A 57,671-nucleotide genomic window follows, 5' to 3' on the forward strand; every position below is an offset into this window, starting at 1 on the left:
GCACCCCGCTCGAAATCGAACTTCACTACCTTTTCAACCTACCTTAGCTCGGTGTCCATTTGCACCCGACCACCTCATGGTATCCAGCACAATTCTCATGCACCGGGCCGGCCGTGCGCAGTACGCATATGTTCATGCAACCAGTCTTGCATAGTTGCGGCGGTCCAACGGTTTTTAGTCCACTCAGCATCAAACAAGTCGGCGGCGCGCTCCGCGTAGTACAAGCCAATAAGGTGACGCAAGTCGGCCAGTTCCTCAGCCAATACGGGCCGACCTAATAACATCGTTAATTCGAAGGTGCTAGCCGGTGCAAAAGGCTTATCAGTAGCCACTTTCTCTAAAATCAGCGCTTGGATTTCCTGCGCGCTAAGCTCTACTGAGTCGGGCAACAGCACGGTTACTTCTTTCATAGGGGAAGTTACGAATTCTAAAGACAACAGAGGGCAGCGACACTTACTACTCTGGCCGCCGAAGCAGCCGCCCCGCTAGTAGCGCGCCCACGGACAGCAATGACCCCACGGCCACACGCCGCCAGCGCTTGGTGGCAGGCGCCTCATACCCCTTGCCGCCGGCCAGCCCGGCCGTTACGGCGTTGAGGGCCTTTACCTTAGCAGCGAAGTCGCCGGCTACCTTGCCGCGAATAACAGTCATCTGCTGAAGCACTTCGTCCAACTCCTCGGGCAGGGCTTCTTCCAGCATGGCGCGCACGCGCTTGGCCACGGTGGGCGACTTGCCGTTGGTGGAGATGGCGACTTTGAGCTGGCCCTTTTGTACCACCGAAGAGAGGTAGAAATCGCAGAGGTCGGGCGTATCGGCCACGTTCACGAGCAGGCGGCGGGTGCGGGCGGCGGCCTTGATGCGGCGGTGCAGGGCCGGGTCGTCGGTGGCGGCAAAGACGATATCAGCGGCGTCGAGGTCGGTTTCGAGCCAGCCGCGCTCTACCAGGCGCAGGCGCTGGTGCCGGACGGCTACGGCGCGCAGCTCGGGCAAAAAGCTGAGGCTGACGATGGTAACGGCCGTTTCGGGGCTGCTGCGCAGGATGGCGGTGAGCTTTTCGAGGCCCACGTTGCCGCCACCCACCAGCAATACGCGCAGGTTTTCGAGCTTGAGAAAGGCGGGAAAAAGGGGGTTTTGGGCAGGCATCTTTGGTAATGAGCAATGAACAGTGAGCAAGGAACAATTGCTGGTGGGCATTGTCACTGGCTAGGACAGCGCGCAGTGCTTTTAGCTGCCGACTGCGGCGTAAAAATGCGGCGAGCTAACGGCCACGAATGCCTTCTTGGGCGCGTCGCAGGTGGGGCAATGATACGCGGCCAACTCGGCAAACGGTACGCCGGGCGCAATGTGTTGGGCGGCGTCGCCGTAGGCCTCGTCGTACACGGTGCGGCAGCGCTGGCACTGGTAGAGGGGCGGCTGGCCGGGCTCGGGGCCGCTGGGCGCGGGCTCGTTGAGCGGGGCCGTGGGCGGGCTGGTGGCCGCTTGCTGCTCGTAAAACTGGTCGCAGAGCTGGGTGAGGTACCAGGGCAGGTTTTCGCGGCTCACCTTTTTGCGGAAGCTGATGAAATCCTTGCTGTTGGGGTTGAAATCGCGGGTGTGCAGCAGCTCGAATTGCTCGGCGTACAGGCCGGTTTGGGTGATGCTGTCGAAGTGGCAGCGCACCACGACGGAGCCAAACAGGCCGGTTTTGGGCCGGGTTTTGATGGCAAAGCACAGCTGATAGGTACGAATGTCTTCCTCGTTGAAGTGGCGCACCAGCTCGTGCTTCAGGGCCAAGCCGTAGGGGCAGAGGTCTTCCACCTGCCAGTTGAGCTCGTTGGCGGCGTGGCGCACGTTGATGCGGTGGCGGCGCAGCACGGCATCCCAGTGCGGGCGGTCGCTTAGCTCAATACCCTTGATAATGAGTGATTTCCAGGGAGTAGTGCAGAGCTGGCCGAGACGCGTGGCCAGGCAAATCTGACATACCTCCTTCAGGAAAGCTACCGCAAACCGCTCGTCGCGCCGGTAAATGCCCAGCCAGAGCTTGCTGCCGTACCGGTTGAAGCCCTCGTAGTAGGGCAGGGTAAACTGCGGAAGCGTGAGCGGGGCCGTAATCGGCTGAAAGACAAAGCTATGATTGGTACCGATGAGGCTGTGCAGCAGTGCGCCATCAGCGGCCGGCTGGTCGTAAAACTCATCCTTATTTGCGAAAACAGCCTGTTCTATGGCGCGGCTCAGGCCCGGAATATCCTCCGAATACACCAGCCCCGGCCAGCAGTAGAGCGCATTGGCCTTGGGAAAGCGCAGGTAGAGGTACCAGTAGTTGGGGGTGTCGGAAGTGATGAAATTGAGGTTGCCCGTGAAGAAGGGCGCGAACGTCTGGTGGCGGTCGATGAGGTTGATTTTCAGCCGGGGCTGAAAATCAAACAGGTCCAGTAGGTCCTTATACACGCCCTCGCGCAGCCAGGTGGTGGTGTGAAACACGTCCTCCACCACGTAGGAACTGCTGATATTGGGGTGCTGGTCGGCATCGACTTCGCACCCGATGCCGGCTTTCGCCAGCGCTTGCAGCAGGCCGCGCCGCTGCTCCGTAGCCACCTCTAACAGCAGCTGCTGGCGGGTACCAATCTGCACGTGCTCTACTCCGGCCTGCTGGGCCGCTTCGAGGATGGTGAGCAAGTCGCCGGCCGAGGCAATGCCGCCGGGTAGGTTGATTTTAACGGCGTTTTTTAAGTCAGTCATCAGTTAGCAGTCATCAGTTATCGCCTGAACGTCATGCTGAGCTTGCCGAAGCATCTCGCCCGCATCGTTGTGTTTACCCGAACGATGCGAGCGAGATGCTTCGGCAAGCTCAGCATGACGTTCAGGCGGCTTTCTAAACAGCCTCATTGCTAACCAGCTCATCCATTGATAATTGATGACTGATACTTGCTAACTGTAAAATCCGTTGTATTTCCGGGCGGCACGAGCCGCAGCCGGTGCCCGCGCCGGTGGTGGCGCACAGCTGTCTGAGCGAGTGGCAGCCCGCGCCGATGGCCTGGCGCAGGTTGTCGGCGCCCACGCCGTTGCAGCTGCACACCAGGGCCCCCAGCACGGGCGCGACCGGGCTGCCGCTGCGCAGCAGCTGCAAGCGCTTGGCCCCGAGCTCGGTTTTGTTGGCAATCAGGGCGCGATATTCCGCAAACTCGTTTTTGTTGCCGATGAGGATGGCCCCCACCAGCCGGTCCTGGTGAATGATGCACTTCTTGTAGTAGCGCTGGGCCTTATCGGTGAACACAATCTCTTCGTAATCAACGGTATTGGGGCACTCGGGCAGGCCGATGCTGCACAGGTCGAAGCCGTGGATTTTGATGATGTTCATGAACGTGCTGCCCGCGTAGAAGCTGCCCACGTCGCCGCTGAGGTAGCGGGCCACCACGGCCGCCTGCTGCTCGGCCGCCGCCGTAATGCCGTAGAGCACGCCCCCAAACTCCGCGATTTCGCCGAGGGCGAAGATGCTGGGGTCGCTGGTTTGGAGGCGCTCGTTCACGACCACGCCGCGCCGGCAGGTGAGGCCGCCGTCGCGGGCCAGCTCCAGGTTGGGCGTGGTGCCGATGGCCAGGAGCAGGGCGTCGCACTTGATGCGGCGGCCGCTTTTGAGGCCCACGCCGGTTAGGCGGGCGCGGCCGTAGTACAGCTCCACCTCGTCGTTGAAGTAGAGGTCGCAGCCCTGGTCCACCATTTCGTCCTGCAAAAGCTGGCTGCCGAGCTGGTCGAGCTGCCGGTCCAGAAACCGCGAAATGCGCTGAATAATGGAGACTTTCACGCCCACTTCGCGCAGGGAGGCCGCCATTTCGAGGCCCAGCAGGCCGCCGCCCGCTATCACCACGTGGGCCTGGGGCGGCAGGTGGTGCTTGAAGTCGTCGGCGTCGGTGCGGCTGCGCATCGTGAAGATGCCGGGCAGCGCGGGCACGCCGCGCGGCACCGCCGCCCGGCTGCCCGTGGCTAGGATAAGCACGTCGTAATCAGTACGCTGGCCTTGCGCATCGACCACGTATTTCTCGGTTGGGTTAATGGTTTCCACGCTCAGACCACGCCGCAGGTCAATGCCGTGGGCGGGTTCCTCCGCGTCCGACATTTTCACCAGCTGCTCCCAGCTTTGGTGGCCGCTAATGTAGTCGGGCAGCATCACGCGGTTGTAGAAGGGCGCGTCTTCCTTGCTGAAGATGGTGATGCTATCGTCCTGATTGAGTTCGCGATACGACCTTACGAAGCCGTGCGCGCCGGCCCCCGCCCCGATGATGACGATGCGCTGCCGGGGCTTCTTATACTTAGCCACCTGCACCGCGCAAAACTTAAAATCGGGCTCCTTCGAAACCGGGTCGAGCGCGCCGGAGGTGACGTTGTTGGCCCGGTTGAGGTCGGAGCCCAGGATTTTGCCCCAGTGAATGGGCAGAAATACCACGCCCGGCCGAATGCCCGCCGTGCGCCGCGCCGCCACCCGCACCGTGCCCCGGCGCGAGGTGATGGTTACGAGGTCGCCCTCGGCCACGCCGAGCGCGGCGGCATCGTGCGGGTGCAGCTCCAGAAACGCCTGCGGCAAGTGTTGGTTGAGCTTGCTCACCTTGCCCGTTTTGGTCATCGTGTGCCACTGGTCGCGGATGCGGCCGGTGGTGAGGATGAACGGGAAATCGGCATCGGGCGCTTCGCTGCGGAAGGCCGGCTGCACGGCGTGCAGCTGGGCCCGGCCGCTGGGCGTGTAAAACGTTTGGTCGGTGAACAGGCGCGGAGTTTCGGGCGCGGCGTGCCCGGCGCGGTAGGGCCACTGCACAGAGCCGCGTGCTCGCAAGATGCTGTAATTCAGGCCCGAGATATCGATGCTGGTGCCGGCCGTGAGGCGCGTGTGCTCCTGGTAAATGGCCTCGGCATTGGCAAAGTCGAAGCCCGGAAAGCCCATGGCCTGCGCAAAGCGGCAGATGATTTCGGCATCGGGCAGGGCCTCGCCGGGCGCGGGCACCACCTTGGCCAAGTGGCTGATGCGGCGCTCCGAGTTGGTCATGGTGCCTTCCTTTTCGGCCCAGGCGGCGGCGGGCAAAACAACGTCGGCGTAGGCCAGCGTTTCGGGCTTATTGCTGATGTCCTGCACCACCACGAATTTGGCCTTGGCGAGGGCGGCCTCCGCCTGGCGCACGTTGGGCAAGCTGGTGAGCGGGTTGGTGCAGATAATCCAGATGGCTTTGAGGCGGCCAGCCTCCAGGGCCTCAAACATTTCGGTGGCCGTGTAGCCGGGGGTGGCGGCCAGCGGGCCGCTGCCCCAAAACTGCTGCACCTCGGCCCGGTGGGCGGGGTTGGCCAGGTTGCGGTGGGCGGGCAGCAGGTTAGCCAGGCCGCCTACCTCGCGCCCGCCCATGGCGTTGGGCTGGCCCGTGAGCGAGAGCGGCCCCGCGCCGGGCCGGCCAATCTGGCCCGTAATGAGGCTCAGGTTGAGCAGACTCAGGTTTTTATCGACCCCCACGGCGCTCTGGTTCAGCCCCATCGTCCACATCGACAGGAAGCCCTTGGCCGCCCCGATGTAGCTGGCGGCCAGCCGAATATCGGCCTCCGATACCCCGCACAGCTGCGCCGACTCGGCCAGGGTGCGCTCAAACACGCTGGCTTGGTAGGCCTCGTAGCCCGCCACGTGTTGCGTAACGAAGGCCAGGTCCACGTCGCCGGCCTCGATGAGGGCGCGGCCGATGGCCTGGTTCAGCACCACGTCGGTGCCGGGAATGAGCTGCAAGTGCAGGTCGGCTACCGCGCACGAATCGGTGGCGCGGGGGTCGATGACGATGATTTTGGTGGCCGGGTGCGCGACCTTGCGGGCTTCCACGCGCCGCCACAGAATGGGGTGGCACCAGGCCGGGTTGGCCCCCGCCACCAGAAAACAGTCGGCCAGCTCGATGTCGTCGTAGCACACGGGCACGCTGTCTTCGCCCAGCGCCATTTTGTAGCCCACCACCGCGCTGCTCATGCAGAGGCGCGAGTTGGTGTCTATGTTGTTGCTGCCAATAAAGCCCTTCATGAGCTTATTGATGACGTAATACTCCTCGGTGAGGCATTGGCCCGAGGCATAAAAGGCCACCGAGTCGGGCCCGTATTGCTCAATAAAGGTCTGGAAAACGGCGGCCGTGCGCTGCAAGGCTTCGTCCCAGCTCACGCGCTGCAAGGGCCGGCTCTTGCTGTAGCGCATCTGCGGGTACAGCAGCCGGTCGCTGCGGTCGTTCACGGTGTACTGGAGGTTCAGGCCCTTGCTGCACAGCGCGCCGCGGTTCACGGGGTAGTCGGGGTTGCCGGTTACGGCCACGTCCCCGTTTTTCAGCGGCTCTACTAATACCCCGCAGCCTACCCCGCAGTAACAGCAAATAGAGGGTAGGGCGGGGGCTTTCGTGGACATGGGGAGGGTAATTAAGAATGAGGAATGAGGAATGAAGAATTATTGGTCGAAGGCTGGAATCAAGGCTCAAGGCTCATGGTGCTTCAGACTGCCGCAAGGCCCGCTTTTAATTCCTCATTCTTAATTCTTAATTCGACCCTACGCCAGCGCCAGCGGTACCTCCGGCGCCTCGGCTACCGACTCCTTGGCCAGCAGGCGCACCAGCAGTACCAGGCCGCCCACGGCCGCCACGCCCATGCCGATGTAGAGAAAAGCCGTGCTGTAGCTGATGTCCTTCGACTTGAAGAGGAAGCCCACCAGCATGGCTCCCAGGTTGCCGCCCGCGCCCACAATGCCGCTCACGCTGCCAATGGCCTGGCGGTTCACGAAGGGCACGATGGAGTAGGTGCAGCCGTTGGCCATTTTGAGGAACAGCGCGAAGCCCAGCATGGCCGTGATGGCCAGCGCCAGGCTCGGGGCCAACGAGAAGAAGCCGATGCCGATGCCTTCGAGTACCAGCATAGCGCTCAGCAACAGCCACTTGCCCTGCATGCCATAGCTGCGGCCGGTGCGGTCGCTCACGATGCCGCCCAGGGCGCGGGCAAAAATGTTCATGAAGCCAAAGGTGCCGGCTAGCAGGCCCGCCGTCACCAGCGAGGCGCCGTAGTGGTCCACAAAATACACGGCGGCCACGTTGTCAATCGTGATTTCGATGCCGAAGCACGCGCCGTAGGCCAGCGCCAGCAGCCAGGTGCGGTAGTCGCGCAGGGCCAGCAAAAAGGTGCCCTTGGGCTTGGCCGCCGCCTCGCGCCGGATGGCGGCGTAGTTGCCGCGGGGCGTGTCCTCGGTGTACTTGTAGTAGAGCACGGCCATTACCAGCAGCAGCACGCCGGGCACCACCATAGCATAGCGCCACGAATCGGCCTTGGTAGCGAAGCCCAGGGCCACGAAGCCGGCCGCCACCAGCGGCATTACCATGTTGGCGATGCCGCCGCCGAGGTTGCCCCAGCCACCGGCCACGGCATTGGCGGTGCCCACCACGTTGGGCGCAAACATCATGGAGGTGTGGAACTGCGTAATCACGAACGAGGCCCCGATGATACCAATGGCCAGCCGAAACAGCAGAAAGCTTTCGTAGCTGTGGCTCAGGCCGATAGTCATCACCGGAATGGCGCCTATCACCAGCAGCCAGGTATAAGCCAGGCGCGGCCCAATGGTGTCGCAGAGCTTGCCCATGAGCAGCCGCGCCAAAATGGTGGCCGACACCGAGGCAATGACAATGTTGCCCACCTGCCCCTTATCGAGGTGCAGCTGCTCGCGCACCAGCGGCATGAGCGGCGCAATGCCAAACCACCCGAAAAAGCAGAAGAAAAACGTGAGCCATGTGAGGTGAAACGTGCGCATCTGCACGCCCGCAGCGGCAAAGATATTGAGCTTGGCCAGCGGCTGCTGAGGGGTAAGCGTAGTGTCCATAAGCTATTGGGTTAGGGTGTAGCGTGGACTCCGTGAGTCCGCGCGTAGGGTGATGTTGAACAGTGCAACGCGCGGACTCACAGAGTCCACGCTACTAGCCTAAGCCCAGCCGATGTACACGACATTATGCTCTACCTTAATGGGATAGGTTTGAATAGCGCACTCGTCGCCGTTCAAGCACTCGCCCGTCAGCAGCGAAAATGTGCGCTTGTGAAACGGGCAGGCCACCTTGGGCTCGCAGGCCTCGCCGACGCTGCCAATCATGCCCCGCGAGAGGGCCATTTGCTGCTTGTGGGGGCACAGGTTTTGGGTGGCGTACCACTCGCCGCGCCGCGCAAAATTGAAGATGGCCACCTGCTCGCCCTCCACCAAGGCGCAGGCCCCGCCATCGGCCGGAATATCGGTGGCCTGGCACACGGGTAGCCAGGTAACTTCTACTTGAGTTTCCATAATGAGTTGATTGACCGAATGATAGCTAGACTGCTTGCGCTACTGCTTTACCACGCCTTGGACATTTTTTGCCCGCGCAGCTCGGCAAACTCCATCGTGGGGTCGTTCACCTTGGGCGCGTTCACGAAGTGGGTGAACTGCTTGCGCAGCTCGGGATTTTCCACCACTTCTTTCCACTCGCAATGGTAATTTTTAATGAGCAGCTCGATTTCGGCCTCCAGGTCGGCGCAGATGCCGAGGCTGTCGTTGATGACCACGTTGCGGAGGTAGGCCATGCCGCCGTCCAGCTTGTTGAGCCAGGTGGCGGTACGCATCAGCGGGTCGGCGGTCTTGATGTAGAACATCAGGAAGCGGTCCAAGTACTTGAGCAGGGTTTCCTTGTCGAGGTCGCCGGCCAGCAGCTGGGCGTGCTGGGGCTTGGCCCCGCCGTTGCCGCACACGTAGAGGTTCCAGCCCTTTTCGGTGGCGATTACGCCGAAGTCTTTGGCCTGGGCCTCAGCGCATTCGCGCACGCAGCCGCTCACGCCGCTCTTCATTTTGTGGGGCGACCGAATGCCCTTGTAGCGGTTCTCGATTTCGATGGCAAACGTCACGCTGTCGTGCAGGCCGTAGCGGCACCAGGTGCTGCCCACGCAGCTTTTTACGGTGCGCAGGCTTTTGCCGTAGGCGTGTCCGCTCTCGAAGCCGGCCGCAATCAGCTCCTCCCAAATGTCGGGCAGGTCGCCCACGTGCGCCCCAAACATGTCGATGCGCTGGCCGCCGGTAATCTTGGTGTACAGATTGTACTTCTCCGCGATACGGCCGATGGTCATCAGCTGCTGCGGCGACACCTCGCCGCCCGCCATGCGCGGCATCACCGAGTAGGAGCCGCCCTTCTGAATGTTGGCCAGGTAGCGGTCGTTGGTGTCCTGAATAACGTTCTGCTTGACAATCAGGTCATTCCACAAACCCGCCAAAATGCTGCCGACGGCCGGCTTGCAGGTTTCGCAGCCGTCGCCGGTGCCAAACTGGTTGAGGGCCACGTCGTAGGTACGGATATCGTTGATTTTCAGCAAGTCAAACAGCTCCTGGCGCGAGTAGTCGAAGTGCTCGCACAGCACGTTTTTGATGTACGCGCCCTGCGCCGTGAGCGTGCCGTTGATGAGGTCCTTGAGCATGGGCACGCAGCCGCCGCAACCGGTGCCGGCCTTATTGCACTTCTTCATGGCGTCCACGCTGGTGGCGCCCAGCGTGGTCACGGCGTCGCAAATCATGCCTTTGGTCACGGCCTCGCACGAGCAGACCAGCGCCTCGTCGGGCAGGTTCATCACGCCCGCGCCTTCGGCCGCGCCCTCGCCGCCGCGCGCCCCCAGGATAAGGTCTTCTGGGTGAGGCGGTAAGGCGATTTTGTTGTTGACGGTTTGCAGCAGCATGTTGTACGCCTCGGCGTCGCCGATGAGCACGCCGCCGAGCAGCAGCTTGCCATCGGGGCTGATGTTGATGCGCTTGTACACGCCGTTGTGGGCATCCTCGTACACGATGCTGCGGCTGTGCGGCTCGGCAATAAACGGGTCGCCGAAGCTGGCCACGTCCACCCCAATGAGCTTGAGCTTGCTGCTCATGTCGTAGCCCGTGAAGGCCCGCGCGCCCCGCTGCAACTGGCTGACTACTACCTCGGCCATGTCGTAACCAGGGGCCACGAGGCCGTAAATCATGCCGCCGTGCAGCGCGCACTCGCCGATGGCAAAAATGCGCGAATCGCTGGTTTGCATGGTGTCGTTCACCACGATGCCGCCGCGCAGGCCCACCTCCAGGCCGGCCAGCTTGGCCAGCTCATCGCGGGGCCGGATGCCGGCCGAAATCACCAGCATATCCACTGGCAAGATGGAGCCGTCGCCAAAGTGCAGCGCATCAATCCGGCCCTCGCCGCCGATGCTGGCGGTGGCCTTGCTGAGGTGAATTTGCAGGCCCAGCGCCTCCAGCTTACTTTGCAGCATGGCGCTGCCGGCCGTATCTATCTGCCTGGGCATCAGGCGCGGGGCAAATTCGATGACGTGGGTTTGCTCCACGCCCAGGTCGAGCAGGGCCTTGGCGGCCTCCAGGCCCAGCAGGCCGCCTCCCAGCACGGCCCCCACGCGGGAGGTGGCCGCCGCGGCCTTTATTTCCTCCAGGTCCTCGATAGTACGGTACACCATTACGCCGGCTTTCTCCACGCCCGGAATGTCGGGCACGAAGGCCGATGAACCGGTGGCAAGCACCAGGTAGTCATAGGGTTGCAGCAGGCCGCTGCGCGAATGCACGGTTTGGCTGGCCCGGTCGATTTCCTGCACCGCGTCGCCCAGGTGCAGCGTAATGCCGTTGTCGTGGTACCACTGCGTGGGGGCCATGAGCAGGTCGTCGGCGGTTTTGCCGCCGAAATACTCGCTCAGGTGCACGCGGTCGTAGGCCACGCGGGGCTCTTCGCCAAATACAATGAGGTTAAAAGCGGTCGATTTGGCGAGGAGCTTCTCGCAAAATTTGTAGCCGACCATGCCGTTGCCGATAACGACGACGGTGGGAGTGTGCTGCGGTGCCATACTAACCAGTTAGGTGGTGGTACGAATGAAAATGGCGAAGGCGGCGGGTGGGGGAGGGGGAGGATGAGCAACAAAAGCAGTTAACTCCCAGAAATAAAGAATTTTCCGAAATGACCTTTCGTTAGAAGGTGTTTAATAGCTTGTTTAGCAAATTTAAACAAAAATGACCTATTTTCAATAGGTACTTTAGAAAAATAAATTACGTTTTTTAGAAAATACCCTATCAAATTATGGGTCTGCTTGCTGGTATCTTGCGCTGGTAGCTCGCTTTGCCCATTAGCAATAGGGCTAGCCACTACGCAATGGTCCCGCTTACCCCACTTAACCTGCATGGCTCGCCCACCCGTCATTCCCGAACTGTATGTAGTAGGTGCCGGCCCCGGCGACCCGGAGCTGCTGACGCTCAAGGCGTACCGCATTCTGCAAACGGCCGATGTGGTGCTCTATGATAACCTCGCTAACCAGGAGTTATTGGCCCTGGCCCCCGCCGCCAGCGAGTGTATTTACGTGGGTAAAAAGCCCTACGGCGAGTACACGCCCCAGGAAGTCATTCACGAGTTGATTCTGGAAAAGGCTTTTTCGTACGGGCGGGTAGTGCGCCTGAAGGGTGGCGACCCGTTCATCTTTGGCCGGGGCTTTGAGGAAATGCTCTTTGCGCGCAGCCACGGCATTGCGGCGCACTACGTGCCTGGTATTTCGAGTATGCAAGCCGTTGGCTTTGAAGATATTCCGCTTACGCACCGGGTGGTGAGCGAGGGCTTTTGGGTGCTCACGGGTACCAAGAAGGACGGTTCGCTCTCGGCCGACCTGCGCTTGGCTATGCAAAGCAACTCGACGGTGGTTATCTACATGGGTATCAAAAAATTAGCTCACATCGCCGAGACGTATTGCCAGGAGGGCCGCGGCCACACGCCCGCCGCCGTGGTCATGCACGCCTCGTTGCCCCACCGTAAGTCGGTGTGCGGCCGGGTGGCCGATTTGCCCGCGCTGGTGGCGGCGGCGGGCATTACGTATCCGGCCATCATCTTCATCGGCGAAGTGGTGGGGCTTGGGCGGGCGGTGTAAAACGGAGTGGCACTCCATTTCTGCCTTGCATTGCCCACGCGGAAACGGAGTACCACTCCGTGTTACACCACCCGCCCAAGCTGCGCCCGAATGCGGCTGAGCGACGGCCCTTTAATGCCCAGGTACGAGGCGATGTGGCCCAGCGACACGCGGTTGGTAATGCCCGGAAACTGCGCCAGCAGGGCCAGGTAGCGCTGCTCGGCCGTTTGGAACAGCAGCGACTCGGCCTTGGCCTGGTGCAGCACCAGGTATTGCTCGGCCAGCCGCCGGCCAAACCGCTCCCAGCTGTGCGACTGCGCATAGAGCCGGTGCAGCTGGTCGAGGCTGATAACCAGCAGCTCCGCGTCTTCGAGCGCCGCGATGTAGTAGGGGCAGGTCTCCTGGGTTACCAGGCTTTTGAGGGAGGTAAGGAAAAAGCCCTCCGGCACGAAGAAGATGTCGTGCTCCTGGGCATCGGTATTCACATAATATACTCTGAATAAGCCGCTTGCGATAAAAGCCACGTGCTGGCAAACGGAGTTGCGGAAGTTGAAAAACTCGTTTTTGGCGATGCGCCGGGGCGTCCAGCAGCCTTCGGCCAGGCGCAGGTCGGCCGCCGAGAGGTCGGCAAACGCTTGGAGGCTGTGCGCCAGCGCGGCGTGGGGCGCGGAAGCCGGGGAGAGGAGCATAAGCGGGGAGCCGGCGAAAGCGCCGGCCCGCGGCAATACTAGCAAATGATTTCGAAGGTTGGCCGACGCTTTTTAACCTAGGTGAAAAGTTGGCTGTAGTGGCCGCCGGACCTTTGTTTCATCAAATCACCGCTGGCCCGGTTGGCTTTGTGCCAAGCTGCCAGCTCAACCCAGAACTGCTATGTTTACCCGCAACCGCGCCATTCTCGGCGCTTTGGCCGGCGCCGCGCTAGCCTTCGCCTCGCCCAACCAGGCTGCTGCCCAAGGTGTTAAAAATATTGTGCTCGTGCACGGCGCGTTCGCCGACGGCTCCAGTTGGGCCAAAATTATTCCGCTGCTCGAAGCCAAAGGCCTGCACGTGACGGCGGTGCAAAACCCCCTCACCTCACTGGCCGACGACGTAGCCGCCACCAAGCGCGCTCTGGCCCAGCAAGATGGCCCCGTGCTGCTCGTGGGCCACTCGTGGGGCGGCATGGTGATTTCCGACGCCGGCAACGACCCCAAAGTGGCCGGCCTGGTGTACGTAGCCGCCGCTGCGCCCGACGCCAACCAGTCGCTGGGCGACCTCACTAAAGATGCGCCAACCCCTGGCCTCAAGCAGATTAAGGCCGACGCGGGCTTTCTGAGCATGACGCCCGCGGGTATCAACGAGGACTTTGCCCAGGACCTGACGCCCACCGAGCGTAAGGTGATAGTTGCCACCCAGCAGCCGGTGGCCGCCGCCGCCTTCGGCGACAAAATGGCTACCGTGGCTTGGCAAACCAAGCCGTCGTGGTACATCGTGGCCAGCAACGACCACATGATTAGCCCCGCGCTGGAGACGGCTATGGCCAAGAAAATCAAAGCCACCACGCTCACGCTGGCCGCCAGCCACGTGCCCATGCTCTCGCAGCCCCAAAAGGTAGCCGACTTCATTATTGAAGCGGCTAAGAAGGCGCCAGTGAAGTAAGTAGCTGTGTAAATAAGAAAGCCTGTCATGCTGAGCTTGCGAAGCATCCTATCACGTCCGAACGGCTGTTCTGGCGCGATAGGATGCTTCGCAAGCTCAGCATGACAGGCTTTCTTGTATCTGAATTTCTACCCCAGCGCCTTGCTTACCAGCGCCAGCGCCTCGGGCGTGAAGGGCAGCTGCAAGGCCAGCGCGTGGCCGCGCTCGGTCATCTTAGGCCAGGTTTTCTGCACGATTTCGATTATCTTCTCCTCAGGGTGCTGGGCGGCGAAGGGTAGGAAATAATACTCCAGAAACACCAGGCAGATAACGTCTTCCAGCAGCTGCACCTCGGGGTCGTCTTTGAGGCGCAGCTTTTGCAACAGCTGCTGCACGCGTTCAATCAGGGGCAGCTCGTAGCCAGCCTGGGCCATGAGCTGGCCGGCCAGCTCAGCGTGGTATTTCTTGAGCGTGTTGCGCCACTGGTGGTAGCCGGGGCGCGTTATGGGGAAGTCGGCCCGCGGAATGGCCCAGCGCCGGATGTGCTGGGCGCGGGCGGCCAGCTGCACGGCCTCGGGCGCGCCAGGGGCCACGCGGGCCAGGCAGGCGCTCATGCGCTGGGCATAGCGCACTTCTTTGGCAATGGGCTGGCCCTCGTCGTCGGTTTCGAGGTTGGGGTCTTCGCTGTTGGCGGCGTCAAACAGGCGAAAGGCTTCGGCCAGGCGGGCTGAATCAAGCATAAATGACTGTTTATCTGGTAATTAAATCACTATCAACGCGTAGCTACCGGGCTGATTCCGGGCAGCGGTAGTCCTTCGCGCAGCAGCGCCCGCACGGCCGAGAGGGGCAAAAACACGCGCACCTCACCTTGGGCGTAGGAGGCGATTTCGTAAGGCTCGTAAATAAACGCGACCCCACCTGCCGTTAAAAAGACGTTGTGCGTTACGGGCATTTCACTCACAAACAACTCTTTATCGAGTGGTGCGCCGGGTGCCAGTCCCATCAAGGGGCGCACCGCCTGGCCCAAGAGCGCGGGCAGTTGCGCGGCGGCGGTGGGCTTAAAAATATCGTCGTAGCGCAGGCGGCGGCCGGTGCGCAGGTCGTAGCTGGCGGCCAGGGTGCCATTCTGCCCGTGGGCTCCGCCGGAGTAGTAGTAGCTGAAAAAGCCCAGGCTCAGCAAGTTACCCTGTTGGTACAGCACGTACGTAGCGGCTTGGTCGGCATAGTTAAGGGTGGCCGACGGGCGTTCGTCGGGGCTGGTGGTCAGTACGTCGGCTAAGTCTTCGCGGTAGCCTTTGAAAAACAGGTCGCGCTGCTGCTTGTAAAGCGTGGGCAGCGTGGGCGCGGCCAGGGTGCCCAGGGTGTCGCCGCGTAAATCGCGCAAGATATTGGCCTGCAATGCGTTGCTAGTGGTAGCAGCCCCGCCGGTCGGTACCAGCGCTTGCAGGCTGAAGCGGGCTTTAGGTGATTCCGGGTCTTTCGGATACGCGGCCAGCGAGTCGGCCAGGTAGCGCACGGCAAACGTGACACTGCCGGCGGGCGGGGCCACCAGCCGCAGGCGCACGGCCTGCCCCTGCACCAAGCCTGCCAGGCCGCCCGGCTGCTGCCGCAAGCGCCAGACTGGGCTGGCGCTGGTGGGGCTGGCTCCGTGCTCCGGGCTGAGGTCGGCCAGCACGAGGCTATCGGGCGCGCTGGGCTGGCTTTGCACCTCGTAGGGGTGGCCATCGGGGCCGTAGTAGCTGCCGTGGAGGCTGGGGCCCGGCGCATCGTAGAGGGGCTGCGGGGCCATTACGAGGTGCAGCGTAATGCTGTCGGCCTGGCCGGGTAGCTGGCCCCGGTACACGTGGTAGGCCGCGCCGGGTGAGCTGGTTATAGGCTGGCTAACAGTCTTTTGGCCGGCTGGTGCATTCGCGCCGGCCGTGGGGGTAGAGGTAGTGGGTGGGTTACAGGCCGCCAGGCCAAGTAACCCGGCCAGGGCCAGAGGAGAGCGTTTCATGCCACAAATGAAGGGAGTAGCCGGTGGCTTTCCGCGCCTTGCCTATGCAGTAGCCGGTTGAAAGCCCAGGCCGTTAGCCAATGTTAACCAAGCCGCTAGCCTATCTGCTACAAAATTTTGGCATTGGTAATCCTTCGCTTTGGCTGAGCCGTAAGCGTAGGACATTCTCTCCATTTTCTTATATGAACTTCATCAAAGTAGGCAGCGACGCTGCCGGAAAACCCGTCGAAATCAACTATGTAGACTACGGCCAGGGCAAGCCCGTGGTACTTATCCACGGCTGGCCGCTCGACTTGCAGTCGTGGGAATTTCAGTTGGCTGAGCTGCCGCTGCACGGGGTGCGTGTGATTGCCTACGACCGCCGCGGCTTCGGCAAGTCGTCGAAGCCCTGGGATGGCTACGACTACGACACCTTCGCCGACGACCTCAAGGCCGTGCTCGACGAGCTGAACCTGCAAGATGTAACCCTGGTGGGCTTCTCAATGGGCGGCGGCGAAGTAGCCCGTTACATGAGCCGCCACCAAGGTGCGCGCGTGAGCAAAGTGGTGTTTATCAGCGCCGTAACGCCTTACCTGCTGAAGACCGACGACAACCCCGAAGGTGTGGATAAATCGGTATTTGACCAAATGATTGAGGGTGCCGGCAAAGACCGCCCCGGTTTCCTGGCCGACTTCGGCAAAGGCTTCTACGGCGTGGGCGTGCTGAGCCACCCCGTGAGCCAGCCCCTGCTGGATTGGAGCCAGAGCACTGCGCTGCAAGCCACGCCCCGCTCTACCACTGAGTGTGTAAAAGCGTTCAGCGCCACCGACTTCCGCCAGGACTTGCAGGGCATTAAAGTGCCCGCGCTGTTCATCCACGGCGATGCCGACAAAACGGTGCCCCTCGAACACAGCGCCCAGCGCGCCGTGAAGCTGGTATCGGGTGCCCAACTGGTAGTGTACGGCGGTGAGCCCCATGGCCTCAACGTAACCGCCAAGGACCGCCTCAACCGCGACTTGCTCACCTTTATCAGTGGCCAGCCCGTGCAGTCAGAATTCGACAGCAGCGGTGCCGAAGCAACGCCTCGCCGCAACGAAAATGGCCCTACTACGGCAACGTATTAATTGATTGCTAGTTAACAAAAAGGGCTTCCCGCTACGTAGCGGGAAGCCCTTTTTGCGTTTCGGCTTGGTTAGCCCAAGTAAGCGTGCCAGTTTTGGTCCAAGGTGCCGGCCGAGAGCTTGAGAAAACCCGCTAGGGTAGGCTTTTTGGGTTGGGTGCGCAGCGGCATGTTAGCCTCAGAGGGCGTACGCTGGCCCTTGGCGTGGTTGCAGCGCGAGCAGGCCGCCACGAGGTTGGTCCAGCCCGAGTCGCCGCCGCGCGAGCGGGGCATCACGTGGTCGAGGGTCAGCGTTTTGGTTGAGCCGCAGTACTGGCACTCGTACTGGTCGCGCTTGAAAATATTGTGGCGGCTGAGGGCAATGCCCTTGTAGGGCACCCGCACGTAGCGCGCCAGCCGGATAATGCTGGGCTTGGGGAAGGCCTGCGAAATAGTGCGCAAAACGCCCTGCTCCGACTTAGCCACCATTTCCGCCTTATCTAGAAATAATAATACAAATGCCTTCTGCACGCTGCATAAGGTGATGGCGGTGTAATCGCCATTGAGCACGAGCACTTTCTGGTCCATATACGATAACGAAAACAAGCAGACTGCAAGCTACTAGGTTTCACGCATATGAACAAAAAAAACCGGCCGAATGATTCCGGTAGCGTGGACTCTGCGAGTCCGCGCGTTGTATCGTTCGAGCCAGCCCACACGCGGACTCGCAGAGTGCGCCTAATCGATAGTACGGAGCAGGCGGTTCCAGCGCACTTTGTGCCAGGCATCGCCGAAGGGGTCGAGCGAGAGCCAGATGAGCACGGCCTTGCCCACCACGTGGTCTTCGGGCACGAAGCCCCAGAAGCGCGAGTCCTCCGAGTTGTGGCGGTTGTCGCCCATCATGAAGTAGTAGTTCTGCTTGATGGTGTAGCTGGTGAGCGGCTGGCCATTCTGCTGAATCATACCGTCCTTCCAGCCGATGTTGGCGTTGTGCTCATACTGGCTCACGATTTTGTAGTAAATCGCGGCGTTGCCGGGCGTGAGCGCAATGGTCTGGCCTTTCTTGGGCACCGGCAGCGGGCCGTAGCTGTCGAGCTGCCACTTGCGCTGCACGGCGCTCATGGCGCCCGAGCCGTGGAAGTCGGCCACGTCGGGGAAGAGCTGCACGCCGGGCGCGGTCACGGTCAGCGACTTCACGTAGGGCTGCTTTTTGAAAAACTCGGCGGTGGCGGCCGGGCAGCTGATGAAGTAGCCCAGCTTGCCGGTTTCGGGGTCGGTACCGGCCACGGGGTAGCCGTCGGGCTGGTCGTAGTCTACCACGCCTTGGTCGTGCAGGGCCTGGCGCACCTCGTCGTTGGGCGTTTCTACCTCCAGGAAGTAGGTGGTTTGGGGCGCGCCACCAATGGCGCCGGGCTTGCCATTAAGGAAAATCTCGCCGTTGCGAATTTGCAGCGTGTCGCCCGCAATGGCAATGCAGCGCTTGATGTAGTTGGTGCGCAGGTCGGCGGGGTACTGCGCCTCGTGCGGCACGTGAAACACCACCACGTCGTTGCGCTTAATGGAGCTAAAGCCCGGCAGGCGGTACGTGGGCAGCTGAATCAGCTCCGAGTAGCTCTTGATATTGAGAATCGGCACCGTTTGGTGCGTGAGGGGCACTTGCAGCGGCGTTTGGGGCGTAATAGGTCCGTAGTGCAACTTGCTCACAAACAGGTAGTCACCCACCAGCAGCGAGTGCTCCATGCTCGGCGACGGAATAACGTAGGCCTCAAACGTAGCCCAGCGAATGAGCGTGGCCGCGATAACCGCAAACAGCAGCGAGTCAAACCACTCGCGGCCTTTGGTTTTGGGCGGCCGGGGTGGGGCAGTGGGGTCAGTTTTGCGAAAAAGCATGAAACGGGAGCGGGAGCGTACGCTCACCAAGAGAATATCCAGCAAATAAACAACGTCGCCTGTCATTGCGAGGAGGAAAGACAGGCGGTCTTTAAGGTTACAAGCCCAGCAGCTCCTTCATGCCAAACACGCCGTGGCGGCCGGGCAGCCACTCGGCGGCCAGCAGCGCGCCCAGCGCGAAGCCCTCGCGCGAGTGGGCCTCGTGGCGCAGCTCAATGGTATCGGCGCTCGATACGTAACGCACCTCGTGGGTGCCCACCACCTCGCCGCGCCGCTCGCTGAGCACCGCCAACTCGTGCGGGGCCTGGGCGGGCGCATTGCGCCAGGTGGTCTTGGCCGCGAAATTCTCCAAAATGCCGTGGGCCGCCGTGAGGGCCGTGCCGCTGGGCTGGTCCACCTTGTGCACGTGGTGAATCTCGGTCATCTGCACATCGTAGCCGGCCGCAAACTGGTTCATCTTGGCCGCGATATACTCGTTGAAATGGAAAAACAGGTTTACGCCCACGCTGTAATTGGAGGCGTAAAACAGCGCCCCGTTGGTTTCCTGCACCAGCTGGCCGGCCTCATCAAACTGATGCAGCCAGCCCGTAGAGCCGCACACCACCGGCAGGCCCTGGCGCAGGCAAGCCGCCACGTTGGCAAACGCCGCCTCGGGGTGCGTAAACTCGATGGCCACATCTACCTGCGCCGGGGTGAAGTCCTCAATGCGCTGGCTGCCCGTTTGGTGGTCCACCACGCCCGCGATTTCGTGGCCCCGGCTGGCGGCCAGACCGGCAATAGTCTGGCCCATTTTACCGTAGCCGATGAGAAGTATTTTCATGCTAATTACTTGTTAAGCAACAAGTTATTTTACGCGTAGAGTCAAGGCTATGCCGCCCGCGGGTACCAGCTGGCCGGGCACCGGCAGCAGCGTGGGCTGCCAGTTCAGCGAGAGGTTGTCGCTCACGTCGAAGTCGTGCAGGTGGGCGTCTACCACAGCGTCAAGTATTTGCAGCGAGTAGCCCAGCGCGCTGATGAGAATGGCCAAATCACGGTAGCTGCGGTAGCCCGTGAAGTTATTGTAGACGTTGGGGAAGGAAGTTTCCAGGCTAGCGTTGGGAAACTCGTCTGCATTTAAGTAGGTGGAAGGGGCATCGCCTGGCCTAGACTGGCCTGCACGGTAGGCTTTGAGGTATTCTGAATAGCGGCTTTGCTGGAAATAAACCCAGTAGCCCAGCCCGCCCACCATGCCGTACACAATAGGCAGCTTCCAATACTTCTTATTGTAAATCTGCCCACCACTAGGTGCAAGAGCAAGAAAGCCAGCCTTTTGGGGACGCGTGACATGAAAGCCAAATAACCGCTCGGTGCGCTTGGCCGAATCGGCGGCGGCCAGGGCGCGCCGCTCCTTTTTGGTGGGCTTGCGGCGGATGGTAGCCGTGTCGGGGCGCACCAGCACCGGCGCGGCTGGGTTGATTTCCAGCGGGTTGGTAGCCGTAGGAATTTGGGCCAGGGCCGGGCGGGCTCCGGCTAGTAGCAGCACTAGGCCCAGCAGCCAGCCGCAATTGGCTGGCCACTGGCGCAGAGAAAGCAAAGAGTTCTTCATAAGCAAGCCGCTAACGCCGACCGGCGACTGGTAGTGCGGTACTTATGCAGGTTGCAAAATGTGCAGGATGCGTTGCATGTCTTCCACCGAATCAAAAGATATCTTGATTTCACCGCGGCCCTGGGCACCGGGGCGCAGCTGCACCTTCGAGCCAAAGTGGTCGGTAAGCTGGCGCTCGGTGCGGCGTAGCTCGGCCACGGGCACCACGGGGGTAGCCGGCTGCTGAGGGCTGGCGGGCTTGGCGGTTTCGGTGCGGCCGTAGCCGTTGCGTACCAGCTCCTCGATGCGGCGCACCGAGAGGTCCTCGGCCACGATGCGGCGGTAGAGGTCCACTTGCAGCTGCGGGTCTTCGATGGTGATGAGGGCGCGGGCGTGGCCCATGCCGATAACCGAGTCGCGCAGGCCAATCTGGATGCTGGGCGGCAGCTTCAGCAAGCGCAGGTAGTTGGTCACGGTCGAGCGGTTTTTGCCCACCCGCTCGCCCAGGTCTTCTTGGCGCAGGCTGCACTCGGAGAGCAGGCGCTGGTAGCTGAGTGCGATTTCAATCGCGTTCAGGTTTTCGCGCTGGATGTTCTCGATAAGCGCCATTTCCAGCATCTGCTGGTCGTCGGCCTTGCGCACGTAGGCCGGAATGGTATCGAGGCCGGCCAGCTTGCTGGCTTGCAGGCGGCGCTCGCCCGAAATGAGCTGGTAGGAGTTGGTGCCCAGCTGACGCACCGTCACGGGCTGGATAATACCTTGAATCTTAATGCTATCGGCCAGCTCGGCCAGCGACTCCTGGTCGAAGTGGGTGCGGGGCTGGTAGGGGTTGGCCTCAATGTGGCCTACCGGAATCATCCCTACCGAGCTCACGGGGTTGGGCGTGGCGTTGGTAATGAGGTGCTCGCTGGGTTTGTCGTAGCTGCCTTCAATGAGGGCGTTGAGGCCCCGGCCCAGGCCGCCAAGGCGGCGCTTGGCCACGCTGGCCGCGCCGGGGTTGGCGTTCAGGGCAGCCTGGATTTTATCGTTATTCTTCTCTACAGACATCGTTGGCAGGGGTCTGGGGGCCGAAAGGCCGGCCCGCCCAGAACTTCAAAATTACGGACTAGGGGGCGAAGGGCAAGCCACTCAAATTTATATCGAATGGTGCGAAATGCGGCCCCCAATAAAATAGAACGTCATGCTGAGCTTGCCGAGGCATCTCTACCGCGCCGCAAGATTAGTAGCTCAAGCGGCGCGGTAGAGATGCTTCGGCAAGCTCAGCATGACGTTCAATTATTTTTAGCTAAAAAGGTGACGGTAAGCTAGAATCAGTAGGAAACTTACTCCATTCGTCTAATAAATCATTGTGCTCATGCTGCTGGTCAGTGGCGTTACGCCCGTTCCAAGCTTGATTCAGGTGGCCGTAAATATGGGCCATATGAATACCAAACGCAGTCTCACTAAATGCCTTGTCCTCCGCCATCTCATTGAGCAAACTCTGAATACCGTCTTGAGCGTCGGTCAATTCACACATGAGCAAGTACCACGCAACGGGCTGCGTTTTCTCATTAAGCATAGCTGGAAGCCAGTATAATTTAATTGCTACACCAGCTCGTCCTCAGCGGCTTCCTCAGGGTTGGCCTCCACGCTGTTCTTCTCCACGATTTCGCGGGCCAGGTTGAGGTAGCTCACCGCGCCTTTGCTTTCGGCGTCGTGCAGGATGACGGGGATGCCGAAGCTCGGCGACTCGCTCAGCTTCACGTTGCGTGGGATGATGGTATCGAACACCAGCTGCTGGAAGTGCAGTTGCACTTCCTCCACCACCTGGTTGCTGAGGCGCAGGCGCACATCGTACATGGTGAGCAGGATGCCTTCGATTTCGAGGTTGGTGTTGAGGCGGCTCTGAATTATCTTAATGGTATTCAAGAGCTTACCCAGGCCTTCGAGGGCGAAGTACTCGCACTGCACCGGGATGATAACTGAATGCGCCGCCGTGAGGGCATTCACCGTGATGAGGCCCAACGAGGGCGAGCAGTCGATGATGATGAAGTCGTACTGGTCCACGAGGGGGCGCAGGGCCTCCTTCATCTTCTCTTCGCGGTTGGGCAGGTTAATCATCTCCACTTCGGCCCCCACGAGGTCGATGTGCGAGGGCATGAGGTCGAGGTGCGGTAAGATGTTGGTTTGCAAGATGATATCCTGCGGGTCGATGCCATCGACCATGCACTCGTACACGCTGTTTTCGATGTCTTTGGGGTCGAAGCCCACGCCCGAGGTGGCGTTGGCCTGCGGGTCGGCATCCACGAGCAGGGTGCGGTAGTCCAGGGCCGCCAGCGAGGCGGCCAGGTTGATGGCCGAGGTGGTTTTGCCGACGCCCCCCTTTTGGTTGGCAACCGCGATAATTTTACCCATAACAAACGATTATAACAGAGGAAACGCGCTGCGCGAAGAAATAAGCCAGCCGGAACCGGCGCTGTTCAATCTACAAAATAAGGCTAAAAAAAATGGATTAGCCAAGTGTATAGCCAGAATTGCTCCCGTTTGTCCTTGCGAGCGCAACGAAGTGGAGCGCGGCAATCTTTCCTTGCCGCTAGGTTAGTAAACCATTCAAGCAGCCGACAAGGAAAGATTGCCGCGCTCCACTTCGTTGCGCTCGCAAGGACAAACTGAGCTTTACAGCTCCACCGTTTCGCCGATGCGCAGCAGGCGCAGGTTTTTGCCAGCGGCTTTAGCTTCGGCCTGGGCGGCGGTGTGGTCGATGGTGATAACCGGGAAGGTGTCGTAGTGCATACCGATAATCTCGGTGGTGCCCACCCAGTCGGCGGCCACCAGCGCGTCGGTGATGCCCATGGTGTAGTTGTCGCCGATGGGTAGCAGGGCCACGTCTACTTTGTGGCGCTCACCGATGAGCTTGAGGTCGTAGGTCAGGGCCGTATCACCGGCGAAGTAAAGTGTCTGGCCCTCAGTGGTTTTAATAACGAAGCCCATGGCTACGCCCGCATAGGAGCCGTCGGGGAACGAGCTGCTGTGCGCAGCGGCTACGCAATGCACGGTGCCGAAGGGCAGGGCCACCTTGCCGCCGAGGTTGGTGCCAATGACGTCGAGGCCTTTGGCGCCGAAGTAGCCGGCGATTTCGGCGATGGCCAGCACCTTGGCCCCGGTACGCTTGGCAATGCTTTCCACGTCGGCGATGTGGTCGCCGTGGCCGTGCGAAACCAGGATGTAGTCGGCCTCAATGGCGTCCACGTTGATGGCTTTGGCGAGCGGGTTGGGGCTGATGAAGGGGTCGAAAAGCACGCGCACGCCGCCGATAGTGGCCAAAAAGCTAGCGTGGCCGAAATAGGTAAGCTGCATAAAATGGGGGAGAAAGAAACGAAAAACCGGGGCCGGCGTGGCCCCTACCTTTGCAACCGACACCCCAAACCGATGTTTCTACCTGAATTGCGAATACGCTGGGCTACTGGGCTGGCCTCGGCGGCCCTGGCCACGTTGCTGGCCGCCTGCTCGGGGGCCGGTCCCTCGGCCGCCGATGAGCGGCGCGTGTTCCGCTACAACCAGCCCGAAGCGCTCACCTCGCTAGACCCCGCCTTTGCCCGCAACCAAGCCAATAGCTGGGCCGTGGCGCAGCTTTATAATGGGTTATTAGAGTTGGATTCGGCCTTGCAGCCCGCGCCGTCGCTGGCCCGCCGCTACCAGATTTCGCCTGATGGACTCACGTACACGTTCTGGCTGCGCAAAGGGGTGCGGTTTCACCCGAGTGATGCCTTTTTTGTAGGAAAAGGTAAACTGGCGCCAGCAATATATGAAATACTAGGTACAGAGTATACGCCGCCTTCTCGCTCCGTCACGGCAGTTGACTTTGTGTACTCATTCAAGCGCTTGCTGGATGCCAAAACGGCCTCGCCCGGTGGCTGGATATTTCGGGGTAAAGTGCTGGAAGACAGCAAGGGAAATATCAGCGACACTTGCTTTGTGGCGGTGAACGATTCTACGCTGCGCATTCATCTAAAGGCGCCGTTTATCCCGTTTTTGGGAATCTTAACGATGCCCTACGCCTACGTGGTGCCGCACGAAGCCGTGGAGCGCTATGGCAAGGACTTTCGGGAGCACCCGGTGGGCACTGGACCGTTTCGGTTTAAGGTCTGGGATGAGGGTAATGTGCTGCTGTTTCACAAAAACCCGAGCTACTGGCGCCAAGACAAGCAGGGTCAGCAACTGCCTTATTTAGATGCGGTTGCCATCAGCTTCATTGCTGACCGCAAAACGGAATTCCTCACGTTTTTGCAGGGTAAGCTGGACTTTTTGAGCGGCATCCGCGAGGGCTCGCGCGACCTTATTCTCAACCCCGATGGCTCGGTGCGCAGTGACTTTCAGGGCCGCTTCAACTTGCAAAAGGCGCCTTACCTGAATACAGAATACCTTGGTTTTCAATTAGATAGTGCTAAGCTCACGGGTGAGCAAGCCGCGCAGGGCCGCCGCCTGCGCGACGCCCGGGTGCGCCAGGCGCTAAGCTACGCCATCAACCGGCCCGAGATGCTGGCCTACGTGCTCAACCACGTGGGGCGGCCGGGCACGTCGGGCTTTGTGCCGGCGGCGCTGCCTTCGTTTTCGCCCGCGCAGGTGCCGGGCTACGACTACCAGCCGCAAAAGGCGCGGGCGCTGCTGCGCGCCGCCGGCTACGGCCCCGGCCGGCCCTTGCAGCTGCGCCTGAGCACCGTAGCCGAGCGCAAAGCCGTGGCCGAATACCTGCAAAAAAACTGGGCCGACGTGGGCGTACAGGTCCAGATTGACATCAACCAATCGGCGGCCCAGCAGGAGCTGGTGGATAACGGCCGCACCGCCTTCTTCACCAAAAGTTGGCTCGGTGACTACCCTGACGCGGAGAACTACCTGGCGCTGTTCTACTCGTCCAATTTTAGCCCCGCCGGCCCCGACAAAACGCACTATAAATCAGCGCAGTACGACCAACTGTACCAGCGCGCCATTCGGGAGCAAGATGTGGCCCAGCGCACGGCGCTGTACCAGGCCATGGACCGCCTGGTGGTGCGCGACGCGCCCGTGGTTTCGCTATACTACGACGAGATAATTCGCCTCACGCAACGCAACGTGCGCGGCCTCACGGCCAACCCCATGAACCAGCTGCTGCTGGAGCAGGTGCGCAAGGACTGAGTGCTGGTTAGAGAGAGGGCTATTTTTCCAGGCCCTGCTGCGTCAAGGGGTCGAGCCGGGCACCTACGTAATCGATATAGGCCTTGAGAGTTGCCGGAAATCCTTCTTCTGCAAACACGGCGTGCAGGGGCTGGCCCACCGGGTGCACCGTGATGATAGCGGCCGGCAGGTCGGTGGTGTTGCCCGAGTAGCGCTCGTTGAACTGGGTGAAATTGATGCGCTTAGCCTCGGCCAGTATCTCGTTGACGGTAGCTACGGATAGGCTGAGCGTGTGCTTGCCAACGAACTTCACGAAGCGCTGGCCATCGTACTCTACTCGCCCATCGGCAAAAACTGTGGCCGTGTACACCGGGCAGGTACCGTAGCAGGGCGTGCGCTGAAACACGATTACCGGCGCGGCTTCTTTGGGCACAACGGCAGTAGCGGTAACTGCTTTATGCTTGCGGGGTAGTTTTTTCTGCGCGCAGGCGGGCAGGGCCAAGGAGAAAGCGAGGAGCCAGAGCAGGGAACGCATAAAATTGAGAAGCAACTAGTTAAGAAATAATTTAGCCGAGGCAATAGTGAGCCGCCGGTTCCAGCTAGCAAAGGTGCGGTGCAAGCACTAAAACGAAAACCGGGCCAGAGGCACGCAATAAAAAAGCGTTCCGCAGTGCTGAGCACCGCGGAACGCTTTTCTGCCTGGTAAGGCGCTTGCACTAAACTACGCTTTGCCGGGCTTTTTGGCCTGGGCTTCGCGCTCCTGGGCAGTTTTCATGGCCTCGGCCAGGCGGGCCTGGAAGCCGCCGGGCTTCTTGTCCTTGTTCTTCACCTTGTTGGCTTCGAGCTGGGCCCGAATCTTGGTGTCGTCTACGAAGGAGCGGGTGAGCGCCTGCTGGCCCAGCGTGACGAGGTTGGAAACCAGGTAGTACCAGGTGAGGCCCGAAGCGAAGCTATTCAGCACGAAGAAGAAAATCAGCGGCATGAGGTAGCTGTAGAACTTCATGGGCCCCTGCATGGCGGCCGTGTTCATCTGGTTGCTCTGGTAGGTCATGAAGAGCGTCGAAATCGTCATCAGCACCGTGAAAATGCTGATATGGCTGCCCAGGTAGGGCAGCGTAAACGGCAGGTGAATGGCGTTGTCATACGTGCTTAGGTCCGGGGCCCACAGGAAGGGCTGCTGGCGCAGCTCAATCGCGTTGGGGAAGAACTGGAACATGGCAAACAGAATCGGCAGCGTGAGCAGCGTGGGCACGCAGCCGCTGAGCGGCGACACGCCAAACTGCGTGTACAGCTTCATGGTCTCCTGCTGGGTCTTGGCCGCGTCGTCGGGGTGCTTGGCCTTAATCTCGTCGAGCTCGGGCTTCAGCACTTTCATGCGGGCCTGGCTTTCGTAAGTCTTGTAGGTCAAGGGCCAGGTTACCAGCTTGATAAGCACTACCAGCAGCAGGATAATGACGCCGTAGGAGCTGATATACTGCTCCAGAAACGTGAACACCGGCAGCACCACGAAGCGGTTTACCCAGCGGAACAAGCCCCAGCCCAGGTACACGTTGCGGTCGAAACCCGGGGCCACGCTCTTGAGCAGGCTAAACTGGTTGGGGCCGAAGAAAAAGCGGTACTGGCCACCGGCCGCGCTCGAAACGTCGGCGGCGGGCAGGCTCAGCGTGGTACTCAGCGTCTTGATGTAGGTCGAGTCAGCCAAGTTGACCGTGGCGTTGAACTGGCCGTTGACGAAGGGCTGCGAGTCGGCCACGAGGCCCGCCACGAAGAAGTCGTGCTTGTCGGCGGCCCACAGCAGGGGCGCGTTCACGGTCACTTCCTCCGGCTTTTCGCTGGCTTCGGCCAGGGCGTTGTGGTCGCCGGTGGCTTGGTAATGGTTGATAGTGGTGTGGTTGCGGTTCTGCTTGAGGTCCTGCTCGGTCTGGCGCACGTTGTCCACAAAGCTGAGCTTCAGCGGCTCGGCCACGGCCACGCCGTTGAGCTTCAGGTTGTACTTCACCTCATAGCCCGTTTTAGGCACGGTGTAGGTCTGGGTGGCGGTACCAGTGCCCACGGGCGCGGTGAAGGTCAGCTGCTGGCCGCCATCGGCGCTAGTAGTGGCTTCGCTGGCCTGAAAGTTCAGCCGGGCAAAGTCCACCTTTTGCCCGCCGATGGCGGTAAGTGTGGTGTTGTAGCGGGCGCTTTGGGCGTCGAACAAGTCGAGCGGCTTGCCGAAAAACGTCTTGTACTTGTTCAGGCGCACGGCGGCCACGCGGCCCCCTTGCGTCGAGAAAGTCAGCGTCAGCTCGGGGTTTTTGAGCTCAATGTTGCGCACCGGGCCGGCGGCCGAGTCGAGGGCCACTACGGGCGGGATGCCGGGCGAAGGCGCGGCGGCGGCCGGCGTTTTGGCGGCGGTGGTGGTAGTTGCCTGGGCTTTGTTTTTGTCCGGCTCGGCTTTTGGCGAGAAGAAAAACAAATACACCAGGAGCAAGGCCGAAATGAGGAAAAGGCCAGTCGCTTGGTTGCGGTCCATTTACAATAAAAAGAATACGAAGGGCAAAGGTACGGCTCCTTTTAGCTGTTAGCCGTTAGCTTTTTTATGAATGAGCGCCAATGGCTGCTAGCCGTTAGCTCCCCCTTGTGGAAAAGCTAACAGCTAGCAGCCATTGGCTAATAGCTAAAAAATTACAGCCCCTTCTTGCGCTGCATGGCTGCCTTCACAAACCGCACAAACAGCGGGTGCGGGTTTTCCACGGTGCTCTTCAGCTCGGGGTGAAACTGGCCGCCCACAAACCACGGATGCACCGTTTTGGGCAGTTCGATTACCTCCACCAGCCCAGTATCGGGGTTGGTGCCACTGGCCGACATGCCGGCTTCCTCGAAGCGCGCCAGGTAGTCGTTATTAAACTCGAAGCGGTGACGGTGGCGCTCGCTAATCGTGTTGCGGCCGTAGGCCTTGGCGGCGCGCGAGCCGCGCTTGAGCTCGCAGGTGTAGGCGCCGAGGCGCATAGTGCCACCCTTCAGGGTAATATCCTTTTGGTCGGCCATGAGGGCGATAACCGGGTCGGGCGTGAGCGGGTCCATTTCGGTGGAGCTGGCCTGCGGCAGGCCCAGCACGTTGCGGGCGTACTCTACCACAGCTACTTGCATACCCAGACAGATGCCGAAAAACGGAATGTTGTTTTCCCGCACGTAGCGCACGGCGGCCACCTTGCCCTCGAAGCCGCGCTCGCCGAAGCCGGGGGCTACCAGCACGCCATCGCAGCCTTCGAGCTGCTGCACTGCGTTTTCGGGCGTCAGGAACTCGCTCTGGATGCTGCGCACCCGCACCTTGCACTCGTTGAAAGCCCCGGCGTGGATAAACGACTCAATAATAGACTTATACGCGTCGGGTAGCTCCACGTACTTGCCCACCAGCGCAATGGTTACTTCTTCGGTGGGGTTCTTGAGGCGGCCCAGAAATTCCTTCCATTCCTCCAGGTCGGGGGCGTGGCCGCCGTTCATGCGCAGCTTGCTGATAACGCGGGTGTCCAGCTCTTCCTTCAGCATGAGCAGCGGCACCGAGTAGATGGTATCGGCGTCGAGGCTCTCGATAACGGAGTTGATTTTGACGTTGCAGAAGAGCGCGATTTTGCGGCGCATCTCGGGCGGAATGGGGTGCTCGGAGCGGCACACCAATATGTCGGGTTGCAAGCCCGCCTCGCGCAAGTCGCGCACCGAGTGCTGGGTAGGCTTGGTTTTGAGCTCGCCGGCCGCCGCCAGGTAGGGTAGCAGCGTAAGGTGAATCACGAGCGAATCGTGGGGCGGCAGCTCCCAGCGCAGCTGGCGCACGGCCTCCACAAAGGGCAGGCTCTCGATGTCGCCGATGCAGCCCCCGATTTCGGTGATAACTACGTCAAACTCGCCGTTTTGACCCAGCAGCAGCATCCGGCGCTTTATCTCGTCGGTGATGTGGGGGATTACCTGCACGGTTTTGCCCAGGAAAGCGCCTTCGCGCTCGCGGCGGATTACAGTGTCGTAGATGCGGCCCGTGGTCACGTTGTTGGCCTGCGAGGTGGGCGTGTTCAGGAAGCGCTCGTAGTGGCCCAGGTCGAGGTCGGTTTCGGCCCCGTCGTCGGTCACGTAACACTCGCCGTGTTCATACGGGTTGAGCGTGCCGGGGTCGATGTTGATGTAGGGGTCGAACTTCTGAATGGTTACCCGGAAGCCTCTGGCTTGCAGAAGCTTAGCCAAAGAAGCTGAGATAATTCCTTTTCCGAGGGAAGAGGTGACGCCGCCGGTGACGAAGATATACTTCGCGGCCGACGCGCTGGGGGAGGTGGAGCGTTCGGGCATGACGGGGGTCAAAGTTACGGCGTGGCCAGCCGCGGCCCTAGCCGGCGTACTTACCAGCTCCCCCCAAGTGGGCCTTACTTTTGGCCCGCGCCCGGCCCGGTTGGCGGTTGGCCGCGCCGGCTTCGCGTGCTATGAAAAACACCCAAATACTGCCCCAGCGGGCGGCTACTCAGGTTCGTGGCTGGCTGGGGCCTTTGCTTTTGAGCGCCTGGCTTTGGGTGGGGTGGGGGCCGCTTGCCCACGCCCAGGCCGTGTTGCAGAAAGACTTGAAAAAAGATTTTGGGGCCGTGGGCAACGGCCGCACCAACGACCAGCCGGCCTTTCAGCGCGCCGCCGATTTCTTTAATAAGCGGGCGCTCACGCCAGCCGGCGCGGGGCACGCCGTGCTGCGCATTCCGGCGGGCACCTACCTTGTGGGCGACCCCGGCGCGGGCAGCGTGCCCAATGTGCTGGCCCTCATGGGTTGCCGCAACCTGCGTATCGTCGGCGACGACAGCGCCACTACCGAAATCCGCTACGCCCAGGGGCTGCGCTACGGCTCCTTCGACCCCGCTACCAAGCTACCGTTTGAGGCGGCTACGGCCTACTTTACGGAGGGCAGCTACGGCGTGAGCTTGGGTACTACCATAGTTTTGCAAAGGTGTGATAATGTGGAGGTTGCTAATATTATGCTGAATGGCAGCAGCGCGCACCTGGTGGTAGGCGGGCACTGGGGCGACACGGGCATTCAGCTGGCGGCCGACGGCGTATTTGTGAGCGACTCGCGGCGCATTACGCTGCGGCGGCTGGCGGTGCATCACTTTGGCCGCGACGGCATTCAGGTGCTCAACCACCTGGCCAAGAGCCTCGACGACCCCAACCAAGAGGGCATTGTGCTCGAAAACTCCACCTTCGACTACAACGGCCGCCAGGGCCTTTCCATCACGGGCGTGAATGGCCTGCGGGCCATCAATTGCAGCTTCAGCCATACTGGGCGGGTGGTGATTCCGGCGCTGGGCAAGGCCTTGTTTTCCAACCCCGGCGCGGGCGTGGATATTGAGCCCGAAGGTGGCTTTGCCAGCCACGTGCGCCTGGCTGGCTGCCGCTTCGTCGACAATGTCGGCCAGGGTCTGGTGTCGGACCACTACGGCGATGCGCCGCCCATCACCAAGGGTATCGTGCTCACCAACTGCCTGTTGTGGGGCGTTACCAACTGGTCGGCCTGGATTAGGCAGCCCGATTTTCTGTTTGAAAACTGCCGCTTCTACGGCGCCTTCGTCAATGGCTGCGCCCAAGTGGCCGGGGCCACCCGCTTCGTGGGCTGCACCTTCGAGGACCGGCCGTACCGAGGGCAGGCGGCCTACGGCGTGTTTTTGGTGCATTCCGATAAGGAAGCGCGCCGCATGAGCTTCACCGGCTGCCACTTCATCGGCCATCACAGCTACTTGCTGCTGGCCCGGCCGGCCGCGCCCGATACGGCCAGCGCCTTTCGGCTGCGGGGCTGCACCTTCAGCTACGACTATGGTAGCGCGCCGCCGCTGGGTAGCCGCGACCAGCTGCTGGGCGCCATGTTTAGTGGTAATAATGTATTGGAAAGCAGTATGTTGCCGTCTGATGGCCCGCGGCTGCGCGTGCTGCTGGGCGATTCTACTAGCCGCAGCCCTACGGTAGTGCACGCCCCCGGCAGCCTGCGGCTGGCTGCGGCCAACGGCGACTATACGGTGCGCTCAGACTTGATTATTGGGTGGCTTGAGGGCACGGCGCACGGTGCGGCACGCGTAGAGGTTGCGGCAGGTAACGTGTTGATTATAAATGGACAGATTGGCGGCGTGCCGGAGCTATACATTGGCCCAACCTCGCAGCTAGTACTTAAAAAAGGCGGCGCGCTGGTAGTAGAGGCGCGCACTAAGGTGCTCATCGAAGGGCAGTTAGTGGTGGAAGAAGGTGCGTATTTCTACCAAGACCCGCAGGCGAAGGTCAGCAAGGGGGCGCAGGGGCAGCTGCGCCTGGCGCCGGGAGCCATTCGGGGCCGCCCGCCCGTGCCTACTGCCTCTCTAACCCCGGCCGCGAGTATGGGTAAGTAGTGCACAAAAAGCGCACTTTTAAAAAAGTGAAACTATTTTTCGGATGGCACTAAGGGTGAAAGCATTTGGGAGTGTAGTTATGTAGTGAGCCCCCGCAAACGTTTGCGGGAATTAGCTCACGCAGTCACTTCCTTTTCCCACCCATTTATGTCCACTACTACCCCCCGCGCTGCGCAGCGCGTGCTGGCGCAGCGTTTGCTGGCTGGCCTCACTTTACTGGTTGCTTGCTTTGGCTGGCAAGTGGCTTTTGCCCAGAGCTTTCTGCAAGCCAGCGGCACCCGAATTATTAATGCGAGCAGCCAGGAAGTCGTGCTGCGCGGCGTGAACCTCGGCGGCTGGCAAGTGCAGGAAGGCTATATGCTAAAGCCCGGCTACGGCGACAATAATACCGGCACCCAGAGCCTGGTGAAGAAAGGCCTTTTCAACCAGGGCCAGAACGATGGCCAGGTGGAGAGCTTCTACCAGCAGTGGCGCGACAACTTCTTCACAAAGGCCGATATCGATTACCTCAAGGACAAGGGCTTCAACTGCGTGCGGCTGCCGCTGCACTACGAACTGTTTCTCACGGCCAGCCAGCGGGCGGTGCGTACGGGAGTCAGCAAAGGCTCGACCTCCTACGGCACGTACTTCGGTAATTTGTCGGGTTGGTACGCTAATAATCAGCTTTTTACCGACCCCAGCACCATTGAGGGCTTTCGGATGATTGATGAAGTTCTGAGCTGGTGCGGGGCCAATGGCATGTACGTGGTGCTCGACCTGCACGCCGCGCCCGGCGCGCAGGGCAGCGACATGAATATTGCGGATGCGCTGGTGAGCGGCGGCAACGATTTCTGGAACAACGGCCTCAACCAGGACGTGGCCAACCGCCTGTGGCAGGTCATCTCGAACCGCTACAAGGGCGACCCCCGCGTGGCGATGTACGACGTGCTCAACGAGCCGAATAACATTCCCAATACCTCGACCCAGAATGGCAACCAGCGCCTCCACGATGTGCTGAACCGCTTCGTGAATACCATTCGGGCCAATAGCGACAACCACCTTATCCTGCTGGAAGGCAACGGCTTTGGCAACGACTACAACTACATGGAGAAGCGCACCTTCACCAGCCAGGCCAACCTGGTGTACAACTCGCACCGTTACAGCGCGGGTAACTATACCATCGACAACAACGTGAATTCGGTGGATGGCAACAACCCCAACACTCTGCGCCTCATTGGCAACCTCACGCGCTTTCGCACCGACAACAACGTGCCCATCTGGGTGGGTGAAACCGGCGAAAACTCACCCGAGTGGATGGGCGAGGCTGCCCGCAACCTCAACAGCGTGGGCATTGGCTGGTGCCATTGGACCTACAAGCGCTTCGATACCAACTCGATGGCAGCGCTTTTCCGCATCAATCCGCCCTACATCGTAGACGGGCCCGGCAACATCCCGGCCGTGGTGCAGAACATTAAGTTTGCCAACTGCGTGGTGAACACCAGCACCCTCAACGCCATTGCGCCCAACCCCGGCGGCACAGTGCGCAACACCCGCGCGCCCATCGGCAGCCTCATCACGCTGCGCGCCGTGAGCAACAACGCCTACCTCTCGGGTGAAAACGGCACCCAGGCCGTGACCTGCACCCGCACCACGGCCGGCACCTGGGAGCAGTTTGCGGTGGTGGACGCCGGCAACGGCAAGGTGGCGCTGCGCAGCCAGGGCAAGTACGTATCGAGTGAAAACGGTACCCAGGCCATCACGGCCAACCGCACGAGCTTCGGCTGGTGGGAAACCTTCGACTGGATTGTGAACGCCGATGGCACCATCAGCCTGGGCGGCTACAATGGCCGCTACGTATCGAGCGAAAGCGGCCAGCAGGCCGCGACCTGCAACCGCCAGACCATCTCGGGCTGGGAGGCCTTCCGCGCCACCGTGGTGGGCACCGCCCGCGAGGCCACCGCGCTGGCCAGCACCGGCACCGCCAGCACCGCCGACTTCACGGCCTACCCCAACCCCGTAGTGGGCCGCCTCACCTACGCGCTGCCCACCGGCACCAAGGCTCATACCCTGACCATTGCCGACGCCACAGGCCGAACCGTGCTCGCTCGTGCCTACGGCGATACTGGTAATCAGAATGTTATCGACGCCGCGGGCCTGGCCGCCGGCCTCTACGTAGTGCGCCTCACGGGGGCCGATTTCACGCAGTCGTTCAAGGTGACGAAGGAGTAATCGCGCAGCGCTTCGGTTAGGGTAGGGGCCGGTCGGCCAGCTTTTGCAGCCGACCGGCCCTTACCCTGACTAGCGTTGTTCCAGTGGGTGAGCAGCAGGGTGACCCTTCCGCATCAGGCGCAGAAAATCCTGCTTCTTAAAGAGAACCCTTACCAAGTCTTTTCCCCCGTCTTCGCCAGCTCCGTATCGGCTAGCCCCAGGCTTTGGCGCAGCTGAAAATCGGCCACATTCTTCAGCGTTAGTACCTTGCCCGCGGTCGATTTTTGGGCCGTGACGTTGCGCAGGGTGAGGCCCTGCACATCATCGGCCACGAAGGCCGGGCGGGCTTCCGAACTCAGGTAGTGTACGTCTACCTCGCTCAGCTCCACCTGCTTCGCGTGGCGGATGTAGAAGCCGTAGGCCGATACTGGCCCCAGCATCGATGGCTCGGGGTAGCTTTTGCCGGCTTCGGGCACGGTGCGGGTGGCCTGCGCGGCGGTGCCGCCGCCTTTGTAGTAAATGCGGATGTTGCTGAGCCGCACGTCTTCGATGGGGTGGCCGGGCACACCCGTGATAATGGACGCGAAGTCGGGGTCGGCATTATAGACTACCAGGTTGCTGATGCTCACGCGGCGCAGCGCCCCTACGGGCGTGCCGGCCGGCCCGCGCATCCGCTCGCCCAGGTACAGGAAAATGGGCGAGTTTACCACGTCGCGCATCGTGATGTTGCTGATGCTCACGTCTTCCAGCAGGCCGCCGTCCACGGTTTCGAGGGCCAGGCCGCGGCAGTAGTCAAACACGCAGTTGGAAATGGCGATGTTTTTAAAGCCGCCGTTCGACTCGGTGCCGAACTTGATGCGGCCCGTGGGGTGCAGCTTGTACTCGGGGTTGCTGGTGCGCCGGAAGGTGCCGTCGAGCAGCGTGCCCTCGTCGTAGCCGCTCACCTGGCAGTTGGTGATGGTCACGTTTTCGGTGGCCCGCGCCTCGTTCAGGCCGAAAGAGCTTTTGAGGCAAATACCGTCGTCGTAGGGCGAGTTGACCAGGCAGTTCGACACGCGCACATTGCGGCAGGCGTCGATGTCCATGCCGTCGCGGTTGGTGTCAATCTTCAGGTTGTCAATGGTTAAGTTATCCACGCCGGTGGCCAGGATGGCAAACCAGCCGCCGTGCTGCAAGGTCACATCGCGGATAAGCACGTTGCGGCAGCGCAGCAGGCTAATGGCTTTGTTGGCCAGCTTGGCATCCTTGGCGTAGTCCTTCAGCAGGCCCTTACCCCAGATTTTGCCCGGCCCCAGAATGGATACATCGTGCAGGTTTTCGCCCCAAAGCAGGCCGTCGTGCCAGTGGCTGTGGCCCGAATCCTGGTAGGTGGTATTGGCCGAGGGCTCGGCCTGGTCGTAGGCGGCGGCGGGGTTGTCGGCGGTGGCGATGATGGTGGCACCCTGCTCCAGGTAAAGCGAGATGTTGCTTTTCAACCGGATGGACCCCGATAGGTAGTTGCCCGCTGGCAGGTACACCTGGCCGCCGCCCGCCTGCGCCGCCGCCTCAATCGCCTTGTTGATGGCCCCGGAGTCCAGCGCCCGGCCGTCGCCCACGGCCCCATAGGTGCGGATGTTGTAGACCGCCGGGCCAGCCTGGGCCGCCGCCCAGCCCGGCAGCAAGAGCGCCGCCAGCGCCAGCCGCGGGAGTAGGGAGGAAAACATGGGGGTAGGAAAAAGAGAATGAGGCCGAAAAGTAGCCCCCGGCCCCTGGCTTTGCCGTGAGAACCTTTCAAACTGATAAGAATCAGCTCGTTTCGTACCAACCAGCGCCACCGCCGCTACACCAGCAGGCTCAGGAAATCCTGCTGGCCGTTGAGGTACTCAAACCCGAAGCCTTCCTCCGCCATGCGGCTCTTGATGCCTTCCACGTCGTGCGGATTGCTGACCTCGACGCCGATGAAAACGGGGCCTTTTTCCTTGTTGTTTTTCTTAATATACTGAAATTGAATGATATCGGTACCCTCGGTCAGCACGTTGTTGACGAAGCGCCGGAGCGCGCCGGGGGCCTGGTTGAAGGTCACCATAAAGTAGTGCTTGAGGCCCTGGTGGCGCTGGGCGCGCTCCTTGATGTCCTCCATACGGGTGATGTCGTTGTTGGAGCCGCTCACGATGCACACCACCGTTTTGCCCCGAATCTGGTCGGCGTAGGCGTGCAGGGCCGAGATGGCGAGCGTGCCCGCTGGCTCCAGCACCATGCCTTCCTCGTTGTACATCTTCAGCAAGTCTTCGCACACCTGGCCCTCGGGCACGAGGTGTACCTCGTCGAGCAGCGCCTGGCAAATCTCAAAATTCAGCTCGCCGGGACACTTCACGGCCGCGCCATCCACGAAGGTGTCGAGGCTGGCCAGCGCCTGCCGCCGCCCGGCGCGGAGGGCGTCGTGCATACTCGGGGCGCCCAGCGGCTGCACGCCAATGAGCTTGGTTTCGGGGCTCAACTGCCGAAACACACTTGATAAGCCCGAAGCCAGCCCGCCGCCGCCAATGGGCATAAAGCAAAAGTCAATCGGCTTGTGGTGAGCTGCTTTCAGGATTTCCAGCCCCACCGTGGCCTGCCCTTCCACAATCGCCAAATCATCAAACGGGTGTACGAAGGTGCTGCCGCGCTCGTCGCAAAACGCCTGCGCCGCCTGGTAGCAGTCGTCGAAGGTGCGGCCCGTGAGGTGCACCGTCACCATGTCTTTGCCGAAGAGGCGCACCTTGTCCACCTTCTGGGCGGGGGTTTGGGCGGGCATGAAAATGTCGCCCTGCAAGCCCAGCAATTGGCAGGCGTAGGCCACGCCCTGGGCGTGGTTGCCGGCGCTGGCGCACACGATTTGGCGGCTGGGCACGGTAATCGGCAGCGTCGAAATCTTGTTGTAAGCCCCCCGGATTTTGTAGGAGCGCACCACCTGCAAGTCCTCGCGTTTGAGCAAAATTGTGGCATCGTAGGTGCGCGACAGCCCCAGGTTTAGCATCAGGGGCGTCTTGGTAATCACGCTTTTGAGGCGGCGCGCGGCGGCCTCCACGTTTTCCAGGGTGACGGCAGTGGCCGCCGGGGCTAGCAGGTCGGGCATGGGGGTAGGGGGCACCCTAAGGGCGCGTTGTATAAAAAACTGTCATGCTGAGCTTGCGAAGCATCCTATCGCGGTCGAACGATTTTGTTCTGGCGCGATAGGATGCTTCGCAAGCTCAGCATGACAGTTCCGGGTTAACGATTAAGCCTCCACGCTGGCGGTGCTGCGCGAGCGCAGCTCGCGCACTTGCGCGCCGGTGGCCCACAGCTCCGACTCGCGCACTTCCTTCAGCTCCGCTTCCAGCTCGGCGCGGTAGTTGGGCGTCGAGCCGCGCTCGATGGTGCGGCGGGCTTCCTCGCCACTGGCTACGCTGTCGTAGAGGTCGTTGAGCACGGGCAGGGTCGCGTCGCGGAACTTGCCTTTCCAGTCGAGCGCGCCGCGCTGGGCCGTCACCGAGCAGTTGGCAAACATCCAGTCCATGCCGTTTTCGCCCACCAGGGGCACGAGGCTCTGGGTCAGCTCCTCCACGGTTTCGTTGAAGGCCTCGGAGGGCGAGTGACCGCGCTGGCGCAACACCTGGTACTGGGCCTCGATGATGCCGGCCAGGGCCCCCATCAGCACGCCGCGCTCGCCGGTGAGGTCGGAGTACACTTCCTTCTTAAAGTCGGTTTCGAACAGGTAGCCCGAGCCCACGCCAATGCCCATCGAAATGGCCTTTTCCCACGCCTTGCCGGTGGCGTCCTGGAACACCGCGAACGACGAGTTCAAGCCGCCGCCGGCCACGAACAAGCGGCGCAGGCTGGTGCCGCTGCCCTTGGGAGCCACCAAAATCACGTCGATATCTTTGGCCGGGATGATGTTAGTCTGCTCATTAAACGTGATGCCGAAGCCGTGCGAGAAGTACAGCGTTTTGCCCGGCGTGAGGTACTTCTGAAGCGTCGGCCACAGCGCAATCTGGCCCGCATCGCTCAGCAGGTTGCAGATGATGGTGCCCTTGTCGGCAGCTTCCTCGATGCTGAACAGCGACTCGCCCGGCACCCAGCCATCCTTGAGGGCGCGGTCCCACGAAGGCGTGCCTTCGCGCTGACCCACAATGACATGGAAGCCGTTGTCGCGCATGTTCAGTGCCTGACCGGGGCCCTGCACGCCGTAGCCGATTACGGCAATGGTGTCGTCCTTCAGGAAGTCGAGGGCCTTGGCGAGCGGAAATTCGTCGCGGGTAATCACGGTTTCGGGTACGCCGCCGAAGTTGATGGTTGCCATGTTTTGGGTTGGTTGTAGCGTGGACTCTGTGAGTCCGCGCGGGGGTTTAAAAAAGGGTTTCGTTCAACGCGCGGACTCGCAGAGTCCGCGCTACATTACATCGTAAAGACCTGCTCGCGGTCGTTCAAAAACTCGTTCTCGGCCACGTCTTCGCTCGGCTCGCGCTGCTCAAATTCCCGGAGCTTGTGGTGGAAGCCGTCGCTGGCCTTAATGATGGCGATACGCGCCGAGCGCACAAACTCGATGAGCCCATAGGGCTGCAAAGCCTTAATGAGATTGTCGGTTTCCTCGCGGTGGCCGGTGGTTTCAAACACCGTGTAGTCCTTGCGGATAACCACGGCGCGGGCCCCGTTTTCACGCAGCAAGCGCTCCACGAGCACCTTTTCGGCAATCACGTCGGTGGGCACTTTATACAGCGCCATCTCCTGCCAAATCACGTCAGCGTTGGTGTTGAAGTATACTTTCAGCACCTCCACCTGCTTCTCGATTTGCTTGGCTAGCTTCTCCACCACCTCCTCCGTTTCCACAATCACGATGTTGAAGCGGTGGATGCCCTCAATCTCCGAGGGCGACACGTTGAGGCTCTCGATGTTGATTTTGCGGCGCGAAAAAATGATGGCAATGCGATTGAGCAGGCCCACCTGGTTTTCGGTGTACGCGGTGATGTTGTATTCCTGGCGGTCGGCGGGTTCGGGGCTCATAATCAGTAAGTTTAAAGCGTTTGTCATTGCGAGCCTGCGAAGCAATCGCATCAGAACGGGTCGTGCGGGTGTCGTGCTGTTGCGATTGCCGCGCTCCACTTCGTTGCGCTCGCAATGACAGAAGTGCGGTGAGCTGCGTGAGAATTAGCGCAGCCGGATTTCCGCCACGCTGCACCCCTGCGGCACCATCGGGAAGATGTTATTCTCCTTGGTCACCATCACTTCCAGCAAAAATGACCCCGGATGCGCCAGCATCCGCTCCAGCGCTGAGCGCAACTCGGTGCGAGTATCCACGCGCTGGCCGGCAATGCGGTAGCCGGCGGCTACGGCCACAAAATCAGGGCTTTGAATATCCACAAACGAGTAGCGGCGCTGGTGAAACAGCTCCTGCCACTGCCGCACCATGCCCAAAAACTGGTTATTGAGGATGATGATTTTCACGTCCACGCCCGTCTGCATGATGGTGCCCAGCTCCTGAATCGTCATCTGGAAGCCACCGTCGCCAATGACGGCCACTACCGGCCGGTGGGGCGCGCCAAACTTGGCCCCGATGGCCGCCGGCAGCGCAAAACCCATCGTGCCCAACCCGCCGCTCGTGACGTGGCTGCGCGACTGGTTTTGGAGCGCGTAGCGGCAGGCCACCATCTGGTGCTGCCCCACGTCGGACACGATAACGGCTTCACCAACAGTTATTTCGTTAAGCTGCTGCATCACTTCGCCCATCGTCAATTCCTCCGAGGTCGGGAACAGCTCCTCCCGAATCACGGCGTCCACTTCCTGCGCCATGTGGTCGTTGAAGCGGGCCAGCCAGGCGGCGTGCTCCCGGCGCTCGACCAGGGCCGTGAGCAGGGGCAGGGTTTCCTTGCAGTCGCCCCACACCGGCACGGCGGTGGTTACGTTTTTGCCAATCTCCGTCGGGTCGATGTCGAGGTGGATGATTTGGGCCTGCTTGGCGTACTTATCGAGGCGGCCGGTCACGCGGTCGTCGAAGCGCATGCCAATGGCAATCAGCACGTCGCACTCGTTGGTGAGCACGTTGGGGCCGTAGTTGCCGTGCATGCCCAGCATGCCCACGTTCAGCGGGTGGCCGGTGGCCAGGGCCCCCACGCCCAGAATAGTCCAGGCTGCCGGGATACCGCTTTTCTCCACAAATTCCTGGAATTCGCGCTCCGCTTTGCCCAGCACCACGCCCTGGCCCCAGAGGATAAACGGCTGCTTGGCGCTGTTAATCAGCGCTGCCGCCTGCTCGATGTACTCCTGGCGCACCACCGGCGCGGGCCGGTAGCTGCGGATGTGCGTGCACGGCTCATAGGCCGGCGCGTCGAACAGCTGCATCTGCGCGTTCTTGGTGATGTCCACCAGCACGGGGCCCGGCCGGCCGCTGCGCGCAATGTAGAAGGCCTTCGCCAGCGCCTCGGGTATCTCTTCGGCCCTGGTTACCTGGTAGTTCCACTTTGTAACGGGCGTCGTGATGTTGATGATATCCGTCTCCTGAAACGCATCGGTACCCAGCAAATGCGCAAACACCTGCCCCGTAATGCAGACCAGCGGCGTGCTGTCAATCAGCGCATCGGCCAGGCCGGTCACTAGGTTGGTAGCGCCCGGCCCGCTCGTGGCCAGCGCCACGCCCACCCGGCCCGAACTGCGCGCATAGCCCTGCGCCGCGTGAATGCCGCCCTGCTCGTGGCGCACCAGCACGTGGTTGAGCTGCTCTTTGAAATCGTAGAGCGCGTCATAAATCGGGATGATGGCCCCGCCGGGGTAGCCAAAAATCGTGTCCACGCCCTCGGCCACCAGGGCTTGCAGCGTGGCTACCGCGCCCGTGAGGGGCGTGGTGGCGGGGGCGGCGGCCGGGCTAGCGGCGGGCGGGGCTAAGGTCTGCGGGGACATAATCTTCTTCTAATAAGTCAGTTATACACCCGTGGCTGGCGTCGCTCACGGTGCGGATGTACTTGAGCAGCACGCCCTGTTTGGCGGGTAGCGGGGGCCGCCGCCAGGCGGCGCGGCGGGCGGCTAGCTCGGCCTCATCTAGCTGCACGTCGATGGTGTTGGCGCTGGCGTCCAGCACTATCCAGTCACCGTCCTGCACCAGCGCGATGCCGCCGCCGTCAAACGCCTCGGGGCAGACGTGGCCAATGACGAAGCCGTGCGTGCCGCCCGAAAAGCGGCCGTCCGTTATCAGCGCCACTTTGTCGCCCAGGCCCGCGCCCATAATGGCCGAGGTTGGCTTGAGCATTTCGGGCATGCCCGGCCCGCCCTTGGGCCCCACGTAGCGAATGACGACCACCTGCCCGGCCTCGATTCTATGGTCGATAATACCCTGGTTCAGCTCTTCTTCCGAGTTGAACACGATGGCCGGGCCTTCAAACCGCAGGCCTTCCTTGCCGCTGATTTTGGCCACGCTGCCCTTGGTGGCGAGGTTGCCGTACAGCATCTGAATGTGCCCGTCGGCCTTGATGGGGTTGCTGAGCGGCCGCAGCAAATCCTGCTCAGGGCCAAGGGGTTGCACGTCGGCCAGGTTCTCAGCTAGCGTGTGGCCGGTCACGGTCATGAGGTCGCCGTTGAGCATACCGTAGTCGAGCAGCGTACGCTGCACGGCAGGCACGCCGCCGATTTTCGACAGGTCTTCCATCAAATACCGGCCGCTGGGCTTGAGGTCGGCGAGCACTGGCACGCGGTTGCTCACGGTCTGGAAATCCTCCATCGTCAGGTGCACGCCGGCCGCGTGGGCAATGGCGATGAGGTGCAGCACGGCATTGGTCGAGCCGCCGAGCACGGTTATCATCACCATGGCGTTCTCAAATGCCGCCCGGGTAAGGATATCGCGGGGCTTGAGGTCCAGCTCCAGCAGGTTGCGCAGGTAGGCACCCGCATCGAGGCACTCCTGCACCTTGGCGGCGCTTTCGGCCGGCAGCGACGACGACGCGGGCACGCTCATACCCAGCGTTTCGATAGCCGCCGCCATGGTATTGGCCGTGTACATGCCGCCGCACGCACCGGGGCCGGGGCAGGCATTGTGGATAATACCCTGGTAGTCTTCCTCCGAAATATTACCGTTAACTTTCTTACCGTAAGCCTCAAAGCACGACACAATGTTGAGCTGTTGGCCCTTGAACTCGCCGCCCTTGATGGTGCCGCCATACACCATCAGCGACGGCCGGTTGAGCCGCGCCATGGCGATGAGCGCACCGGGCATGTTCTTATCGCAGCCCACCACGGTGGCCAGGGCGTCGTAGTAGTGCGCGCCCGCCATCGCCTCAATTGAATCGGCAATTATCTCCCTCGATACCAGCGAGAAGCGCATGCCCGCGTTGCCGTTGGTGATGCCGTCGCTCACGCCAATCGTGTTGAAGCGCAGCCCCACCAGGCCCTGAGCAGCCACGCCGCGCTTCACCTCGTCGGCCAGGCCGTTGAGGTGCATATTGCAGGTGTTGCCCTCGAAGCCCGTGGAGCAGATACCCACGAACGGCTTGCGCAAATCCGCATCCGACAGGCCCGCGCCGATGAGCATGGCCTGCGAGGCCGGCAAGCTGTCGTCTTGGGTGTAGATGCGGCTGAATTTATTGAGTATCATGGTGTTAATTCGGCAAAGAAATTCAGTTTGGCCCTAAAAAAACCTTCCTGAGCCGCAGGCTAGGAAGGTTCTCTTTGGGGTAAGATGTGCCTGCTAGCCCGCGAGGGTAGGAATAATGACCACGGAAATGACGGGTAGGAGGCGCATGGTTTTGTAGTTAAAAGCTTCTGTCATGCTGAGCCTGCGAAGCATCTTGTTAGGTTCGCACGACTCGTTCAGGCGCGATAGGATGCTTCGCAGGCTCAGCATGACAGATAAAAGGTTTAAATAATCGTGCTCACGCCCACCGCAATGTTGTGCGCGTTCCACTGCTGCTCGTTCGAGTCAGCAATCCAAAACGCCACGTAGCTGCCCACCTGCTCGGTGGTATAAGGCGCGGTAGGGTTCAGCTCCGGCGTCAAGATATTGTTGGTCAGAGCTTCATCCACTGCTTCGCGCACTAAATCAGCTTCGGCCGTGAGGCCCAGGTGGTCGAGCAGCATGGCGGCCGAGAGGATGGCGGCCAGCGGGTTGGCAATTCCCTTGCCCTTGGCCTGAGGGTAGGAGCCGTGGATGGGCTCGAACACCGCCACCGCCGCACCCACCGATGCAGATGGCAGCAGGCCCATCGAGCCGGCAATAACCGATGCCTCATCCGAGATAATGTCGCCGAACATGTTCTCGGTCAGCACCACGTCGAACTGCCGGGGGTTGGTGATAATCTGCATCGCGGCATTGTCCACGAACAGGTAATCAACCTCTACTTCTGGGTATTGCGAAGCGATTTCGCGCACCACTTCGCGCCACAAGCGCGAGGTTTCCAGTACGTTAGCTTTATCTACTAGCGTGAGGTGCTGGCGGCGGCCAGCGGCCGACTGAAACGCCAAGTGCGCAATGCGCTCAATCTCGGGGCGCGAATAAACGCAGTTATCGTAGGCCGAGCCGTCGGCGTTGCGACCCTTCTCCCCGAAATAGATGCCGCCCGTCAGCTCCCGAAAAATCACCATGTCGGTGCCTTCGATGCGGTCCGATTTCAGGGGCGAGTGCTTCAGCAGCGCGTTGTAGGCCGTGACGGGGCGGATGTTGGCAAATAAACCTAACTCCTTACGCATGCGCAGCAGGCCCTGCTCGGGGCGCACCTTAGCGGTGGGGTCGTTGTCGTACTTCGGGTCGCCGATGGCCCCGAACAGCACCGCGTCGGCGGCGCGGCAGGCGGCAAGGGTTTCGTCGGGCAGCGGGTTGCCGGTGGCGTCGATGGCGCAGGCGCCCACGAGGTGCGAGGTAAATTCAAAACGGTGGCCGAAGCGCTCGGCTACGGCGTCGAGCACTTTCACGGCCTGCCGACAGACTTCCGGCCCGATGCCATCACCAGGCAGTAAAGCTATTTTCTTGGTTACCATGTCCATGCGCGTTGTTTTTCGAAGGCCTCAATGGCCGATTTTTGATTCACTAAAAAGTCAATGTCGTCGTAGCCGTTAATCAGGCACTCCTTTTTGTAGCCGTCGATGGCGAAGCTGAACGTCTCGCCCCAGGCCGGCACGGCTAGGGTCTGGGACGGTAAATCGACCACCAATTCCAGCGCCGGGTCGGCTTCGATGGCGGCTAGCAGGCGAGCCAGCACCTCGTCGCTCACTTGCAGGGGTAGGAGGCCGGTATTCAGCGCATTACCCCGAAAAATATCGGCGAAGTAGCTGGAGATAACCGTCCGAAAACCAGCATCGTACAGTGCCCAGGCGGCGTGCTCGCGGCTAGAGCCGCAACCGAAGTTTTTGCCGGCCACCAGTACGGAGCCGGTATAGCGCGGGTTGTTGAGCACAAACTCGGGTTTGGGCGAGCCGTCGGCGTTGTAGCGCCAGTCGCAAAACAGGTTTTCACCGAAGCCTTCGCGCGTGGTCGCCTTCAGAAACCGGGCCGGGATAATCTGGTCGGTATCAATGTTTTCCAGCGGCAGCGGGCGGCCGTTGGTGTACAGGGTTTGAAATTTTTCCATTAGTTCAAATACTGCGTAATGTCCACGATGCGGCCCTGCACGGCCGTGATGGCCGCTACCAGCGGCGAGGCCAGCAGCGTGCGCGAGCCGGGGCCCTGGCGGCCTTCAAAATTGCGGTTGGAGGTGGCCACGCAGTACTTGCCGGCCGGAATCTTGTCCTCGTTCATGGCCAAGCAGGCGCTGCAACCGGGCTCGCGCAGTTCGAAGCCAGCAGCGGCAAAAATTTTGTCGATTCCCTCTGCAATGGCTTGCTGCTCAACTTGTTTGGAGCCGGGCACGATGAAGGCGGCCACGTGCTCAGCCTTCTGTTTGCCCGATACGTAGGCGGCCACGGCGCGCAGGTCTTCGATGCGCGCATTAGTGCAGCTGCCGATGAACACGTAGTCAATCTGCTTGCCGAGCAGCGACTCGCCCCGCTCGAAGCCCATGTATTTCAAGGACTTATCGAAGCTTTCGGCTTCGCTGGCGGGTACTTCGCTCGGCACGTGGCCGGTGAGCGGAATGCCCATGCCAGGGTTGGTACCGTAGGTAATCATCGGCGTGATGTCGGCCGCCTGGTAGATGTACTCGGTTTCGAACGTGGCGTCGGCGTCCGAATACAGCGTCTGCCAGTAGGCCATGGCGTCGTTCCAAGCCGCGCCTTTCGGCGCAAAGGGCCGGCCCTCGACGTAGGCAAACGTGGTAGCATCGGGGGCGATGAGGCCGCCGCGCGCGCCCATCTCGATGCTCATGTTGCAGACGGTCATGCGGCCTTCCATGCTGAGGCTACGCACCGCGCTGCCCGCGTACTCCACGAAGTGGCCCGTAGCACCGCCCGTACCTAACTGGGATATAACATACAAAATCAAGTCCTTAGCCGTAACCCCCGGCCGCAGCTCACCTTCCACCGAAATGCGCATGCGCTTAGGCCGGCTCAGCAGCAGGCACTGCGAGGCCATCACCTGCGCCACCTGGCTGGTGCCGATGCCGAAGGCCACCGCGCCGAACGCGCCGTGCGTGGAGGTGTGGCTGTCGCCGCACACCATCGTCAGGCCCGGCTGGGTCAAACCCAGCTCCGGCCCAATGATGTGCACAATGCCCTGGCGCGCGTGGCCGAGGCCGTACAATTCGATGCCGTATTTCTCGCAGTTTTCGGTCAGCTTCTCCACCTGCAAGCGCGAGAGCGGCTCCCGGATGGGCTGGTCCTGGTGCAGCGTGGGTACGTTGTGGTCGGCCGTGGCCAGAATCTGGCTGGGGCGAAACAGCGGCAGGTTGCGCGCGGCAATCTCGTCAAACGCCTGGGGGCTAGTGACTTCGTGAATCAGGTGCCGGTCGATGTACACCACGTCGAGGCCCTCAACGGAGCGGACGGTATGGGCATCCCAGATTTTATCGAATAACGTGCGAAGCATGGGGTAGGGTAGGGATAGGATAGCGGGTAGCGTAACTAATTGAAAAAGAACGTCATGCTGAACGCAGTGAAGCATCTCTACCGCTTCCTCTGCACTGTTCAACGAAGCGGTAGAGATGCTTCACTGCGTTCAGCATGACGTTCTTTTTCGTTTTTTCAGTTAATAAATTTTTAGCAGCAATCAGCCAAAAGGCTAAGGAAGTGAAGCAGCAGGGGGAAGTTTTGGTCGGGTTAATAGTGTGAAAGAATGGCGTTTATGGGGGCTTAACCCGACCCCCTGACCTCCCTGCTCCCACCCACTGGCAGCGCCTGCCGCCCCGCTTCCTTAGCCCTTTAGCCGACGACTACTAATTTTTCTTGTTCGATGAGGATATGTAAGTCATTATCAAATACTTCGCGCTGGCGGTCGGCCATTTGCAGGAAGCCGGCGTAGGCCGTGTTGAGGGCCGGGCGCTCCAGGTCGTAGCCCAGCTTTTGGAGGCGGTAGGCGAGGGCGGCGCGGCCCGAGCGGGCGGTGAGCACGATGCTCGAATCGGCCACGCCAACTTCCTTGGGGTCAATGATTTCGTAGGTTTCGCGGCACTTGATGACGCCATCCTGGTGGATGCCGCTGCTGTGGGCGAAGGCGTTGGCCCCCACAATGGCTTTGTTGGCCTGCACCGGCATGCTCATGAGATGCGATACCATGGCCGAAGTTTCGGCCAGCAGGCGCGTGTTCACGCCCGTAGTGAGGTTGAGGTCAGCGTGTTGGCGCAGTATCATCACGACTTCCTCCAGTGCTGTGTTGCCGGCGCGCTCCCCCACGCCGTTGATGGTGCACTCAATCTGGCGCGCGCCGTTGCTGACGCCCGCGATGGAGTTGGCGGTGGCCAGGCCCAGGTCGTTGTGGCAGTGCGTCGAGAGAATGGCGCGGTGAATACCTTTAACGTTCTCGTACAGGTACTTAATCTTGGCGCCGTACTCGTGGGGCAGGCAGTAGCCGGTGGTATCGGGGATGTTGAGCACGGTGGCCCCGGCCGCGATGGCCGCCTCGCACACGCGGGCCAGGAACTCGTTGTCAGTGCGGCCGGCGTCTTCGGCGTAAAACTCCACGTCCTCCACGAAGCTTTTGGCGAGCTTCACGGCGGCGATGGCGCGCTGCACCACATCCTCGCGGGTGGTGCGCAGCTTCTGCTGCACGTGCAAATCACTGGTGCCGATGCCGGTGTGAATGCGCGGCCGGCGCGCCCCGCGCAGGGCCTCGGCGGCCACCCGAATGTCGTTTTCGACGGCGCGGGTGAGGCCGCACACGGTGGCCTCCCTGGTTTGGGCGGCGATGGCGGCCACGGCAGCAAAGTCGCCGGGGCTCGACACCGGGAAGCCGGCCTCAATCACGTCCACGCCCAGCGCTTCGAGCTGCCGCGCAATGATTAGCTTCTCCTGCTGGTTTAGCTTGCAGCCCGGCACCTGTTCGCCGTCGCGGAGGGTAGTGTCGAAAATCTGAATTTTTTGCGTCGCCATAGGAAAAAGAAAACCCGTCGGTGCGGGGCCAGCTTTAGTACTGGTTCGCAAGTACCAGTACTTTGGCAAGGATTAAAAACATTTTTTGGTGGTTTTTATGATTTCCAGGTTTACTGTTTTTTGAGTTAAGCAATTGTTAATTAATTATTTACGGTTCCGTATTATACAATGCCTAGCAAGCTCAGCGACCCCGTTTTTCAGCTCTTAAAATCATTGACGCAGTCCGAAAAGCGTCATTTTCGCCTATTTACCAACCGCCAGGGCTCCACCGAAGGCCTGAAATTCCTGCAACTCTTCGACGCGTTCGACGCGCAGGAGCAGCCCGACGAGGAGCGCGTGCTCACGCAGGTGCCCACTCTCAAGCGCGCCCAGCTCGCTAATCTCAAGGCCAACTTGTACAAGCAGCTGCTGGCCAGCCTGCGCCTCTACCACGCCGGCCAAAACCTGGATATTCAGCTGCACGAACAGCTCGACTACGCCCGCGTGCTCTACAACAAGGGCTTCTACCAGCAAGCCCTGCGCATGCTGGCCAAGGTGAAGCTAACCGCCCAGCAGGCCGAGCTGCCGCACGTGGCGTTGCTAGCCATTGATTTTGAGAAGCTTATCGAGTCGCAGTACATCACGCGCAGCTTGCAGGGGAGGGCCGAGTCACTGGCGGCCGAGGCCACGGCCACGGCGGCGCACCTTAGCCAGCAGCACGCCTTATCCAATGCCTCGCTGCGGCTGTATGGGCTGTACCTGCAAGCCGGCCACGCCCGCAACCAGGCTGACCATGAGCAGTTTACGGCGTATTTTCGGGCGCACGTGCCGGCTAGCATCGGGCGGGGCAGCGGGTTTTGGGAGAAGCTGTACTTTTACCAGGCAAATGTGTGGTATCATACTATCAACCAGGATTTTAGGTCGTGCTACCGCTACGCGCAGAAGTGGGTGGAGCTGTTTGAGAACCAGCCCGACTTGCAGGAAAGCCAGACGATGCTCTATATCAAGGGCCTGCACAACCTGTTGGCGGTGCTCTTTAATATGCAGTATTACAGCAAGTTCAGCGAAGTGCTGCGCAAGCTCGAAGACTTCGGAGCCAACCAAACGCGCCGCGCCACGCCCAACACCGAAATCCTGCTCTTCCAGTACATCTGGACCAACCGCATCAACGCCTGCTTCCTGGAAGCACGCTTTACCGAGGGCGTCGAAATCATCCCCGAATTATTGGAGCAGCTGGGCCAGTACAAGGCGCAGCTCGACCTGCACCGCACGCTGGTGTTCTACTATAAAATTGCCTGTCTCTACTTCGGCAGCGGCCAGTACCAGCAGGCTATCAAGTACTTAAACCGTATTATTGACCACAAGGAATTGAGCCTGCGCGAAGACTTGCAGTGCTTTGCGCGCATCCTCAACCTGGTGGCGCATTTCGAGGTCGGCCAGGATGCCGAGCTAGAGTACCAGGTGCGCTCGGTGTACCAGTTTTTGGGCAAGATGAACGACCAGCAGCCCATGCAGGTGGCGGTGTTCCGGTTTCTGCGCCGGGTGGGCCACATCGAGCCCAGCCAGCTCCGCCAGGAGTTCATCAGCCTGAAAGCCAAGCTGGAAGAGATTGCCGTGCAGCCCTTTGAGCGCCGGCCCTTCCTCTACTTCGACATTATCTCGTGGCTCGAAAGCAAGATTTCGGGCCGCTCGGTGCAGGACGTGATGCAGCAGAAATTTCTGACCATGAAGTAGCGTAAGCTTCAGCTTGCGAGTGAGCGCAGCGAGCAGCTTGCGTAAGGGCCAAGTGGCGCGGTGCCGCCTCTTGAACCAAGGTCAATAACGAAGCTGAAAATGTTAAAAATGAATTAGTTAATGAGCTGGCGGATGCTTTAAAGCAGCGTATTCTACCAGCGTGAAGTGCAGGACCTGCTGCTTAGGCCGCAGCTCACGCAAGAGGTAGTAGCGATGGTTGAAACCTGTGAGTACCACTAGCCGCTTGTGAGGGTAGCGAACCAACCAGGCAGCAATATTGCGCGCCATTGCCCGGTTGCGAATACCCCAATAGGCTTCATTTATTTGGTAAAAAGCCCGAAAATCCGAGAGCGCGGGGTGAGTCGCCACTATTTTGCCAAGTAACTGGTATTGAGTGTGCTGTCGCCGAGCTGCCAGCGAGTCAGCAGCGGTGGTATTGAGGGAATCGAGCGGTAGCTGAGCCAGCGTGTCTAGACGGGTACTCAAGCTGTCGTATGCATTTAGTACGCGAAGCTGCCAGGGGACCAACTGCTGCGCAGCGTGTAATTGACGTAGCCGCTGCATAACCTCATCAGGCTTAGTCAGGATGCCGTATTGCCGGTGGTAGGCATTGCGGCGGTTCCACTCAAAGGGTTGCCATACCGTAGCCGGGTGCCAGCGCACATATTTTCGCATCGCCTGGCCTTCGTTTTCGGGGGCCGAGCCGCCCAGGGCCACTTGCAGCGCCTGCTGCAAGCCGGGCAGGCGGCGCAGCTGCGGTAGGTATGCGCTATCACTCTCAAAAAGAAGAACATCCGGCTTCAGAATTTTCAGGGCTGCGTACAGGCTGTCCGGGTTCAGGTTGGCGTGCGGCGCGTGCGTGGTACCCAGCACCACCAGCTGCGTGCCGCCTTGGTAGGCCGCTATGGGGCCGGGGGCGGGTACCTCCATAAAATGTTGCCAGCTGATTAGTTGCACGGCGGTTATGCCCACAACACCAACTACCATAAGTAAGAAGAATCCCAAACCCAGCCGAATCCAGTTGCGACGCATGCAGAATATCTTCAATACGAATGAGTTGAGGGATTTTTATAGCGTTTGTTTGCACTAAAAGGCGTTGAGCCGGATGGTCAAAAGCAGTGCGAATAACGAGCCTCAAGCAACGACCAAGAGTTGGCTACCTAGCTTGCGTAAGTCATAAGCTAATTTGCTTTCATCCAGGCGAAAAAATCGTGGGCCACGCGGTCCCAGTTCCATTTTTCCTGGTCCACTTTGCCGTTGGTGAAGCCGAAAAAGTTGTGCTCCAGTTCGGGGTAGGCGTGGAAGGTGAGGTTGGTTTTGCCGGCGCGTATCATTTCCAGGCGCAGGTAGTCTTCGAGCAGGGCCGAGCGGTCGCGGGTGCCGTAACCGACGAAAACGGGGATTTTGCTATGCCGAAAATTGTCGAGCGGCGTTTGGGTTGATGACAAGGATGATACAAGCAAGTGCGTGTCGCCCAGGCAGTTATTTTGCTTGGGGTCGGCCACTACTTCTTTCCAGTAGGTAAAATTATTTTCTGCTCCCACCGAGTCAGCCTCCTGGCGGTTGCCCGCAATTACGGTGAGCATGCGGCCCAGCGGGCTGCCGCTCAGGTACACCACGCGGCTGAGGGGGCCGGGCCGGCGGGCCAGCCGCGCCACTACCGTGCTGCCTTCGGAGTGGCCCATGGCGGTAATGTTTTTGGCTTCAACCCAAGGCTGGTGGGCCAGGTAGCGCAGCACGGCGGCATCGCGAGCCACGTAGTATTCGAGGTAGTTGCGCTGGCAGTAGGCGGCCGGTAACTGGCCGGTTTTGGGGTCGTTGTATTCGTAGCGCGGTGTAAGCGTTTTCACATCGGCCACCAGCGGCACGCCGGGCTTGCTGATGATTAGTAAATGGTAATCAGCTAAATAGCCGTCAACTTCAAAGGGGAAGACACCGTAGGCACCGTCTTTATTATACTTGATAATGGGGGAGGGTAAGGAACCCTGCACGAACAGCAGCACCGGTTTGCGCGTTAGCTCCTCGCCTTTTTTGGAGAGCACCAGCATGTCCACCGTGTCGCGCTGGTAGCGCATGGTGAGGTGGCGGTAGCCAAAGTCGGCGGGCGTTTTGGGCTGGGCGCAGGCGGCCAAGGTGCTGGCTAGTACCAGCAGTAGAAATAGAAAACGCGGCACGGCAAGCAAATAAAAAGCGAGGATAGGCCCCCGAATGTGCCAACGACTGCCCCGTTCGTGCTTAAGTTGCGTCTGTGCCTATGCTACCTGTTTCTGCCACTTCTTGCCGGGTGCGGCGCTACGCGGCGCTGCTGCCCACGGCCCTGCTCTCGCTCACCACCGCCTGCGGGCAAACTACCACCGCGCCGCCCGCGCCCCCGGCCCTCGTAGTGGATTCGGCCACCGGCAAAATCGACATGCCCTGGCTGCGCCAGCGCCTGGATAGCAGCGCCGCGCTGCGCCGCCAGCAGGTGGGCGTGGCCCTGGCCGATGCCGTAACCGGCGAGCCGCTGTTTGGCTACAACGAGGCCCGGTACTTTACCCCGGCCAGTACCATGAAGCTGCTGAGTTTGGCCGGTGGCCTGGCCTTGCTGGGCGATTCGCTGCCCAGCCTGCGCTACTTTTCGCGGGGCGATACGCTGTTTTTTCAGGGCACCGGCGACCCTACCTTTTTGCACGGCGACGTGCCCTCGCGGCGGGCCTACGCCTTCCTGGCTACCCGGCCCGAGAAGGTACTGGCTTACTGTGAGATAGCCAGCGTGCCAGCCTACGGCCCCAGCTGGGCCTGGGACGATTTTGGGTACTATTTCCAGCCCGAGCGCACGGCGTTTCCGGTGTATGGCAACACGGTGCGCTTCTACGCCGCCGCGCCGCTGGTGGTGCGCGGCGGGGCCGGCGCGGCGGTGCGGGTGCTGCCGCAGCGCGTGCGGGTGTTTCCGCGCCAGTTTGCGCCGCTCACCGAGCGGGCGGCGGCCGATTTCAAGCTCTCGCCCGACCAGGACGACGAGATGCATGTGTACCGCACGGCGCTTGAAAACCGCTTTACCTACGTGCCTAGCGCCAAGAAATGGATTGATGAGGTGCCCTACCGCACCAGCCGCCCGCTGCTGCTGCGCCTGCTCGGCGATACGCTGCGCCGCGCCATTGTGGGCACGCCCTGGCACCCGCACCCCACCCAGGATAGTATTCGCACCCTGCGCGGGCTGCGCGCCGACTCGCTCTACCGCCGCATGCTGCGCATGAGCGACAACTTCCTGGCCGAGCAATTGCTGCTCATGGCCAGCAGCCGCGTGGGTTACCGCGACTCGCTGAGCAGCGGCCGCGCCATTCGGTATCTGCTTAAAAACCAGCTAAAAGGCTTGCCCGACCGGCCCGACTGGGTCGATGGCTCGGGCTTGTCGCGCCTCAACCTGCTCACGCCGCGCACCCTCACGGCGCTGCTGGTGCGGCTGCACCAGCAGGTGCCCGAGGCGCGCCTGCTGAGCCTGCTGGCGGCCGGCGGGGGCCAGGGCACGCTGCGTAAGCGCTACTTTGAGGCCGGCCCGCCCAAGGTGACGTGGTTTTGGGGTAAAACCGGCACGCTGACGCACACCTGCAACCTGGCGGGCTACGTGCGCTGCAAAAGCGGCCGGCTGGTGGCCGTTACATTCTTCAACAATGGTATTCCGGGCGACGACCAGCGCACCCGCAACAGTATGCAGTGGATACTAAGCGAGGTGCGGGCTAGGCTTTAGCGCCTGGCTCGGGGAAGATGAACAACAAATGTATGACTAAAGGAAGGTGCAGTAGCAGTTTTACATTGGACTGAACCAAGAGAACATTCACATAGCGTTGGGTGATGTTGGGCGAAATCAGGGAGAATAAGCTGTGCCGCTGGGGGAAATTTGTCTCAATCAAACCCCTGGCCAAGCGCACCTTTCTGCCCTATGTTATCTGTTAATAACTTTGTAGTCACTAAATTAACTACCCCGGTTGCCTTTGCTGCCGCCCTGTTGCTGCCCCTGCTGGGCGCGGCCCAAACCATTGGCAGCTTCTCGCCGGCTACCGGCCCCACGGGTACTACTATCACTATTCTGGGTAGTGGCCTGGCCAATGCCAAATCTGTACTGCTCAATGGGCAGTCGCTGGCAATTAACACGCTCACCAACACGGCGTCTTCGCTGACCGTGACGGTGCCCGTGGCCGCCAGCACGGGCAAGCTGGTGGTGACCACCGCGAGCGGCGCGGTGGTATCGGCCACTCAGTTTGGCGTGACGCGCAGCACCTCTGGCGTTACATTTCCGCAGCAAACCACGAAGGGTAGCAGCTTCAACAGCATTAAGGTGGCCGCCGCTACCGATGCCACCGTGAAAACCAACTACGGGGGTACCAACGGGGCGACGCCAGTGTATTACTCGACCCCCACCATCGCCGACCTCACCGGTGCCGGCCGCACCGACCTGCTCATTGGCAACGCCAACGGCAATATTGAATACTGGCCGCAGTTGGCGGTGGGTAGTTCTTCTTTCGCCAAGTCTGGCAACCTGAAACTGAGCTCGGGCACCGACATTCGGGTGGCCGATTTTGCCAAGCCCACCGTAGCTGATATCGACGGCAACGGCTTGCTCGACCTGCTGGTGGGCACCGGTGATAACCAGCGCATTGCGCGCTTCGAGCAAGCGGGAGCCGGGCTCCTTACGTTTACGTCGAAGGGTAATATCCAGCTTGCGGCCGGCGGCGACCTGGTAACGGGCAGCCAGTTTCCGCGCCCCGCCATTACGGACCTCGACGGCAACGGCAAGCTCGATATGCTGATTGGCGACTACTCGGGCCTGATGAAGCGCTACGAAGCCAGTACCGTGGGCGGCACCACTTTTGTGGCCGATGCGGGTAACATCCAAGCCGATGGGGCCAACATCAAGGCCGATGGTGCCGCGGCCAACGGCACGGCCAAGCCACTGGTGTTTGACCTCGACGGCAACGGCCTGCTCGACTTTGTGGTGGGCAGCCAGCTGGGGGCCATTACCCGGTACGAGCAATCGGCCCGCTACTCGCTCACCTTCACCAGCAAGGGCAACCTGACGACCAATGGCAGCACGGCCGTCAACATGGGTAGCACCGGCAATGCGGAGGGTGGCTTTGCGGCTCCCATCATCACCGATATCAACAACGATGGCCGCCTCGACATGCTCATTGGCAACCAGAACGGGACTATCTACCTCTACACGCAGTCCCAGCAAACGCCGCTTTCCGCCTCGCCGCTGCCCGTGGTACTCACCACCTTTACTGGCCAGGCCACCAGCGCCGGCAGCCTGCTGAGCTGGGCCACGGCCACCGAGCTCAACAGCGCCCGCTTCGACATCGAGCGCTCGGCCGACGGCCAGGTGTTTGCGCAGGTAGGCAGCGTGGCCGCCGCCGGCACCAGCCAGGCCGCCCACAGCTACCAGTACCTCGATGCCGCCGCCCCCGCCGGCCCCAGCTACTACCGCCTGCGCCAGCTAGACCAGGATGGTACCAGCGCCTACTCGCCGACAGTGGTAGTGAGCCGCACCAGCAACCTGAGCCGCACCGCCCAGCCGCTGGCGTTCCCCAGCCCCTTCACCGATGCCCTGCAAGTAGCCCTGCCCGGTGCCGATGCGCCCCAGGCCGCCACCGTGGCCCTGCTCACCCTCGAAGGCCGCACCGTGTATAGCCGCGCCGTGCAGCTGGGCACCACGCCCCAGGCCCTGGCCGACTTGCCCGCGCTGGCCCCCGGCCTCTACGTGCTGCGCACTACCACGGCCGCCGGCACTACCAGTCAGCGCGTTAGCCGCAACTAGCTAAGCATCAGGCTTTTTACTGAAAAGTCCCTTGGGTTTGCCACATTGTTTGTGGCAAACCCAAGGGACTTTTCAGTAAAAAGCTTTTGGCGAAGAAGTTACAGCGATAATACCCGCGTGCTCTCCTCGCCAAACTGACTGATGACGCGCACGGCCACGCGCTTGCCTTTTTGGAGGGCGATGGGGTGCGAGCGGAACCCGTAGAGCCGCTCCCAGGCGTCCTCGTCCAGCTCGATGCGCAGGGTTTGCTCGGCTTTTTGCTTGGCCGTGGCGCTGGCCTGGCCGTCGAGCTTGGTGCGCCATTTTTTGAACTCGCCCTTCTCGCCGCCGCAGAAAAACACCTGCCGCACCAGGAAATTGGAGCCGTCGTAGTCGTCGTCGAGCATCCAGTAGGCAATGTCCTCGACCGAGCGGGCGGCCAGGCGGTTGTTGATGGGGTCCCAGATGTCGAGGCCCTGCACCTCGACTGTGACGGTGCCCGCTTTTTCGTCGCGCAGTAGCCCGATTTCGGGCTCACCGATGGTCACGAACGAGGCGGCTTTCTTGTCCTTCTTCAGCAAGCCTTCCTGCAACAAGTCCTCGCCGATGCGCGCCCGCGTGACCTGGAAGGTGCCGGCATTCATGGTCTGTTCGCGGTTTTCGATGGCATCGTCGAAGGCGAAGCCCAGCACCACCAGCCAGTCGGCATCGCCGAGCTGCCGGCATTCCTTCACCGCGTCGTTCACCTGGCTTTTGCTGACGGTGCCGAAGCGCGGGCCCAGCAGGAAATACGCCTTGCGCTCGCGGCCCTCGGCGTCGCGCCAGTAGCCCTCGGCGGGCAGGGCGGGCGAGGCGCGCCGCTCCACGCGCAGGAACACGGCCTGCTCGTTTTTGGCCCCGTTGCGCACGCCCGAGGCCGTGAGGCCGGCAAATACCCGGCTCTCAAACTGGGCCTGGCTTTCCAGCTCTTGCTTGGGCGCTTCGAGCTCTTCGGGGGCCACGGGGTTGAGGCTTTGCAGGGTTTCGACGGTGAAAGGGCCGGCTACGCGCAGGCGCTTTTTGTCTTCCTCGGGCTGGTCGTAGAGCTTTTCGGTGGCGGGCGGCTCGTCGTTGGCCAGGCTCTTGAGGGTGATGTGCGGCACCTCCTTGTAGCGGAAACCCTGGCGGATATCCTGCCCCGCCTCGTCGTAGAGGCGGTAGTAGGGGAAGGAGGCCGTCATGAGCCGCGTTTTGGCGATGTTGAGGGCAATGCGCGAGGTGTCCATCGTAATCCAGCGGCGGCCCCACTGCTCGGCCACGTAGGCGGTGGTGCCGCTGCCGCAGGTGGGGTCCAGCACAAGGTCGCCGGGGTCGGTGGTCATGAGGATGCACCGTTGGATAACCTTGCTGGTCGTCTGCACCACATACCGCTTGTCTTCGCCACCGCCGCTGGCAGTATCATCCCACAAGTCCGCGATGGGCATTAGCGGAAAGTCATCCAGATACCGCACCAGGTTGATGGAATTGCCCTGCGCCATCAAACGATTTTTGCGGGCCAGATTTGGCAAGCCCCGGTCGGGCGAAGTGCTCCAGAAGCGCGAGCCCGGCCCATACATTTTCCCTTCAAACTCAAACAGGTCTTTGCCTTTAGAATAGCCTTTCTCCGAAGTCAGAATAACTGGCCGGAGCAGCTTGCCTGCTATGCTGCTGGGGTCGCTGTATTCTTCTTTCGTGAGCCGTCGCCGGCCCTGCGAGGTCTCAACCAGGCTATATTGGGCCAGCAGCTCCCGGTTAATCTCCCGGTCTTTATAAATAGGGCGAAACTTAATAGTCTCCTTGTTTCTGGCGTACCAAACGATGTAGTCTGATATTCCGGCCAGTAACTCTGCGCTTCTGGCCGACGTCTTTTTGACGGTTATCAAGCTCACGAAATTCTCGCTGCCAAAAATCTCATCCATCAGATTACGAACGAGGTGCACGTTCTCATCCGAAATCTGCACAAAACAAGACCCTGATTCCGTCAGTAGCTCCCGCGCCACCAGCAGGCGGTCGCGCAGGTAGCTGAGGTAGCTGTGGATGCCCAGCTCCCAGGTGTCGCGGAAGGCTTTGATTTGCTCGGGCTCGGAGGAGAGGTGCTCGTCCTTGCCGTCGGTGACGGTGCGGTTGTTGAGCTTGATTTGCCAGTTGGAGCCGTATTTGATGCCGTAGGGCGGGTCGAGGTACACCATCTGCACCTTTTTGTCGAGGCCTTCGCGCTCCAATAGCGAGGTCATTACGGAGAGCGAATCGCCGAGGATGAGGCGGTTTTCCCAGGCGGCGTGGTGTTGGTAGTAGCTCAGGGGCTTGTCGAGCTCGTCCACCTGCTGGTAGTCTTGGCCGAAGAGGCCGAGCTGGGCATTGGCTTCGGCGAGGCGCTCGCGGTAGAGGCGCGCCATCAGTTCCTGCGGCCGGATGTGCTCGTGGCGGTAGAGCGAGCGGATGTCGAGCTTGAGGAAATCGGGCTGGTTGTCGCCCTCATGGGCGTACTTGCCCAGCCACTTCAGCTCGGGGTCTTGGCCGCGGTGAATGATGGGGTTTTTATCAACCTCGCGCAGGGTGTGGGTTTGCACCTGGGGGTTGAGTTGCTCGGCCCCGGCCTCCGTTTCGGACGGAATGTAGCGGCGCTTGTCCTGGTGCAGGTAGGCGGTGGGGTCGGGGGTAGGCGGGGTGGGGGCAGGTTTTTTAGCCATGACGGGGGCGCCTCACCCCCCGGCCCCCTCTCCGAAAAGGAGAGGGGGAGCCACGGCGGAGCGGGCGTCGATAAAAATTGTTTTACAGACTCTTGCTAGTCGATTTCGTGTTGCTAGCGTTAGGCTCCCCCTCTCCTTTTCGGAGATAGGGGGGTGAGGCGCTACGGCTGACCCGTCACAGCGTCTTAATCTTGTCCACCAGCTGGTTGCGAAAATGCTTCTCGCTCTCGCTGATTTCGACAAAGGCCCAGGGCTCATCCACCGGCAGGTCGAGGGCGGCAAGGTCGCCGTTCACGGCGGGCAGCCAGTAGTTTTCGGTGT

Annotated in this window: 44 protein-coding genes (1 of these 44 running past the window's edge); 9 read left to right on the forward strand and 35 right to left on the reverse strand. The window is 61.1% G+C overall.

What is annotated here, in order from left to right; all coding sequences use genetic code 11:
* Positions 1 to 95: 95 nt before the first annotated feature.
* The 7 genes from ACYVGC_RS13100 to nirB all read right to left on the reverse strand — a co-directional run bounded on the left by ACYVGC_RS13100 (position 96) and on the right by nirB (position 10,845).
* A complete protein-coding gene (locus tag ACYVGC_RS13100; RefSeq protein ID WP_460584281.1) occupies positions 96 to 410 on the reverse strand; it encodes a hypothetical protein in 315 nt (104 codons plus the stop codon).
* Between the two features lie 46 nt (positions 411 to 456).
* The gene (locus ACYVGC_RS13105; RefSeq protein WP_460584282.1) at positions 457 to 1,143 is read right to left on the reverse strand and encodes a precorrin-2 dehydrogenase/sirohydrochlorin ferrochelatase family protein; all 687 of its coding nucleotides are present in this window, start codon (positions 1,141 to 1,143) and stop codon (positions 457 to 459) included.
* 81 nt (positions 1,144 to 1,224) lie between these two features.
* Positions 1,225 to 2,718: a rubredoxin gene (locus ACYVGC_RS13110; RefSeq protein WP_460584283.1), complete on the reverse strand. Its 1,494-nt coding sequence runs from the start codon at positions 2,716 to 2,718 to the stop codon at positions 1,225 to 1,227.
* Positions 2,719 to 2,851: 133 nt separating this feature from the next.
* Complete coding sequence (locus tag ACYVGC_RS13115) at positions 2,852 to 6,388, reverse strand: molybdopterin-dependent oxidoreductase (RefSeq protein WP_460584284.1); 3,537 nt, start codon at positions 6,386 to 6,388, stop codon at positions 2,852 to 2,854.
* A 138-nt stretch (positions 6,389 to 6,526) separates the two neighbouring features.
* A complete protein-coding gene (locus ACYVGC_RS13120; protein WP_460584285.1) occupies positions 6,527 to 7,840 on the reverse strand; it encodes an MFS transporter in 1,314 nt (437 codons plus the stop codon).
* Positions 7,841 to 7,939: 99 nt separating this feature from the next.
* Positions 7,940 to 8,290 (reverse strand): nitrite reductase (NAD(P)H) small subunit family protein, encoded by a 351-nt coding sequence (gene nirD, locus ACYVGC_RS13125; protein WP_460584286.1) that lies wholly within the window; start codon positions 8,288 to 8,290, stop codon positions 7,940 to 7,942.
* Positions 8,291 to 8,337: 47 nt separating this feature from the next.
* Positions 8,338 to 10,845, reverse strand: coding sequence for a nitrite reductase large subunit (gene nirB / locus ACYVGC_RS13130; protein WP_460584287.1), 2,508 nt, complete (start codon positions 10,843 to 10,845; stop codon positions 8,338 to 8,340).
* Positions 10,846 to 11,175: 330 nt separating this feature from the next.
* Between nirB and cobA the strand changes: the two genes are divergently transcribed.
* The gene (gene cobA, locus ACYVGC_RS13135; RefSeq protein ID WP_460584288.1) at positions 11,176 to 11,910 is read left to right on the forward strand and encodes a uroporphyrinogen-III C-methyltransferase; all 735 of its coding nucleotides are present in this window, start codon (positions 11,176 to 11,178) and stop codon (positions 11,908 to 11,910) included.
* A gap of 62 nt (positions 11,911 to 11,972) precedes the next feature.
* Here cobA and ACYVGC_RS13140 read toward each other — a convergent pair whose 3' ends face one another.
* Positions 11,973 to 12,578 (reverse strand): Crp/Fnr family transcriptional regulator, encoded by a 606-nt coding sequence (locus tag ACYVGC_RS13140; RefSeq protein WP_460584289.1) that lies wholly within the window; start codon positions 12,576 to 12,578, stop codon positions 11,973 to 11,975.
* Between the two features lie 181 nt (positions 12,579 to 12,759).
* Here ACYVGC_RS13140 and ACYVGC_RS13145 point away from each other — a divergent pair, with 181 nt between their 5' ends.
* Entirely contained in the window at positions 12,760 to 13,527 is a 768-nt protein-coding gene (locus tag ACYVGC_RS13145; protein WP_460584290.1) for an alpha/beta fold hydrolase, read from the forward strand.
* 128 nt (positions 13,528 to 13,655) lie between these two features.
* Here the strand turns inward: ACYVGC_RS13145 and ACYVGC_RS13150 are convergent, their stop codons facing one another.
* Together ACYVGC_RS13150 and ACYVGC_RS13155 are read right to left on the reverse strand one after the other, a co-directional pair.
* Positions 13,656 to 14,246 carry a DUF4202 domain-containing protein gene (locus tag ACYVGC_RS13150; RefSeq protein WP_460584291.1) on the reverse strand — a complete coding sequence of 197 codons (591 nt, stop codon included), beginning with the start codon at positions 14,244 to 14,246 and terminating at the stop codon, positions 13,656 to 13,658.
* Positions 14,247 to 14,278: 32 nt separating this feature from the next.
* Positions 14,279 to 15,502: a DUF3298 and DUF4163 domain-containing protein gene (locus tag ACYVGC_RS13155; protein ID WP_460584292.1), complete on the reverse strand. Its 1,224-nt coding sequence runs from the start codon at positions 15,500 to 15,502 to the stop codon at positions 14,279 to 14,281.
* A 182-nt stretch (positions 15,503 to 15,684) separates the two neighbouring features.
* On the opposite strand from ACYVGC_RS13155, the gene ACYVGC_RS13160 reads away from it, so the two are divergent.
* Positions 15,685 to 16,605, forward strand: a complete 921-nt coding sequence (locus tag ACYVGC_RS13160) for an alpha/beta fold hydrolase (RefSeq protein WP_460584293.1) — start codon at positions 15,685 to 15,687, stop codon at positions 16,603 to 16,605.
* 68 nt (positions 16,606 to 16,673) lie between these two features.
* Here ACYVGC_RS13160 and ACYVGC_RS13165 read toward each other — a convergent pair whose 3' ends face one another.
* The 8 genes from ACYVGC_RS13165 to ACYVGC_RS13200 form a co-directional block, all read right to left on the reverse strand.
* A complete protein-coding gene (locus ACYVGC_RS13165; RefSeq protein ID WP_460584294.1) occupies positions 16,674 to 17,168 on the reverse strand; it encodes an HNH endonuclease in 495 nt (164 codons plus the stop codon).
* Between the two features lie 150 nt (positions 17,169 to 17,318).
* Positions 17,319 to 18,470 carry a signal peptidase I gene (gene lepB / locus ACYVGC_RS13170; RefSeq protein ID WP_460584295.1) on the reverse strand — a complete coding sequence of 384 codons (1,152 nt, stop codon included), beginning with the start codon at positions 18,468 to 18,470 and terminating at the stop codon, positions 17,319 to 17,321.
* A gap of 97 nt (positions 18,471 to 18,567) precedes the next feature.
* Entirely contained in the window at positions 18,568 to 19,290 is a 723-nt protein-coding gene (dapB, locus tag ACYVGC_RS13175) for a 4-hydroxy-tetrahydrodipicolinate reductase (RefSeq protein ID WP_460584296.1), read from the reverse strand.
* A gap of 24 nt (positions 19,291 to 19,314) precedes the next feature.
* Positions 19,315 to 20,055 (reverse strand): DUF5683 domain-containing protein, encoded by a 741-nt coding sequence (locus ACYVGC_RS13180; RefSeq protein ID WP_460584297.1) that lies wholly within the window; start codon positions 20,053 to 20,055, stop codon positions 19,315 to 19,317.
* A gap of 42 nt (positions 20,056 to 20,097) precedes the next feature.
* The gene (locus tag ACYVGC_RS13185; RefSeq protein WP_460584298.1) at positions 20,098 to 21,081 is read right to left on the reverse strand and encodes a ParB/RepB/Spo0J family partition protein; all 984 of its coding nucleotides are present in this window, start codon (positions 21,079 to 21,081) and stop codon (positions 20,098 to 20,100) included.
* 238 nt (positions 21,082 to 21,319) lie between these two features.
* Positions 21,320 to 21,592, reverse strand: a complete 273-nt coding sequence (locus ACYVGC_RS13190; RefSeq protein WP_460584299.1) for a hypothetical protein — start codon at positions 21,590 to 21,592, stop codon at positions 21,320 to 21,322.
* A 26-nt stretch (positions 21,593 to 21,618) separates the two neighbouring features.
* On the reverse strand, positions 21,619 to 22,428 hold the full coding sequence (locus tag ACYVGC_RS13195) for a ParA family protein (protein ID WP_460584300.1): 810 nt from the start codon (positions 22,426 to 22,428) through the stop codon (positions 21,619 to 21,621).
* A gap of 261 nt (positions 22,429 to 22,689) precedes the next feature.
* Positions 22,690 to 23,370 carry an MBL fold metallo-hydrolase gene (locus ACYVGC_RS13200; protein WP_460584301.1) on the reverse strand — a complete coding sequence of 227 codons (681 nt, stop codon included), beginning with the start codon at positions 23,368 to 23,370 and terminating at the stop codon, positions 22,690 to 22,692.
* 87 nt (positions 23,371 to 23,457) lie between these two features.
* Here ACYVGC_RS13200 and ACYVGC_RS13205 point away from each other — a divergent pair, with 87 nt between their 5' ends.
* Positions 23,458 to 25,185 (forward strand): ABC transporter substrate-binding protein, encoded by a 1,728-nt coding sequence (locus tag ACYVGC_RS13205; RefSeq protein ID WP_460584302.1) that lies wholly within the window; start codon positions 23,458 to 23,460, stop codon positions 25,183 to 25,185.
* Between the two features lie 19 nt (positions 25,186 to 25,204).
* Here the strand turns inward: ACYVGC_RS13205 and ACYVGC_RS13210 are convergent, their stop codons facing one another.
* The 3 genes from ACYVGC_RS13210 to ACYVGC_RS13220 form a co-directional block, all read right to left on the reverse strand.
* Positions 25,205 to 25,699, reverse strand: a complete 495-nt coding sequence (locus ACYVGC_RS13210; protein ID WP_460584303.1) for a DUF6438 domain-containing protein — start codon at positions 25,697 to 25,699, stop codon at positions 25,205 to 25,207.
* Positions 25,700 to 25,885: 186 nt separating this feature from the next.
* The gene (gene yidC, locus ACYVGC_RS13215) at positions 25,886 to 27,676 is read right to left on the reverse strand and encodes a membrane protein insertase YidC (protein WP_460584304.1); all 1,791 of its coding nucleotides are present in this window, start codon (positions 27,674 to 27,676) and stop codon (positions 25,886 to 25,888) included.
* Between the two features lie 152 nt (positions 27,677 to 27,828).
* Positions 27,829 to 29,478 carry a CTP synthase gene (locus tag ACYVGC_RS13220; RefSeq protein ID WP_460584305.1) on the reverse strand — a complete coding sequence of 550 codons (1,650 nt, stop codon included), beginning with the start codon at positions 29,476 to 29,478 and terminating at the stop codon, positions 27,829 to 27,831.
* A 131-nt stretch (positions 29,479 to 29,609) separates the two neighbouring features.
* Here ACYVGC_RS13220 and ACYVGC_RS13225 point away from each other — a divergent pair, with 131 nt between their 5' ends.
* Both ACYVGC_RS13225 and ACYVGC_RS13230 read left to right on the forward strand, forming a co-directional pair.
* Positions 29,610 to 31,541: a right-handed parallel beta-helix repeat-containing protein gene (locus tag ACYVGC_RS13225; protein WP_460584306.1), complete on the forward strand. Its 1,932-nt coding sequence runs from the start codon at positions 29,610 to 29,612 to the stop codon at positions 31,539 to 31,541.
* Between the two features lie 147 nt (positions 31,542 to 31,688).
* Complete coding sequence (locus ACYVGC_RS13230; protein WP_460584307.1) at positions 31,689 to 33,749, forward strand: cellulase family glycosylhydrolase; 2,061 nt, start codon at positions 31,689 to 31,691, stop codon at positions 33,747 to 33,749.
* Between the two features lie 149 nt (positions 33,750 to 33,898).
* Here the strand turns inward: ACYVGC_RS13230 and ACYVGC_RS13235 are convergent, their stop codons facing one another.
* The 10 genes from ACYVGC_RS13235 to ACYVGC_RS13280 form a co-directional block, all read right to left on the reverse strand.
* On the reverse strand, positions 33,899 to 35,431 hold the full coding sequence (locus ACYVGC_RS13235) for a glycoside hydrolase family 28 protein (RefSeq protein WP_460584308.1): 1,533 nt from the start codon (positions 35,429 to 35,431) through the stop codon (positions 33,899 to 33,901).
* A gap of 116 nt (positions 35,432 to 35,547) precedes the next feature.
* Positions 35,548 to 36,822: a threonine ammonia-lyase gene (ilvA, locus tag ACYVGC_RS13240; RefSeq protein ID WP_460584309.1), complete on the reverse strand. Its 1,275-nt coding sequence runs from the start codon at positions 36,820 to 36,822 to the stop codon at positions 35,548 to 35,550.
* Between the two features lie 141 nt (positions 36,823 to 36,963).
* A complete protein-coding gene (ilvC, locus tag ACYVGC_RS13245) occupies positions 36,964 to 38,025 on the reverse strand; it encodes a ketol-acid reductoisomerase (RefSeq protein ID WP_460584310.1) in 1,062 nt (353 codons plus the stop codon).
* Between the two features lie 95 nt (positions 38,026 to 38,120).
* A complete protein-coding gene (gene ilvN / locus ACYVGC_RS13250) occupies positions 38,121 to 38,726 on the reverse strand; it encodes an acetolactate synthase small subunit (protein ID WP_460584311.1) in 606 nt (201 codons plus the stop codon).
* Between the two features lie 144 nt (positions 38,727 to 38,870).
* Positions 38,871 to 40,616 carry a thiamine pyrophosphate-binding protein gene (gene ilvB / locus ACYVGC_RS13255; RefSeq protein ID WP_460584312.1) on the reverse strand — a complete coding sequence of 582 codons (1,746 nt, stop codon included), beginning with the start codon at positions 40,614 to 40,616 and terminating at the stop codon, positions 38,871 to 38,873.
* On the reverse strand, positions 40,582 to 42,300 hold the full coding sequence (gene ilvD, locus ACYVGC_RS13260; protein ID WP_460584313.1) for a dihydroxy-acid dehydratase: 1,719 nt from the start codon (positions 42,298 to 42,300) through the stop codon (positions 40,582 to 40,584). The genes ilvB and ilvD overlap by 35 nt, the downstream gene beginning before the upstream one ends.
* A 263-nt stretch (positions 42,301 to 42,563) precedes the next feature.
* Positions 42,564 to 43,685: a 3-isopropylmalate dehydrogenase gene (gene leuB, locus ACYVGC_RS13265; protein ID WP_460584314.1), complete on the reverse strand. Its 1,122-nt coding sequence runs from the start codon at positions 43,683 to 43,685 to the stop codon at positions 42,564 to 42,566.
* Complete coding sequence (leuD, locus tag ACYVGC_RS13270; protein WP_460584315.1) at positions 43,673 to 44,269, reverse strand: 3-isopropylmalate dehydratase small subunit; 597 nt, start codon at positions 44,267 to 44,269, stop codon at positions 43,673 to 43,675. Before leuD ends, leuB begins: the two co-directional genes overlap by 13 nt.
* Positions 44,269 to 45,660, reverse strand: a complete 1,392-nt coding sequence (leuC, locus tag ACYVGC_RS13275) for a 3-isopropylmalate dehydratase large subunit (protein WP_460584316.1) — start codon at positions 45,658 to 45,660, stop codon at positions 44,269 to 44,271. Before leuC ends, leuD begins: the two co-directional genes overlap by 1 nt.
* A 332-nt stretch (positions 45,661 to 45,992) precedes the next feature.
* Positions 45,993 to 47,159: a 2-isopropylmalate synthase gene (locus ACYVGC_RS13280; RefSeq protein ID WP_460584317.1), complete on the reverse strand. Its 1,167-nt coding sequence runs from the start codon at positions 47,157 to 47,159 to the stop codon at positions 45,993 to 45,995.
* 213 nt (positions 47,160 to 47,372) lie between these two features.
* Between ACYVGC_RS13280 and ACYVGC_RS13285 the strand changes: the two genes are divergently transcribed.
* Complete coding sequence (locus ACYVGC_RS13285; protein ID WP_460584318.1) at positions 47,373 to 48,872, forward strand: hypothetical protein; 1,500 nt, start codon at positions 47,373 to 47,375, stop codon at positions 48,870 to 48,872.
* A 117-nt stretch (positions 48,873 to 48,989) separates the two neighbouring features.
* Here the strand turns inward: ACYVGC_RS13285 and ACYVGC_RS13290 are convergent, their stop codons facing one another.
* Positions 48,990 to 49,859 (reverse strand): hypothetical protein, encoded by an 870-nt coding sequence (locus tag ACYVGC_RS13290; RefSeq protein WP_460584319.1) that lies wholly within the window; start codon positions 49,857 to 49,859, stop codon positions 48,990 to 48,992.
* Positions 49,860 to 50,053: 194 nt separating this feature from the next.
* Positions 50,054 to 51,046: an alpha/beta hydrolase family protein gene (locus ACYVGC_RS13295; protein ID WP_460584320.1), complete on the reverse strand. Its 993-nt coding sequence runs from the start codon at positions 51,044 to 51,046 to the stop codon at positions 50,054 to 50,056.
* Positions 51,047 to 51,126: 80 nt separating this feature from the next.
* Here ACYVGC_RS13295 and ACYVGC_RS13300 point away from each other — a divergent pair, with 80 nt between their 5' ends.
* Together ACYVGC_RS13300 and ACYVGC_RS13305 are read left to right on the forward strand one after the other, a co-directional pair.
* Positions 51,127 to 52,599, forward strand: a complete 1,473-nt coding sequence (locus ACYVGC_RS13300; protein WP_460584321.1) for a D-alanyl-D-alanine carboxypeptidase — start codon at positions 51,127 to 51,129, stop codon at positions 52,597 to 52,599.
* A gap of 192 nt (positions 52,600 to 52,791) precedes the next feature.
* On the forward strand, positions 52,792 to 54,663 hold the full coding sequence (locus tag ACYVGC_RS13305) for an FG-GAP repeat domain-containing protein (protein ID WP_460584322.1): 1,872 nt from the start codon (positions 52,792 to 52,794) through the stop codon (positions 54,661 to 54,663).
* Between the two features lie 98 nt (positions 54,664 to 54,761).
* Here the strand turns inward: ACYVGC_RS13305 and ACYVGC_RS13310 are convergent, their stop codons facing one another.
* Together ACYVGC_RS13310 and ACYVGC_RS13315 are read right to left on the reverse strand one after the other, a co-directional pair.
* A complete protein-coding gene (locus tag ACYVGC_RS13310) occupies positions 54,762 to 57,350 on the reverse strand; it encodes a site-specific DNA-methyltransferase (RefSeq protein WP_460584323.1) in 2,589 nt (862 codons plus the stop codon).
* Positions 57,351 to 57,525: 175 nt separating this feature from the next.
* A protein-coding gene (locus tag ACYVGC_RS13315) for a DEAD/DEAH box helicase (RefSeq protein WP_460584324.1) crosses the window boundary here: on the reverse strand, positions 57,526 to 57,671 show its 3' portion. Its footprint extends 3,040 nt past the window's final position; 146 of the gene's 3,186 nt are visible here — the last part of the coding sequence; its start codon lies beyond the right edge, outside the window; its stop codon occupies positions 57,526 to 57,528.

The organism is Hymenobacter arcticus, from assembly GCF_054779975.1.

Excerpts from the sequence above, each read along its gene's own strand:
- yidC (WP_460584304.1), bottom strand. The coding sequence starts at position 27,676 with ATGGACCGCAACCAAGCGACTGGCCTTTTCCTCATTTCGGCCTTGCTC.
- cobA (WP_460584288.1), top strand. The coding sequence starts at position 11,176 with ATGGCTCGCCCACCCGTCATTCCCGAACTGTATGTAGTAGGTGCCGGC.
- ilvA (WP_460584309.1), bottom strand. The coding sequence starts at position 36,822 with ATGCCCGACCTGCTAGCCCCGGCGGCCACTGCCGTCACCCTGGAAAAC.
- leuD (WP_460584315.1), bottom strand. The coding sequence starts at position 44,269 with ATGGAAAAATTTCAAACCCTGTACACCAACGGCCGCCCGCTGCCGCTG.
- ACYVGC_RS13150 (WP_460584291.1), bottom strand. The coding sequence starts at position 14,246 with ATGCTTGATTCAGCCCGCCTGGCCGAAGCCTTTCGCCTGTTTGACGCC.
- ACYVGC_RS13220 (WP_460584305.1), bottom strand. The coding sequence starts at position 29,478 with ATGCCCGAACGCTCCACCTCCCCCAGCGCGTCGGCCGCGAAGTATATC.
- ilvD (WP_460584313.1), bottom strand. The coding sequence starts at position 42,300 with ATGATACTCAATAAATTCAGCCGCATCTACACCCAAGACGACAGCTTG.
- ACYVGC_RS13200 (WP_460584301.1), bottom strand. The coding sequence starts at position 23,370 with ATGCAGCTTACCTATTTCGGCCACGCTAGCTTTTTGGCCACTATCGGC.
- nirB (WP_460584287.1), bottom strand. The coding sequence starts at position 10,845 with ATGGCACCGCAGCACACTCCCACCGTCGTCGTTATCGGCAACGGCATG.
- ACYVGC_RS13120 (WP_460584285.1), bottom strand. The coding sequence starts at position 7,840 with ATGGACACTACGCTTACCCCTCAGCAGCCGCTGGCCAAGCTCAATATC.
- ACYVGC_RS13225 (WP_460584306.1), top strand. The coding sequence starts at position 29,610 with ATGAAAAACACCCAAATACTGCCCCAGCGGGCGGCTACTCAGGTTCGT.
- ACYVGC_RS13195 (WP_460584300.1), bottom strand. The coding sequence starts at position 22,428 with ATGGGTAAAATTATCGCGGTTGCCAACCAAAAGGGGGGCGTCGGCAAA.
- ACYVGC_RS13165 (WP_460584294.1), bottom strand. The coding sequence starts at position 17,168 with ATGGACCAGAAAGTGCTCGTGCTCAATGGCGATTACACCGCCATCACC.
- ACYVGC_RS13280 (WP_460584317.1), bottom strand. The coding sequence starts at position 47,159 with ATGGCGACGCAAAAAATTCAGATTTTCGACACTACCCTCCGCGACGGC.
- ACYVGC_RS13305 (WP_460584322.1), top strand. The coding sequence starts at position 52,792 with ATGTTATCTGTTAATAACTTTGTAGTCACTAAATTAACTACCCCGGTT.
- ilvB (WP_460584312.1), bottom strand. The coding sequence starts at position 40,616 with ATGTCCCCGCAGACCTTAGCCCCGCCCGCCGCTAGCCCGGCCGCCGCC.
- ACYVGC_RS13235 (WP_460584308.1), bottom strand. The coding sequence starts at position 35,431 with ATGTTTTCCTCCCTACTCCCGCGGCTGGCGCTGGCGGCGCTCTTGCTG.
- nirD (WP_460584286.1), bottom strand. The coding sequence starts at position 8,290 with ATGGAAACTCAAGTAGAAGTTACCTGGCTACCCGTGTGCCAGGCCACC.
- ACYVGC_RS13145 (WP_460584290.1), top strand. The coding sequence starts at position 12,760 with ATGTTTACCCGCAACCGCGCCATTCTCGGCGCTTTGGCCGGCGCCGCG.
- ACYVGC_RS13115 (WP_460584284.1), bottom strand. The coding sequence starts at position 6,388 with ATGTCCACGAAAGCCCCCGCCCTACCCTCTATTTGCTGTTACTGCGGG.
- dapB (WP_460584296.1), bottom strand. The coding sequence starts at position 19,290 with ATGAAAATACTTCTCATCGGCTACGGTAAAATGGGCCAGACTATTGCC.
- ACYVGC_RS13105 (WP_460584282.1), bottom strand. The coding sequence starts at position 1,143 with ATGCCTGCCCAAAACCCCCTTTTTCCCGCCTTTCTCAAGCTCGAAAAC.
- ACYVGC_RS13160 (WP_460584293.1), top strand. The coding sequence starts at position 15,685 with ATGAACTTCATCAAAGTAGGCAGCGACGCTGCCGGAAAACCCGTCGAA.
- ACYVGC_RS13110 (WP_460584283.1), bottom strand. The coding sequence starts at position 2,718 with ATGACTGACTTAAAAAACGCCGTTAAAATCAACCTACCCGGCGGCATT.
- ACYVGC_RS13310 (WP_460584323.1), bottom strand. The coding sequence starts at position 57,350 with ATGGCTAAAAAACCTGCCCCCACCCCGCCTACCCCCGACCCCACCGCC.
- leuC (WP_460584316.1), bottom strand. The coding sequence starts at position 45,660 with ATGCTTCGCACGTTATTCGATAAAATCTGGGATGCCCATACCGTCCGC.
- ACYVGC_RS13290 (WP_460584319.1), bottom strand. The coding sequence starts at position 49,859 with ATGGTAGTTGGTGTTGTGGGCATAACCGCCGTGCAACTAATCAGCTGG.
- ACYVGC_RS13210 (WP_460584303.1), bottom strand. The coding sequence starts at position 25,699 with ATGCGTTCCCTGCTCTGGCTCCTCGCTTTCTCCTTGGCCCTGCCCGCC.
- ilvC (WP_460584310.1), bottom strand. The coding sequence starts at position 38,025 with ATGGCAACCATCAACTTCGGCGGCGTACCCGAAACCGTGATTACCCGC.
- ilvN (WP_460584311.1), bottom strand. The coding sequence starts at position 38,726 with ATGAGCCCCGAACCCGCCGACCGCCAGGAATACAACATCACCGCGTAC.
- ACYVGC_RS13140 (WP_460584289.1), bottom strand. The coding sequence starts at position 12,578 with ATGCTCCTCTCCCCGGCTTCCGCGCCCCACGCCGCGCTGGCGCACAGC.
- ACYVGC_RS13180 (WP_460584297.1), bottom strand. The coding sequence starts at position 20,055 with ATGAAGAACTCTTTGCTTTCTCTGCGCCAGTGGCCAGCCAATTGCGGC.
- ACYVGC_RS13230 (WP_460584307.1), top strand. The coding sequence starts at position 31,689 with ATGTCCACTACTACCCCCCGCGCTGCGCAGCGCGTGCTGGCGCAGCGT.
- ACYVGC_RS13190 (WP_460584299.1), bottom strand. The coding sequence starts at position 21,592 with ATGCTTAATGAGAAAACGCAGCCCGTTGCGTGGTACTTGCTCATGTGT.
- ACYVGC_RS13100 (WP_460584281.1), bottom strand. The coding sequence starts at position 410 with ATGAAAGAAGTAACCGTGCTGTTGCCCGACTCAGTAGAGCTTAGCGCG.
- ACYVGC_RS13300 (WP_460584321.1), top strand. The coding sequence starts at position 51,127 with ATGCTACCTGTTTCTGCCACTTCTTGCCGGGTGCGGCGCTACGCGGCG.
- ACYVGC_RS13155 (WP_460584292.1), bottom strand. The coding sequence starts at position 15,502 with ATGAAACGCTCTCCTCTGGCCCTGGCCGGGTTACTTGGCCTGGCGGCC.
- ACYVGC_RS13185 (WP_460584298.1), bottom strand. The coding sequence starts at position 21,081 with ATGTCTGTAGAGAAGAATAACGATAAAATCCAGGCTGCCCTGAACGCC.
- lepB (WP_460584295.1), bottom strand. The coding sequence starts at position 18,470 with ATGCTTTTTCGCAAAACTGACCCCACTGCCCCACCCCGGCCGCCCAAA.
- leuB (WP_460584314.1), bottom strand. The coding sequence starts at position 43,685 with ATGGACATGGTAACCAAGAAAATAGCTTTACTGCCTGGTGATGGCATC.